This window comes from Testudinibacter sp. 'clade 2', assembly GCF_006227735.1.
Classification (GTDB): Bacteria; Pseudomonadota; Gammaproteobacteria; order Enterobacterales; family Pasteurellaceae; genus Chelonobacter.
Genome location: NZ_VDHB01000034.1, coordinates 1 through 54,730, shown reverse-complemented (window position 1 = coordinate 54,730; position 54,730 = coordinate 1). Strand labels below are relative to the sequence as shown.

General features: G+C 44.8%; 66 protein-coding genes and 2 riboswitches (1 of these 68 cut by a window edge). Of the genes, 49 read left to right on the top strand and 17 right to left on the bottom strand.

Annotated features, from left to right (window positions below; all coding sequences use genetic code 11):
- The 9 genes from FHQ30_RS03870 to lepA all read right to left on the bottom strand — a co-directional run.
- Window positions 1–547 carry the 5' portion of a Fic family protein gene (locus FHQ30_RS03870; RefSeq protein ID WP_139610765.1) on the bottom strand. The gene continues 452 nt to the left of window position 1, outside the view, so only the first 547 of its 999 coding nucleotides appear in the window; its start codon is at window positions 545–547; its stop codon lies off the left edge, out of view.
- Window positions 548–648: 101 nt separating this feature from the next.
- Window positions 649–1,281: a 7-carboxy-7-deazaguanine synthase QueE gene (locus FHQ30_RS03865; RefSeq protein WP_139610764.1), complete on the bottom strand. Its 633-nt coding sequence runs from the start codon at window positions 1,279–1,281 to the stop codon at window positions 649–651.
- A 10-nt stretch (window positions 1,282–1,291) separates the two neighbouring features.
- On the bottom strand, window positions 1,292–1,720 hold the full coding sequence (gene queD, locus FHQ30_RS03860; protein WP_139610763.1) for a 6-carboxytetrahydropterin synthase QueD: 429 nt from the start codon (window positions 1,718–1,720) through the stop codon (window positions 1,292–1,294).
- Window positions 1,713–2,384, bottom strand: a complete 672-nt coding sequence (gene queC, locus FHQ30_RS03855) for a 7-cyano-7-deazaguanine synthase QueC (protein ID WP_139610762.1) — start codon at window positions 2,382–2,384, stop codon at window positions 1,713–1,715. The genes queD and queC overlap by 8 nt, the downstream gene beginning before the upstream one ends.
- 2 nt (window positions 2,385–2,386) lie before the next feature.
- A riboswitch (PreQ1 riboswitch) is annotated at window positions 2,387–2,431 on the bottom strand.
- A gap of 576 nt (window positions 2,432–3,007) precedes the next feature.
- Entirely contained in the window at window positions 3,008–4,303 is a 1,296-nt protein-coding gene (locus tag FHQ30_RS03850) for a uracil-xanthine permease family protein (RefSeq protein ID WP_139610761.1), read from the bottom strand.
- A gap of 526 nt (window positions 4,304–4,829) precedes the next feature.
- Window positions 4,830–5,771 (bottom strand): GTPase Era, encoded by a 942-nt coding sequence (gene era / locus FHQ30_RS03845; protein ID WP_139610760.1) that lies wholly within the window; start codon window positions 5,769–5,771, stop codon window positions 4,830–4,832.
- An 8-nt stretch (window positions 5,772–5,779) separates the two neighbouring features.
- Complete coding sequence (gene rnc / locus FHQ30_RS03840) at window positions 5,780–6,457, bottom strand: ribonuclease III (protein WP_139610759.1); 678 nt, start codon at window positions 6,455–6,457, stop codon at window positions 5,780–5,782.
- An 8-nt stretch (window positions 6,458–6,465) separates the two neighbouring features.
- Window positions 6,466–7,440, bottom strand: a complete 975-nt coding sequence (lepB, locus tag FHQ30_RS03835; protein ID WP_139610758.1) for a signal peptidase I — start codon at window positions 7,438–7,440, stop codon at window positions 6,466–6,468.
- Between the two features lie 9 nt (window positions 7,441–7,449).
- Window positions 7,450–9,246, bottom strand: a complete 1,797-nt coding sequence (lepA, locus tag FHQ30_RS03830; RefSeq protein ID WP_139610757.1) for a translation elongation factor 4 — start codon at window positions 9,244–9,246, stop codon at window positions 7,450–7,452.
- Window positions 9,247–9,476: 230 nt separating this feature from the next.
- Here lepA and FHQ30_RS03825 point away from each other — a divergent pair, with 230 nt between their 5' ends.
- Window positions 9,477–10,889, top strand: a complete 1,413-nt coding sequence (locus tag FHQ30_RS03825) for a DUF6880 family protein (RefSeq protein ID WP_139610756.1) — start codon at window positions 9,477–9,479, stop codon at window positions 10,887–10,889.
- A gap of 53 nt (window positions 10,890–10,942) precedes the next feature.
- On the top strand, window positions 10,943–11,590 hold the full coding sequence (gene grxB / locus FHQ30_RS03820; RefSeq protein ID WP_139610755.1) for a glutaredoxin 2: 648 nt from the start codon (window positions 10,943–10,945) through the stop codon (window positions 11,588–11,590).
- 41 nt (window positions 11,591–11,631) lie between these two features.
- Here the strand turns inward: grxB and FHQ30_RS03815 are convergent, their stop codons facing one another.
- From FHQ30_RS03815 to FHQ30_RS03805, 3 genes are read right to left on the bottom strand one after another with little or no spacing between them, the layout of a single operon-like run.
- Window positions 11,632–12,627, bottom strand: a complete 996-nt coding sequence (locus FHQ30_RS03815; protein ID WP_139610754.1) for a siderophore-interacting protein — start codon at window positions 12,625–12,627, stop codon at window positions 11,632–11,634.
- Entirely contained in the window at window positions 12,624–13,910 is a 1,287-nt protein-coding gene (locus FHQ30_RS03810) for an MFS transporter (protein ID WP_139625144.1), read from the bottom strand. The genes FHQ30_RS03815 and FHQ30_RS03810 overlap by 4 nt, the downstream gene beginning before the upstream one ends.
- Window positions 13,816–14,691 (bottom strand): helix-turn-helix transcriptional regulator, encoded by an 876-nt coding sequence (locus tag FHQ30_RS03805; protein WP_139610752.1) that lies wholly within the window; start codon window positions 14,689–14,691, stop codon window positions 13,816–13,818. The genes FHQ30_RS03810 and FHQ30_RS03805 overlap by 95 nt, the downstream gene beginning before the upstream one ends.
- Window positions 14,692–14,833: 142 nt before the next feature.
- Between FHQ30_RS03805 and FHQ30_RS03800 the strand changes: the two genes are divergently transcribed.
- Window positions 14,834–17,032, top strand: a complete 2,199-nt coding sequence (locus FHQ30_RS03800) for a TonB-dependent siderophore receptor (RefSeq protein ID WP_139610751.1) — start codon at window positions 14,834–14,836, stop codon at window positions 17,030–17,032.
- A 68-nt stretch (window positions 17,033–17,100) separates the two neighbouring features.
- Here FHQ30_RS03800 and speC read toward each other — a convergent pair whose 3' ends face one another.
- Entirely contained in the window at window positions 17,101–19,248 is a 2,148-nt protein-coding gene (speC, locus tag FHQ30_RS03795) for an ornithine decarboxylase (RefSeq protein ID WP_139610750.1), read from the bottom strand.
- Window positions 19,249–19,703: 455 nt separating this feature from the next.
- Here speC and rpsJ point away from each other — a divergent pair, with 455 nt between their 5' ends.
- The 28 genes from rpsJ to rplQ all read left to right on the top strand — a co-directional run bounded on the left by rpsJ (window position 19,704) and on the right by rplQ (window position 33,412).
- Window positions 19,704–20,015, top strand: coding sequence for a 30S ribosomal protein S10 (gene rpsJ / locus FHQ30_RS03790; protein ID WP_001181005.1), 312 nt, complete (start codon window positions 19,704–19,706; stop codon window positions 20,013–20,015).
- A 27-nt stretch (window positions 20,016–20,042) separates the two neighbouring features.
- Complete coding sequence (rplC, locus tag FHQ30_RS03785; RefSeq protein ID WP_132964906.1) at window positions 20,043–20,675, top strand: 50S ribosomal protein L3; 633 nt, start codon at window positions 20,043–20,045, stop codon at window positions 20,673–20,675.
- Between the two features lie 15 nt (window positions 20,676–20,690).
- Window positions 20,691–21,296: a 50S ribosomal protein L4 gene (gene rplD, locus FHQ30_RS03780; protein ID WP_132964904.1), complete on the top strand. Its 606-nt coding sequence runs from the start codon at window positions 20,691–20,693 to the stop codon at window positions 21,294–21,296.
- On the top strand, window positions 21,293–21,595 hold the full coding sequence (gene rplW / locus FHQ30_RS03775) for a 50S ribosomal protein L23 (protein ID WP_132964902.1): 303 nt from the start codon (window positions 21,293–21,295) through the stop codon (window positions 21,593–21,595). The genes rplD and rplW overlap by 4 nt, the downstream gene beginning before the upstream one ends.
- Window positions 21,596–21,613: 18 nt before the next feature.
- Window positions 21,614–22,435: a 50S ribosomal protein L2 gene (rplB, locus tag FHQ30_RS03770; protein ID WP_132964900.1), complete on the top strand. Its 822-nt coding sequence runs from the start codon at window positions 21,614–21,616 to the stop codon at window positions 22,433–22,435.
- 25 nt (window positions 22,436–22,460) lie between these two features.
- A complete protein-coding gene (gene rpsS, locus FHQ30_RS03765; RefSeq protein WP_132964897.1) occupies window positions 22,461–22,733 on the top strand; it encodes a 30S ribosomal protein S19 in 273 nt (90 codons plus the stop codon).
- Window positions 22,734–22,747: 14 nt separating this feature from the next.
- Entirely contained in the window at window positions 22,748–23,080 is a 333-nt protein-coding gene (gene rplV / locus FHQ30_RS03760; protein ID WP_034615150.1) for a 50S ribosomal protein L22, read from the top strand.
- Between the two features lie 10 nt (window positions 23,081–23,090).
- Window positions 23,091–23,792: a 30S ribosomal protein S3 gene (gene rpsC, locus FHQ30_RS03755; protein ID WP_034615147.1), complete on the top strand. Its 702-nt coding sequence runs from the start codon at window positions 23,091–23,093 to the stop codon at window positions 23,790–23,792.
- Window positions 23,793–23,805: 13 nt separating this feature from the next.
- The gene (gene rplP, locus FHQ30_RS03750; RefSeq protein ID WP_034615144.1) at window positions 23,806–24,216 is read left to right on the top strand and encodes a 50S ribosomal protein L16; all 411 of its coding nucleotides are present in this window, start codon (window positions 23,806–23,808) and stop codon (window positions 24,214–24,216) included.
- Entirely contained in the window at window positions 24,216–24,407 is a 192-nt protein-coding gene (gene rpmC / locus FHQ30_RS03745) for a 50S ribosomal protein L29 (protein ID WP_132964894.1), read from the top strand. The genes rplP and rpmC overlap by 1 nt, the downstream gene beginning before the upstream one ends.
- Window positions 24,407–24,661: a 30S ribosomal protein S17 gene (rpsQ, locus tag FHQ30_RS03740; protein WP_132964892.1), complete on the top strand. Its 255-nt coding sequence runs from the start codon at window positions 24,407–24,409 to the stop codon at window positions 24,659–24,661. The genes rpmC and rpsQ overlap by 1 nt, the downstream gene beginning before the upstream one ends.
- 210 nt (window positions 24,662–24,871) lie before the next feature.
- Window positions 24,872–25,243: a 50S ribosomal protein L14 gene (gene rplN, locus FHQ30_RS03735; RefSeq protein WP_132964890.1), complete on the top strand. Its 372-nt coding sequence runs from the start codon at window positions 24,872–24,874 to the stop codon at window positions 25,241–25,243.
- A gap of 10 nt (window positions 25,244–25,253) precedes the next feature.
- Window positions 25,254–25,577: a 50S ribosomal protein L24 gene (gene rplX, locus FHQ30_RS03730; RefSeq protein ID WP_132964888.1), complete on the top strand. Its 324-nt coding sequence runs from the start codon at window positions 25,254–25,256 to the stop codon at window positions 25,575–25,577.
- A 15-nt stretch (window positions 25,578–25,592) separates the two neighbouring features.
- Window positions 25,593–26,132 (top strand): 50S ribosomal protein L5, encoded by a 540-nt coding sequence (gene rplE, locus FHQ30_RS03725; protein ID WP_132964886.1) that lies wholly within the window; start codon window positions 25,593–25,595, stop codon window positions 26,130–26,132.
- Between the two features lie 12 nt (window positions 26,133–26,144).
- On the top strand, window positions 26,145–26,450 hold the full coding sequence (gene rpsN, locus FHQ30_RS03720) for a 30S ribosomal protein S14 (protein WP_139610749.1): 306 nt from the start codon (window positions 26,145–26,147) through the stop codon (window positions 26,448–26,450).
- Window positions 26,451–26,488: 38 nt separating this feature from the next.
- The gene (rpsH, locus tag FHQ30_RS03715) at window positions 26,489–26,881 is read left to right on the top strand and encodes a 30S ribosomal protein S8 (RefSeq protein ID WP_132964883.1); all 393 of its coding nucleotides are present in this window, start codon (window positions 26,489–26,491) and stop codon (window positions 26,879–26,881) included.
- Window positions 26,882–26,896: 15 nt separating this feature from the next.
- The gene (gene rplF, locus FHQ30_RS03710) at window positions 26,897–27,430 is read left to right on the top strand and encodes a 50S ribosomal protein L6 (RefSeq protein ID WP_132964881.1); all 534 of its coding nucleotides are present in this window, start codon (window positions 26,897–26,899) and stop codon (window positions 27,428–27,430) included.
- A 12-nt stretch (window positions 27,431–27,442) separates the two neighbouring features.
- On the top strand, window positions 27,443–27,796 hold the full coding sequence (gene rplR, locus FHQ30_RS03705; protein ID WP_034615117.1) for a 50S ribosomal protein L18: 354 nt from the start codon (window positions 27,443–27,445) through the stop codon (window positions 27,794–27,796).
- Window positions 27,797–27,811: 15 nt separating this feature from the next.
- On the top strand, window positions 27,812–28,312 hold the full coding sequence (gene rpsE / locus FHQ30_RS03700) for a 30S ribosomal protein S5 (RefSeq protein WP_084257857.1): 501 nt from the start codon (window positions 27,812–27,814) through the stop codon (window positions 28,310–28,312).
- A gap of 6 nt (window positions 28,313–28,318) precedes the next feature.
- Window positions 28,319–28,498, top strand: coding sequence for a 50S ribosomal protein L30 (rpmD, locus tag FHQ30_RS03695; RefSeq protein WP_084257858.1), 180 nt, complete (start codon window positions 28,319–28,321; stop codon window positions 28,496–28,498).
- 4 nt (window positions 28,499–28,502) lie between these two features.
- Complete coding sequence (rplO, locus tag FHQ30_RS03690) at window positions 28,503–28,937, top strand: 50S ribosomal protein L15 (RefSeq protein ID WP_132964879.1); 435 nt, start codon at window positions 28,503–28,505, stop codon at window positions 28,935–28,937.
- 7 nt (window positions 28,938–28,944) lie between these two features.
- On the top strand, window positions 28,945–30,270 hold the full coding sequence (secY, locus tag FHQ30_RS03685; RefSeq protein WP_139610748.1) for a preprotein translocase subunit SecY: 1,326 nt from the start codon (window positions 28,945–28,947) through the stop codon (window positions 30,268–30,270).
- A gap of 29 nt (window positions 30,271–30,299) precedes the next feature.
- Complete coding sequence (gene rpmJ, locus FHQ30_RS03680; RefSeq protein ID WP_132964874.1) at window positions 30,300–30,413, top strand: 50S ribosomal protein L36; 114 nt, start codon at window positions 30,300–30,302, stop codon at window positions 30,411–30,413.
- Between the two features lie 139 nt (window positions 30,414–30,552).
- Window positions 30,553–30,909, top strand: coding sequence for a 30S ribosomal protein S13 (gene rpsM / locus FHQ30_RS03675; protein WP_132964873.1), 357 nt, complete (start codon window positions 30,553–30,555; stop codon window positions 30,907–30,909).
- A 15-nt stretch (window positions 30,910–30,924) separates the two neighbouring features.
- On the top strand, window positions 30,925–31,314 hold the full coding sequence (gene rpsK, locus FHQ30_RS03670) for a 30S ribosomal protein S11 (protein ID WP_005701868.1): 390 nt from the start codon (window positions 30,925–30,927) through the stop codon (window positions 31,312–31,314).
- Between the two features lie 29 nt (window positions 31,315–31,343).
- Complete coding sequence (rpsD, locus tag FHQ30_RS03665) at window positions 31,344–31,964, top strand: 30S ribosomal protein S4 (protein WP_132964871.1); 621 nt, start codon at window positions 31,344–31,346, stop codon at window positions 31,962–31,964.
- A 28-nt stretch (window positions 31,965–31,992) separates the two neighbouring features.
- On the top strand, window positions 31,993–32,982 hold the full coding sequence (locus tag FHQ30_RS03660; protein WP_132964869.1) for a DNA-directed RNA polymerase subunit alpha: 990 nt from the start codon (window positions 31,993–31,995) through the stop codon (window positions 32,980–32,982).
- A 40-nt stretch (window positions 32,983–33,022) separates the two neighbouring features.
- The gene (gene rplQ, locus FHQ30_RS03655) at window positions 33,023–33,412 is read left to right on the top strand and encodes a 50S ribosomal protein L17 (protein ID WP_132964867.1); all 390 of its coding nucleotides are present in this window, start codon (window positions 33,023–33,025) and stop codon (window positions 33,410–33,412) included.
- 80 nt (window positions 33,413–33,492) lie between these two features.
- On the opposite strand, the gene FHQ30_RS03650 is transcribed toward rplQ, so the two are convergent.
- From FHQ30_RS03650 to ubiK, 3 genes are read right to left on the bottom strand one after another with little or no spacing between them, the layout of a single operon-like run.
- On the bottom strand, window positions 33,493–34,179 hold the full coding sequence (locus FHQ30_RS03650) for a metallophosphoesterase family protein (protein ID WP_139610747.1): 687 nt from the start codon (window positions 34,177–34,179) through the stop codon (window positions 33,493–33,495).
- Between the two features lie 2 nt (window positions 34,180–34,181).
- The gene (nadR, locus tag FHQ30_RS03645) at window positions 34,182–35,450 is read right to left on the bottom strand and encodes a multifunctional transcriptional regulator/nicotinamide-nucleotide adenylyltransferase/ribosylnicotinamide kinase NadR (RefSeq protein WP_139610746.1); all 1,269 of its coding nucleotides are present in this window, start codon (window positions 35,448–35,450) and stop codon (window positions 34,182–34,184) included.
- 26 nt (window positions 35,451–35,476) lie between these two features.
- Window positions 35,477–35,767 carry a ubiquinone biosynthesis accessory factor UbiK gene (gene ubiK / locus FHQ30_RS03640; protein WP_139610745.1) on the bottom strand — a complete coding sequence of 97 codons (291 nt, stop codon included), beginning with the start codon at window positions 35,765–35,767 and terminating at the stop codon, window positions 35,477–35,479.
- Between the two features lie 127 nt (window positions 35,768–35,894).
- Window positions 35,895–36,057, top strand: a riboswitch (FMN riboswitch).
- 128 nt (window positions 36,058–36,185) lie between these two features.
- Between ubiK and ribB the strand changes: the two genes are divergently transcribed.
- The 14 genes from ribB to FHQ30_RS03570 all read left to right on the top strand — a co-directional run bounded on the left by ribB (window position 36,186) and on the right by FHQ30_RS03570 (window position 50,307).
- Window positions 36,186–36,830 (top strand): 3,4-dihydroxy-2-butanone-4-phosphate synthase, encoded by a 645-nt coding sequence (ribB, locus tag FHQ30_RS03635; protein WP_139610744.1) that lies wholly within the window; start codon window positions 36,186–36,188, stop codon window positions 36,828–36,830.
- Window positions 36,831–36,912: 82 nt separating this feature from the next.
- Entirely contained in the window at window positions 36,913–37,869 is a 957-nt protein-coding gene (locus tag FHQ30_RS03630) for a sugar-binding transcriptional regulator (protein WP_139610743.1), read from the top strand.
- A 235-nt stretch (window positions 37,870–38,104) separates the two neighbouring features.
- A complete protein-coding gene (locus FHQ30_RS03625) occupies window positions 38,105–39,043 on the top strand; it encodes a D-ribose ABC transporter substrate-binding protein (protein ID WP_139610742.1) in 939 nt (312 codons plus the stop codon).
- 78 nt (window positions 39,044–39,121) lie between these two features.
- Window positions 39,122–39,706 (top strand): DUF2291 family protein, encoded by a 585-nt coding sequence (locus tag FHQ30_RS03620; protein WP_176552605.1) that lies wholly within the window; start codon window positions 39,122–39,124, stop codon window positions 39,704–39,706.
- 5 nt (window positions 39,707–39,711) lie between these two features.
- Window positions 39,712–41,250, top strand: coding sequence for a sugar ABC transporter ATP-binding protein (locus tag FHQ30_RS03615; RefSeq protein WP_139610740.1), 1,539 nt, complete (start codon window positions 39,712–39,714; stop codon window positions 41,248–41,250).
- Between the two features lie 152 nt (window positions 41,251–41,402).
- Complete coding sequence (locus tag FHQ30_RS03610; RefSeq protein WP_267963772.1) at window positions 41,403–42,305, top strand: ABC transporter permease; 903 nt, start codon at window positions 41,403–41,405, stop codon at window positions 42,303–42,305.
- A 71-nt stretch (window positions 42,306–42,376) separates the two neighbouring features.
- Window positions 42,377–43,207, top strand: coding sequence for a transketolase (locus FHQ30_RS03605; RefSeq protein ID WP_139610738.1), 831 nt, complete (start codon window positions 42,377–42,379; stop codon window positions 43,205–43,207).
- A complete protein-coding gene (locus FHQ30_RS03600) occupies window positions 43,200–44,135 on the top strand; it encodes a transketolase family protein (RefSeq protein WP_139610737.1) in 936 nt (311 codons plus the stop codon). Before FHQ30_RS03605 ends, FHQ30_RS03600 begins: the two co-directional genes overlap by 8 nt.
- 12 nt (window positions 44,136–44,147) lie before the next feature.
- Window positions 44,148–45,623 carry an FGGY family carbohydrate kinase gene (locus tag FHQ30_RS03595; RefSeq protein WP_139610736.1) on the top strand — a complete coding sequence of 492 codons (1,476 nt, stop codon included), beginning with the start codon at window positions 44,148–44,150 and terminating at the stop codon, window positions 45,621–45,623.
- Window positions 45,624–45,652: 29 nt separating this feature from the next.
- On the top strand, window positions 45,653–47,071 hold the full coding sequence (locus tag FHQ30_RS03590; protein ID WP_139610735.1) for an L-fucose/L-arabinose isomerase family protein: 1,419 nt from the start codon (window positions 45,653–45,655) through the stop codon (window positions 47,069–47,071).
- A gap of 186 nt (window positions 47,072–47,257) precedes the next feature.
- Window positions 47,258–48,304, top strand: coding sequence for an extracellular solute-binding protein (locus tag FHQ30_RS03585; RefSeq protein WP_139610734.1), 1,047 nt, complete (start codon window positions 47,258–47,260; stop codon window positions 48,302–48,304).
- A gap of 78 nt (window positions 48,305–48,382) precedes the next feature.
- A complete protein-coding gene (locus FHQ30_RS03580) occupies window positions 48,383–49,078 on the top strand; it encodes a helix-turn-helix transcriptional regulator (protein ID WP_139610733.1) in 696 nt (231 codons plus the stop codon).
- Window positions 49,079–49,165: 87 nt separating this feature from the next.
- Window positions 49,166–49,807 (top strand): glutathione S-transferase family protein, encoded by a 642-nt coding sequence (locus FHQ30_RS03575; protein ID WP_139610732.1) that lies wholly within the window; start codon window positions 49,166–49,168, stop codon window positions 49,805–49,807.
- A 62-nt stretch (window positions 49,808–49,869) separates the two neighbouring features.
- Window positions 49,870–50,307, top strand: coding sequence for a GNAT family N-acetyltransferase (locus FHQ30_RS03570; protein WP_139610731.1), 438 nt, complete (start codon window positions 49,870–49,872; stop codon window positions 50,305–50,307).
- Here the strand turns inward: FHQ30_RS03570 and tusA are convergent.
- Complete coding sequence (gene tusA, locus FHQ30_RS03565) at window positions 50,304–50,546, bottom strand: sulfurtransferase TusA (protein WP_139610730.1); 243 nt, start codon at window positions 50,544–50,546, stop codon at window positions 50,304–50,306. The two genes, FHQ30_RS03570 and tusA, sit on opposite strands and share 4 nt — an antisense overlap.
- A gap of 68 nt (window positions 50,547–50,614) precedes the next feature.
- On the opposite strand from tusA, the gene pepQ reads away from it, so the two are divergent.
- From pepQ to hemG, 4 genes are read left to right on the top strand one after another with little or no spacing between them, the layout of a single operon-like run.
- Window positions 50,615–51,946 (top strand): Xaa-Pro dipeptidase, encoded by a 1,332-nt coding sequence (gene pepQ / locus FHQ30_RS03560; protein WP_139610729.1) that lies wholly within the window; start codon window positions 50,615–50,617, stop codon window positions 51,944–51,946.
- A 30-nt stretch (window positions 51,947–51,976) separates the two neighbouring features.
- Window positions 51,977–52,582, top strand: a complete 606-nt coding sequence (locus tag FHQ30_RS03555) for an IMPACT family protein (RefSeq protein ID WP_132964844.1) — start codon at window positions 51,977–51,979, stop codon at window positions 52,580–52,582.
- Between the two features lie 24 nt (window positions 52,583–52,606).
- Window positions 52,607–54,070, top strand: coding sequence for a TrkH family potassium uptake protein (locus tag FHQ30_RS03550; protein WP_139610728.1), 1,464 nt, complete (start codon window positions 52,607–52,609; stop codon window positions 54,068–54,070).
- 29 nt (window positions 54,071–54,099) lie between these two features.
- Window positions 54,100–54,627: a menaquinone-dependent protoporphyrinogen IX dehydrogenase gene (gene hemG / locus FHQ30_RS03545; protein WP_139610727.1), complete on the top strand. Its 528-nt coding sequence runs from the start codon at window positions 54,100–54,102 to the stop codon at window positions 54,625–54,627.
- The last annotated feature ends 103 nt before the right edge of the window (window positions 54,628–54,730 follow it).

Sequence of the window (54,730 nt, the reverse complement as noted above, 5' to 3'; positions counted from 1 at the left end):
CATCGCTAAACGGATGGATAAACTCCAATTCATAATGGAAGGCAGTGGATGCAATGAGCGGGTGGGCATCGGTATTGGCAAGCCACGCTAAGAGCTGCGCCATTAAGCGAGGGACTTGAGTCACCGGTGGTGCCATATGTACCAATTTTTCACCGCGATAAATACCGACACCCTGGTTACGCCATTGGCCAGCATCAGTAATCAGTCCATACATTAACATACAGTGTGCTTCTAATAAGTCCTCTGCACGATAGGGTTGCCAGTGCGGCATGGCTTCATAAGCCGCAAAAGCATTGTGTACTTCCTGAATTTCTTTTGCAGTGCCTAGCACAGTTTTCCCTTCGATTACCGCAGTTACTTGTTCTAAGGTTAGCGTGTTATGCTCAACGGCCAGAGAAGCTTGTATCGTTCTGATGCGATTTTCTCGGCGTAGTATCGGTACTAAGCCGTTAGGATTGCCCGCTGACCAGCGTCCCAGTAATTCAGAAATAGATGCCACTAGGCTTATCATTTTGTGGGTTAACTGAAATGGCGGAGAGTAGGGCATCCGATATCCTTAGGGTCTGTTGTTTAATTTTATCTTCGATTTGTGTTTTGGCAGCACCATTTTATCCATAAATTTAAATAACTGCCAACCGCACGTTGTGTTTACTCAATCCCAACCAGCTTATGAGTTTGTAAACTCAGTTGCCATTTAGGGCGTTTGCCCGACAATGATTCGGGACGTTGGTTGAGTTCGCCCAGTTTGCGAATGGTATCCAGCAAATTCATCTCGCCCTGTTGTTCGCAGGGGGAGAGGTAGTAGTGATCGGCTTGCACCTGTTGTTCAAGCTGTTGGCAGAACGGCAGAATATCGCCGTCGTTGACGATCCGCACTTCGTGTGCGAACGGGATACCACGTTGCTGATATTTGTGGTGATACAGCCGTTTCGGGCTGGTGGCGATGTAGTCGATTTGCGGCGGAATTGGTTTTAAGCCGTTGGTTTCGATTGCCAGAAAATAGCCGTCTGCTTTGAGTTGATCGAGTAGTGCCGAGAGCCTAGGCTGAATTGTCGGTTCGCCGCCGGTGATGATGATGTTTTTCGCGGTGTATGACCGCACTTTTTGTATAATCTGGTTCAACGTCCACCGTGTAAAGCGATTGTAGTCGGTGTCACACCACGGGCAGGCGAGGTTGCATTTGCCGAAGCGGATAAAAATGCTCGGCATGCCGGTGTTGAAGCCTTCCCCTTGCAGACTTTCAAAGATTTCAACAATATTGTAGTGAATTTCGCTGCTCATTTGGTGTCCGTTATTGGTTACAAGAGTATTCACAAAATGAAGTCGGCGTTTCCCACAAACGCACAGCAGAAATTGGCAAACCCGCTTGTTGTAGCCGTTGGAAAATAAATTGCGACATTAATTCGGCGGTGGTGCGGTAGGGGAGGGCAAACACTTTGGAATCCAATTCTTGCAATAAGCGGGCAACTTTGCTTTCTTTTTCGCTATTTTCATCGAAGATAAATGCATGATCCATCGGTTTGATGATCAGCTCATTTACCGTATTTTTCAGATCACTGTAGTCCATCACCATACCGCACTTTGCCGGATCGGTCAGTAGCGGTGCACAGAGTTCAATTTGCAGTTTATAGGTGTGTCCGTGCAGATTCTTGCATTTGCCGTCGTGTCCGTCGAGCATATGCGCCATGTCGAAACTGAATTCTTTGCTGATTTTAAACATTTTGTGCCTCTTTTTCTGCCAAGTATTCGTTCAAACCTTTTTCGCGCAGTTTGCAGCTCGGGCATTTGTGACAACCGCCTTCGACGCCGAGGTAGCAGGTGTGGGTGTGTCGTTGCACATAATCTAAGCCGTCCAATTGATCGGCAAGCGCCCAGGTCTGTTTTTTATCCAGATACATCAGCGGGGTTTGGATATTAAAGTTGTAATCCATTGCCAGATTGAGGGTGACGTTCATCGATTTGATAAACACATCACGGCAGTCGGGATAACCGCTGAAATCGGTTTCGCATACGCCGGTGATGATGTCGTGAATGCCTTGTCCTTTGGCATAAATGGCAGCGTACAACAGAAACAGGGCATTGCGTCCATCGACAAAGGTGTTTGGCATTTCGTCGGCATTTTGGCTGATGACCGCACTTTGATCCATCAGGGCGTTAGTCGTGATGGCTTTGATGACGCTGGTGTCGATCAAGGTTTGTTTTACGCCGAGATCCTGTGCGATCCATTGCGCTTTTTCCAGTTCAATGGCGTGGCGTTGTCCGTATTGAAAGGTCACGGCTTCGACATTTTCTCTGCCGTAGTAGTGAATTGCCTGTAGCAGGCAGGTGGTGGAATCTTGTCCGCCGGAGAAGATCACCAGCGCTTTTTTGGTGTTATTTTGCATAATTTGTCCTAGTTTTTTTGCGTGGGAGGGTTACGAACCACGGTGGTTAAAGGCTGGGCATTTTACAGGATTTTATGCGGGAAGCATACTGCACTTTGGTTTTATATCTTTTATTTTAAATTTAACCATCGGATTTCGCCGATGGCGACTTACTTTTCTTTGCTTCGCCAAAGAAAAGATAAGCAAAAGAAAGGCGCCCCCAATTGTAGTGCTGATCTTCGCCTTTGCTAATTTCTACGCTCAATTTGTAAACTCGCTACGCTCAAACACGACAAATTGAGCTTGAAATCTTCACGCAAACGCTCAGGCACTCCAGATGGGGAATTGAAAACCAACCGCACCGCACTTTCATTTTTCTTTTCTGCTTTTAAAACCTCGTACTTTGCGACGTGTTTTTCGGGTTCCCTTGTGAACTGCCTGAGCGTGTGTGAAATTTGTAGGGAAATTTTTCTTTTGTTTGAGGAGCGAAGCGACGAGTCTTAAAAATTTTCCGTTAAGCAAATTCACACTAAGCGAAGATCAGCAGTTCAGTAGGGTGAGCTTGCGAGTAAAAGTATGGTCGTCGAGGCGAAAAAGCGATAGTGATAAAAAAAGCAAATCGTCATCGGCGAAACCCGATAGCGTTATTCGGCTTTCTCGTGTGGTAAAACCAAATTGAGCGTGAGTGCTAATAATGAACCGACGGTGATGCCGGAGCCGAAAATCTCTTTTACGAACGACGGCAGTTTGTCCAGAATTTCCGGGCGGGTGGTGACGGCTAGACCACAGCCGATGGAGATGGCGATAATCAAACCGTTGCGTTTGTTGCGCTCGACCTTATCCAACATCTGAATCCCGGCAGCGATGATCATCGCAAACATCATCAAGCCCGCGCCGCCTAATACCGGCAGCGGAATAGAGACAATCAGCGCCCCGAAAATCGGGAATAGTCCGGCAAGTACCAGCAATGCGCCAGTAATGGTTACCACATAACGGCTGGCAACACCGGTCAGTGAAATCACGCCGATATTTTGTGAAAAAGACGAAAACGGGGTGGTAGACATCACCGCAGCCAGCGCCGAGCCCAGACCATCGCACAGCACCCCGCCACGCAGGTGTTTGCCGCTGATTTCTGTTTGGGTGGCGTTGCCGAGTGCTAAAAAGTTACCGCTGGATTCGACAATCGTCACCAAATAGGCAATGCTCATGCCGATAATGCCTGAAATCGGGAACGCCAACCCGAAATGCAACGGTTGCGGCAGGGCAAATGCCTCGGCCTGCTGCACACCGCTGAAATCGATCCAACCGAGCAAAAGTGCGGTAATGTAACCGGTAAACATACCGATCACAATCGCCGCTGTCGAGAAGATGCCCTTGCCCCATTGCACCAGAATCACCACGATAGTTAACACAAAAAATGCCATCGCCAGATTTTGCGGCGAAGCGTACTGCTCATCACCACGTTGCCCACCGGCAAACCAATCGACTGCCACCGGAATCAAACTCAAGCCAATCATCATCACGACAGTTCCGGTGACCACCGGCGGAAACAGTTTGCGAATGGTCGGCATAAAGAAACTGCCGATAATCATCACCAATGAGCCGACCAGTGACGCCCCTAAAATCCCGGCAACCCCGTCTTGACTGAAACCAATCGCCAAGGCGGCGGCAACAAAGGTGAAACTGGTGCCCATCACACTGGGCAAACGGATGCCGATCGGGCCGATGCCTTGGCATTGAATCATGGTGACCACACCGGAAATCAGCAGTGCCGCATTGACCAAAATAATGGTGTCACTGCTCGGCAGTTGCAGCACATTGCCGATCACCAACGGCACGGCGATAATCCCACCCAGCGCCGCCAGCAAATGCTGTGCTCCCAACAACAGACTTAACAAAAAGGGTGGTTTGTCTTCAACGGAGTAGAGTAGTTTGTTCATTTATAGATTACCTTAGGTTGTTAATAAAAAATTTTCTGAGTTTGTTATTTCGTTTAGTAGTTTAGCGCATTAACTGTATCGTACTTTTATTAATAAAGTACGGTTTAAAACCTTGTACGCTACGGCGTGTTTTCGGTTCCCTAATGAACTGCCTGAGCGGGTGTGAAATTTGTAGGGAAATTTTTTTGTTTGAGCGTAGCGAGTCTGCCCGCATAGCGGGCGAATTAAAAATTTTCCGTTAAGCAAATTCACACTGAGTGAAGATCAGCAGTTCAATAGGGTGTGTTTATTCGCTTCGCTCACCCTTCGGGCTGTTGCCAAAGGCAACATGCAAACGCAATCGTTTGTCTTTTGCCAACTTTCTTTGCACAAGCAAAGAAAGTTGGGCGCCGTTGGGCGAAACAGCGATAGTTAAACGTCAAATAATAGATAAAAGACCAAGCAAGATCAACAGACCCTACTATCGGCGAAAATAGATAAAAAAATACCAACTGTAAAAACAATTGGTATTCACAGTGCGGTCTGGTTATTCGTCGATATAGCCCAAACTACGCAGCGCACGTTCGTCGTCCGCCCAGCCGGATTTAACTTTCACCCACAGTTCCAGATGGACTTTATTATCAAACAGTTTTTCCATGTCGGCACGGGCTTCGATACCAATGGTTTTAATCTTCTGCCCCTGATGACCGATGACCATCTTTTTCTGCCCTTCACGCTCCACCAAAATCAAACCGTTGATCTCATAAGTGCCGCGCTCGTTGGTTTTAAACTGCTCGATTTCCACCGTCACCGAATACGGTAACTCTTCCCCCATAAAGCGCATCAATTTCTCGCGAATAATTTCGGATGCCATAAACCGCTCGGAACGATCGGTAATATGATCTTCCGGGAAATGGTGGATGCCGGGACGCAGTGATTGCTGTACAATTTTTTTCAGCTGGTGCACATTGTTGCCACGTTGGGCTGAAATTGGCACCGTAGCTTTAAACTCAAAGCGCTTATTCAGTTCGGTGATAAACGGCAGCATCTCGTCTTTATTTTTGACATTATCAATTTTATTGATCACCAGAATCACCGGCGCTTTGGCGGCACGCAGTTTATTCAGCACCATCTCGTCATCGTCGGTCCAATGAGTACCGTCTACCACGAAGAAAATCAGATCGACATCACCGATCGCACTGCTGGCGGCTTTGTTCATCAAACGGTTGATCGCCCGTTTTTCCTCAATATGCAGCCCCGGTGTATCCACATAAATCGCCTGATAAGCGCCGTCGGTATCAATGCCGACAATGCGGTGGCGGGTGGTTTGCGCTTTGCGTGAGGTGATCGAAATTTTTTGGCCTAACAATTTATTCAACAGTGTCGATTTGCCCACATTCGGGCGACCGACAATCGCAATAAAGCCGCAATAGGTTTGTGGAATTTCATCGGTTGTTTTTGTAGTTGTGTCTGGGATTAGCTCGCTCATAAAGTTGCCTATTGGGTTAAATTAAGTTGTTTCAGAATGGCTTCGGCGGCCGATTGTTCAGCCTTGCGACGGCTTTGTCCTTGCCCGACCACGACTTTATCCAGGCTGCTGACCCGACATTCGACTTTAAACAGTTGTTTGTGCGCTTCCCCTTGAATATCAATCACTTCATATTCCGGCAGCGGTTGACGGTTGCCTTGCAGGTACTCCTGCAACCGGGTTTTCGGGTCTTTTTGATTGTCGCCCGGTTTAATCTCTGCCAGGAAGGTTTTATACCAGTTGCGCACCACCGGCATAATGTTTTCCAAGCCGCGATCCAGATACATTGCGCCGATGATGGCTTCCACGCCGTCAGACAAAATCGAATCGCGACGGTAGCCACCGCTCTTTAATTCGCCTTGTCCTAAGCGCAGGTAATCGCCCAGCCCGAATTCCCGTGCCAAAATCGCCAGCGTCTTTTCGCGTACCAACGTGGCACGCATCCGACTGAGATCGCCCTCATCCACTTTTTCAAACTGTTTAAACAACGCTTCGCCAATAATAAAATTCAGAATCGAATCGCCTAAAAATTCCAACCGTTCGTTGTGCTTACTGTCGGCGCTGCGGTGGGTCAGCGCCTGTTTCAATAAATCGGTTCGTTGAAATTGATAACCGATTTTACGTTGTAATCTATCGAGATCTTGCATAGTTTTGCCTAAGGGATTCTACTGAACAGGCGTTCGGTGCGGATACCGGTCGGCCATTCGTTGGCTTTTTTATCGAGGCTCAACCAGATCCAGCTGGCTTTGCCGACCAGTGCTTTTTCCGGCACAAAGCCCCAGAAACGGCTGTCATCACTGTTGTCACGGTTGTCGCCCATCATAAAATATTCGCCTTCCGGCACCGTCCATTCACCCGGTGGATTGCCAGCCTGTTTGTAATAAGCGGCATCATAATAGAAACGTACCGGGTTGAGTAGAATTTGATGCGTTACTGCCCCTTTTTCGGTCATTTCGATTTGTGCATTGCCGTGATAGAAAAAGTCCGGGTTGGCTTTGGCATCGCTGTATTGGTAAGTTTCCGGCGCACAAACGGCAGAACCGCACTTGGCCGGGGTGACGGTCAGTGTGCCGTTGGCTTGATCATATTTGATATGATCACCGGGCAGTCCGACAACACGTTTAATATAATCCACATTGGGTTGCGGTGGGGCTTTAAACACCACGACATCGCCCCTCTTCGGTTCACCGACAGGGATCAAGGTATTTTGCAAAATAGGATCTTTAATGCCGTAAGCGTATTTTTCCACCACCACAAAATCGCCGATACGCAGGCTCGGCTCCATTGAGCCGGACGGAATCTGAAACGGTTCGAACAGGAAAGAGCGCACCAACAACACAATCGCCAGCACCGGAAATAAGGAGGCGATAAATTCGCTGCCTTCCGAAATCGGCTCGACTCGCGCCCGTTCTTCTTCGCTTAAGCTTTTGCCGCTGCGTTGCTCCAGCCGTGCGATTTGGCGTTGGCGTTTCGGTTCGGCAGAAAAACGGTTATAGCACCACGTTGCCCCGGCGATCAGAGTGAAGATAATCAATAGAATTGAAAAGGTATTTGGCAGTGCTAAATTGTCCAATACTTTCCATAAAATATAACCGCTGACTAACAGAATCGGCAGAAAAAATTTCGACATTAGCTTTCCTTATTTGTCTTTGCCAACATGTAAAATGGCTAAAAACGCCTCTTGCGGCACTTCTACGTTGCCCAATGACTTCATGCGCTTTTTACCCTCTTTTTGTTTCTGCAACAGCTTTTTCTTACGGCTGACGTCACCACCGTAACACTTCGCCAACACGTTTTTACGCAGCTGTTTCACCGTGGAACGGGCAATAATATGGTTGCCGATGGCCGCTTGAATCGCAATATCAAATTGCTGGCGCGGAATCAGCTCTTTCATTTTTTCCACCAATTCACGCCCGCGATACGGTGCGTTGTCTTTGTGCACGATTAACGCCAACGCATCGACCCGCTCGCTGTTGATCATAATATCGACCCGCACCATGTTCGCTGCTTGGAAACGTTTGAAGCTGTAATCCAACGAAGCGTAACCGCGCGAGGTTGATTTCAGGCGGTCGAAGAAATCCAACACCACTTCGCCCAGCGGAATTTCATAGGTCAATGCCACTTGGTTGCCGTGATACACCATATTGGTTTGCACACCGCGCTTTTCGATACACAGCGTGATTACATTGCCCAGATATTGCTGTGGCAACAGCATATTACACTCGGCAATCGGCTCGCGGATTTCGGCGATATTGTTCAACGGCGGCAGTTTTGCCGGGCTGTCGATATGTTCAAGCGTGCCGTCGTTCAATTCGACTTCATACACGACCGTCGGTGCGGTGGTGATCAAATCCAGATCATATTCCCGTTCTAACCGCTCTTGGATAATCTCCATATGCAGCAAGCCCAAGAAACCACAGCGGAAGCCGAAGCCAAGTGCGGTCGAGTTTTCTGGCTCGTAGAACAACGAGGCGTCGTTCAGGCTCAGTTTGCCCAAGGCATCACGGAAGGCTTCGTAATCGTCGGAGCTGATCGGGAATAGCCCGGCGTACACTTGTGGTTTGACTTTTTTGAAGCCGGGCAGTGGCTTGTCAGCGGATTTGTGTTGCAAGGTTAAGGTATCGCCGACCGGCGCACCCAGAATATCTTTGATGCCGCATACGATCCAACCCACTTCACCGCACTTCAGTTCGGTGGTATCAACCTGTTTCGGGGTGAAAATCCCCAAACGATCAACGCCGTAGGAGATGCCGGTGCTCATCACTTTGATTTTATCGTTTTTCTTCAACGTGCCGTTTTTGATCCGCACCAACGAGACCACGCCCAAGTAGTTGTCAAACCAGGAATCGATAATCAGCGCTTGCAGCGGAGCGTCTGGATCACCCTCCGGTGGTGGGATTTCTTTAACGATCACTTCCAATACGTCTTCGATGCCTACGCCGGTTTTGGCCGAACAGCGCACCGCATCGGCGGCTTCGATGCCGACAATGTCTTCGATCTCTTCCGCCACCCGTTCCGGATCGGCGGCAGGCAGGTCAATTTTATTCAGAATCGGCACCACGTTAAGATCCATGTCCAAGGCGGTGTAGCAGTTTGCCAGGGTTTGCGCTTCCACGCCCTGTCCGGCATCGACCACCAACAACGCCCCTTCGCAGGCAGCGAGCGAACGCGAAACCTCATAGGAAAAGTCCACATGTCCCGGGGTGTCGATAAAGTTCAGTTGATAGGTTTGGCCGTCTTTGGCTTGATAATTCAGGGTGACACTTTGTGCTTTAATCGTGATCCCACGTTCACGCTCCAGATCCATCGAATCCAGAACCTGTTCCGCCATTTCACGATCACTCAAGCCGCCACAGGTTTGAATCAAGCGGTCGGACAGGGTCGATTTGCCGTGGTCGATATGGGCGATAATGGAAAAGTTACGAATATTTTTCATCTAAAAAGGGTTCTCTATGCCAATTTTTATTCACAAATTAATTGACGGATTGTACCTGAATATTGGCTTGGGTGCTATAGACGTGATATTGTAAAACAGCATTATTCAATCAAGCAGAGCATGTTTATTGTTTTAATATCTTCGCTTTGGAAACGGGGCTGGACATTGCAGGTGAAATCATGGCGCTCAAGATCAACAGATCCTAGAGGTTACGTAAAGAGATAAGCGAAATGGCAAAAAAATTAACGCAAAAACAGCAGGAATTATTATCAAATTTATCAGCAGAAACCTTGCTAGATTTAGTGAAAACCTTGATGTCAAGTAATGACATGGTCAATAACTATGTTGTGCGGGAATATTTATCCAGCAAGGCGGATGCCGTGAAAGCGATTGAACGAGAATATCGCAAGCGGGCACGCCGACGTCCTGTTTATGATTATTGGCAATCGCATACTTTTTTTATTGAATTGGCGCAGGATATTGGCGAGCCCTTATTCCAGTTGTCCGCGCAGGAGCCTGATGCGGTATTCAAATTGATTCGTACGCTGTTACAAGATGTGGAACGGCTCTTTGAGGCGCACGATACTTCTTCCGGCAGCTGGTTTGAATATGTTTCGGTCTTACATCAGACCTGGTTAAAAGCCGCCGGTTTATTGTTTAAGCAACAAAAGTTACCTAATCTCGGTCGACATTATGTTGAGTTATATGATAGTGATGATCATTTTGAAGCCTCTGTGCTGACAGATGATCTTCATTTATTGGGACATCAGGCATTGCAAGTGATTCGAGACTATCTCTGTTTGCTTGACGGTGAGGAACGCTATCGAAATGAAGCGATAGTCATCAGTATTGCATTAAAGGATCTGGATTTTCTTGCACAACATTATCGAACCCAGCGTTTTACCAACACACCAAGTTTGTTGAAATATGCCGAGCTGCTGATTGACGAGTTGCTGCTTGACCAGGCAGTTGAGGTATTAACGTTTTGCAATGATAGCAATCAGTTTAATAGGGGTGAACAAGAGCAAGGTAATCGATTATTGTTGCGTGTCTACCAAGAAGAAGGAAACACAGCAGAGGCAAAAGCCTTATGCCGAGCCTGTTTTGCCAAAACGGCCAGCGTTTTTTATTATACCGAATACCTTAAACTGGCGCCGCAGCAAAGTGAAGCCGAGCGGCAGGATTTTCTGCAATTGGCAAAAACGCATGGCGAAGGCCACTATATTAAACTGCTGCTGGAGCTGGGGGAGGGCAAGGTATTGGATCAGCTGTTATTGGAATTACAAACTCAGCAAGCGGATAGCTGGTACGAACAATATAAATCTCAGTTATCGGTCTCATTGCTCCGCCGTGAAACCAGCAAGCTGGCAAAATTAGGTTTTGCCGTTTCAGCGGTTATTTTACGCCGAGTATTGGTCGCCAGTGTGCTAAAAAATGCGCTGAGTCAATACTACCAATATGCCGTTTCAGATTTGAAAAAATCCTTTGATTATGCCAAAGCCTTACCAGCGGATTCAACGCTGGAGAGCCAGCAGGCGTTTTTGCAACGAATTTATGCACAACATTATCGCAAATACAGTTTTTGGCAGCGTTGCCTTGAGACACTGCCGCAAATCGATCATATGCTGACGAAATCGGCTTAAAACTGCGGTTTGTCAAAATATAAACAAAGATCAACAGACCCTAAGGGGAGAGGATGAAGTTATTTATTTATCAACACTGTCCGTTTTGTGTCAAAGCGGCGATGATTTTTGGTTTGAAAAACATGGCGGTGGAAAAAGTGGTACTGCTGGAAGACGATATTGCAACGCCAACGCAGATGGTCGGGCGCAAAGTAGTGCCGATTCTGCAAAAAGCCGACGGCAGTTTTATGCCGGAAAGCATGGATATTGTGCGCTATATCGATCAACTGGACGGTAAACCGCACTTGAGCGGTGCAACCAATCCGGCGATTAGCGACTGGTTGGATACGGTGAAAAATTTGGTTTCAGGGTTGATTATCCCGCGTTTCGCCCAAGCGCCGTTTGCCGAAATTGCAACCGCAGCAGCAAGAGAACGCTATATCCAGCGTATGACCAATTGGGTCGGTGATCTTGATCAACTGCTTGCCGACACGCCGTTATATTTACAACAACTGCAACCGCACTTGGACACATTAGCCACGTTAATTCAAAGCCAAAGTGCGGTCAACGGCACGCTGTCGGAAGATGATATTCACCTGTTCCCAACATTGCGTTCCTTAACCATTGTTAAGGATTTAGCGTTGCCGGAAAAAGTACGGGCTTATGTGGAAACCATGGCGCAGCGGAGCAAGGTTGAATTGCTTTATGCGATAGCAATTTAGTTTGGCAACTCAAAGTGCGGTTTGAAAATATCTAAACCTCGCTATTCAATCCAATAGCCTTTTACCCGATTTTGGCGGGCATCAAGTTTGCGTTGTGTACGCAGATATTGGCGAATGATTTTAGCTGCGTGGTGCTCAAATGCTCCCCAAACCGCATCAATTTGTGGAATAGTTTCTAAAATTTGGAGCAGGTTATCGGCACAGTTTGAGTAATGAATATGATGAATTTGGCTATTTTCGGGGAGCTGACTATTATTTAGGTAGTCTTGGTCTTCGATTTGATGGGTAATGCTAATTACTGTTGGCGGTAGCGGATTTTTCCAATTTTCGAGTAACCAAGCTACGGTTGGCAGTGAGGTTTCATCGGCAATTAACACGGTGTTACCCTGTTCTAAATGATCTGTTTTTTCGTTGTAGTCTCCCGCGCTGTGAATAATATCACCTTGTTGTAAGTTCCGTGACCAAACGCTGCCGGGCGTATTGCCGTGTAAAAAAACATCGACAAACGCAATGTCATTGAAGGCTACTGTTGCACTGCTTTTTTTGGCTTGGCGCAGGGTGTAATAACGCCGTTGTTCATTTATTTTTAATTCTGCCATATCCGGTATATGGTCAAATGTGGTTAAGCTAAAGTTCCAAGCGTAACCGGGTTTATCAATAGGGAGAGGTTGAGAGCTTTTTAGGGTAAGCCGACATATATTTTTGGTTATCATTTGGTTGTGCAGCACGTCAAAAAACTGGTGTTTAGCTTGTGATTGGCTGTCAGAAGAGCGTTCGATTGCTGTCATAGCGAGATGTCGGACTTTATGGTGAATTTCACCGGTAGCTAAAAACGGAATAAGATCCGTTTTCTGTTGATCACCGTATTGAATCGTTAATAACATTCCCTCTTCAAAAAGATCAATAAAATTAACAGTCTCAGTTTCAGAATTTAAATATACCCGGCTGATAGCAAGCAGTTCTCGATAGTGATCTTCGGTGACGTGTTCGATGATATCAATTTTTTGAATTTGGTCAGCTAAAGGGGTTCTTTTCATGCGGTAATCCTTGTAATAATTAACGGCATAGTCATCAAGGTGATTAATGCGGCGCCGATTGAAAGTAAAACAGTTGCTGAGTATCCAAAATAGTCAGCAGTAGCAAGGCTAAGTGTTGATGCTAAAATAGAGAACAGCATCGCGACAGCAATTTGCACGGTGTAAGCAATTGTTGGGGTTGTACTTTTAGCTGCCAAATCCATCATTATTGCGCTATTTAGGGTGAACATCGGGGCAAAACTGAGATAGCAGGCAGTAACCGCGAGATAAGCCCAAAGTGTATCGGTCTTTCCGAAAGAGAGAGGTAACAATGCGATAAGGCTGATAAGCTGAAGTGCGGTAAAGATACGGACAGTCTTTTTACGGCAGAATTTTTTGCTGAGTGGTACAACACTGATGACAGCAACTAAACCGATGAGAACACCGTAATTCATCATCATACCTATCTCTGTCATTGACCAACCGCCGTCGACCAAGGTGGGGGATAATATGCTGAATCCGCCGGAAAAGGCAATGGCGTAAATAAACAGCATTCCAAGCCAAGTGAGTTTTCCGTGCCAAAATCGAAAAAGCTCAAACCAGCCTTGCCTCAACGGTAAGGTTTGAATTTTTGTTTTAGTCGGTTCTTGGAAGCGAATGAGAAAAAATAATGGGATACAGCAGATAAGGGATAAAATAAGGATTGAACCTTGCCATTCTAAGTGTGGATACAGTATGACCAATCCACCGCCAACGAGATTGCCTAACATACCGCTACCGATTTGGATGCTATTGATGGTGGTGCGCTCAGTTTGTGAAAAGGCTGAACAGACTAAACCGTCAAGTGCTAAGTCTTGAAAACCTATAATTGCAGCAAAAATCAATAATACCAAGAATAAGGTATAAATTTGGGTAGTGGGATTAATGATGGTTATTGTCAGTAGGCTAAATACCATTAGGCATTGAACCGGGATTAACCAATTTTTAAAATGCCCACGTGCCGAGTGTCCAAAACGTTCAACAACGGGTGACCATAAAAAACGCAGTGAAAAAGGTAATACGATAAGTGGCATTAAACTTAAGGCATCAAGAGAAGCACCATGTTGGCGTAATAGAACAATCAAGGTCACTGACATAAAACTGAAGCCGATGTGTTGGCTGATATAGGTTGTGCCGAAAAGTAGCCAAACAAATAGAGATTTCTGCATATTATTTAATTTTGCTCGGGTAAATCCCGAATTGGTTATAAAATTGCTGGCTAAAACATTCAATTTTTCGATAGCCTGCCAGTTGTGCCGCTTCACTGACTAATGCTCCGCCTAAAAGAGCGTGTTTGGCGCGTTGCATTTTAATTTGGCGTAGATAGTTCATAATCGTGGTGTTGTAATGCTCTTTAAATTCACGTTGCAGGGTTGTAGTGTTGCTACAGCAGTATTGGGCGATTTGTTTCATATTCCAATCTATTGTTTGTTCGTCGTGTAATAAACTGAGTAAACGCTCCAAGCGTTTGGAGGCTATTTTTTTCTGCTGTTGACCGCTTATTTGCGGCGGAAAAAGTGTCTGCATCACTTCCAATAGCAAAGTCGTGCATAAATTATTTTGAATCGGTGTTTGCCACTGTGTTGGATGATCTTCACTGTGCATCAGTTGACGAATCAATAATTCTATACTGCCGGTTATTTTGAATTGATGTGGTACTGCTCGTTGTTCTAAGTGGAAAAACAGGGATTCATCAATACCGATATTGTCAATCCATTCTGGCTCAAAAAACAGGACAAGCTCTTTTTGTCGATAGCCGGCGTAGAATGATTTATTACCTTGTATTTCACAGCCTAAATTAGGCAATATCACTCCCTCTCCGCGGTTAAGGGTAATTGTTCGATCCGCATAATTGAGATGTGTTTGTCCTTCAAGGGTAAAAATCAAGCGTAAACTGGGGTGAAACAAAATCTGTTCACTGAATCGTTTTGGTTGACATTGCAGCTGAGCAAGTTTCCACGCAAGACCATTATCAAATTCTCGATAATTCATAATACCCAATAATTCTGGCGACGGATCGATATGCTGGTAAAATTTTGCTTTCATAATGGTTTTATTTGCTGGTAAGGGGGATAAAGTTACCTATTTGGTGTGTTATCCAGTAAGAATTTGGCTTAGAATATTTTTGATTTTATACGAATAGTTCTCTTTTTCAAAAAATAAAATGATTCTTATCTGAGGTTATCTAATGAAATTTTTGAAGCGCCAACGCTATTTTAAACGAAGTGCGGTTGCATTAAGCCTGCTGTCTTGTATCGCTCAAGCTGAAAACAAACAAGAGCTAGAGACGATTACGGTTACCGATACATCAATCATAACAGAAAGTAGCTATAACCAAGGTTATGGTGCGTATGGAAGCAGCACGGCAACAGGTTTAGCCATGACACTGCGGCAAACACCTCAGAATGTGAGTATTGTGTCGGCGGAGCAGATTAAAGATCAAAATTTATCCTCTTTAAGTAAAGTGGTTCAACAAGCTGTTGGATTGTATGCAGATGTAAAGGGCTCAACAGAAACCGGCTATACGGTGCTATATGCGCGCGGTAATCGAGTGCAAAATTTTCAATTAGACGGTATGCCGATGAATAATATTGCCTTCGGTGGAAAAGGACCGGGTGATGAACCGAATGCCTGGAGTATATTAAATAGTGCGCAATACGATCAAATTGAAGTGTTACGCGGTGCAACAGCGCTAATGGACGGCTCAGGACAGCCGAGTGCAACGATTAGTTTACATCGCAAACGTCCAACTCGTCATTTTCAGGGAACTTTAGATTTTAAGGTAGGCGATTTTAATTTACACGGAGTAGAAACAGATCTTTCCGGCAGTTTGAATGCCGATAGCAGTTTGCGTGGGCGTTTGGTGATGTCTTACCTGGGTTCGGACACCTTTCGTGAGCGCGCACAAAATCGTAATGGAATGATCTATGGCATCACGGAATGGAATATTAGCTCGGATACTACACTTAGTATTGGCGGAACCTACCAATCCATGCGTGATCGTAATACATCGATGTTCGGTTTGGTTTTATATGATACGGACGGTAATGCCATCCCGGCTTCACCTCGTTCCAATGCAACGATTAATGGCTCTTATGTTAATTATAGCAATTTAAATCTGTTTACCGAATTGCGGCACCGTTTTAATCAGGATTGGTTGCTTAAAATAGAATATGGTTATGCCAAAGGACATCGTGATCAAGTCGCGGGTATTGCTGCGTCAGCTTTTGTCAATCGAACCATACCGATGGCAGCCGGCGCAACAGTAAAGAGTGATGAACACCCTCGGCAACATAATTTTATGGCATCATTAAACGGAAAATATACGTTATGGAATAGAAAACATGATGTGATGTTTGGTGTGAGTGGTTATATTTTAAATAATGATCAGCCACGGTATGGGCGGCAGCTCAATCGTATTTTTGATCCGAGTATGATTGATAATTTAGGGCTATTTAATGGGGTTTTGCCATTGCCGCTTTGGGCGGCAGATGGGCAGGACATTAACAGGATTCGCCAGGTCGGCGCTTATACGGCAACTCGTCTTTACTTAACCGAGCAATTAGCGTTGATCTTAGGTGGACGCTATACTCGATTTAATATTACAGAAGATACTCAATATATCCAAAATGGGAAAAATACCAAAAGTAGTGTTACTCCCTATATTGGGCTGGTATATGATTTAAATGATAACTTTTCAATTTATTCCAGCTATGCACAAATTTTTAAACCACAAACCAAACGGGATAAAAATAACCAATATTTGAATCCGGAAAAAGGCAGCAATATTGAGGTCGGGTTAAAAGCAGAGTTCTTTGATGGGCGGTTAAACGGCTCTTTGGCACTATTTGAAACCCGAAAACGGAATGTCGGCTTCTGTGAACAATATAGTCCCGGAGGGTTGACTTGTGATTATTACGCTTTTGATCCGAGTGGAAAAACAAAAGGCTTTGAAATCGAAGTGAATGGAGAAATAAGAGATAATTGGGCAATTTCAGCTGGTTTTAGTCGTAGCAAGGGAAAAGGCTCGAATAATCAACGCTTGACACCTGAAATTCCGATTCAGCAATTTAAAATTTTTACTAGCTATGCATGGCGTAGTATGACAGTCGGCGCAGGAGTACGCTGGCAAAGTACAATTTATGAAGGAACCCCTTGGGGATTAAATTATGGCGCCAGTGCAGCGTTAGCGGCGAAGGCAAAAGCAGTTTCGACTCAAAAATCCTACGCATTAGTGGATTTGATGTTGCGCTATAATTTGAGCAAAAATGCGACCTTAACACTAAATGTAGAGAACTTATTCGATAAAATTTATCGTACTAGTGTTAATTCTCACAGCTACGGTTCACCAAGAAATATTAATATGACATTGGGCTTTAAATTTTAGCTAAATAAGTTGATAAATATAGGTCAAGTGCGGTCGGGCAAACCGCACTTGACCTTTTACTGAGCGTGTTATTGTTTTAACACATACGCCCAAGCGCGGCGGTAGCCGGCGTCGTCGGCTTCCAGATACACGCCTTGGATTTCCGGTTCGAAGCCCGGCAGTTCGTTGATGCCTTGTTCCAAGGCACGGAAATACTCCAATACGGCGCCGCCCCAAACTTCGCCGGGGACGATACACAGCACGCCCGGCGGATAAGGCAATGCACCTTCGGCAGCGGTTCTGCCTTCGATTTCAGCCAGCGAAACCAATTCCACTTCGTTGCGGATAAACGCATTGTGGCAGGCTTCCGGCGTGATGTGCATCTTCGGCCAGGCGTCACGCAGGAACATCTGTTGTTGTAAGTCGTTTAGGCGGTGTTTGGCGTAGAAGTTGTGCAGTTTCTGACACAGTTCACCAATCCGCATTTTGCTGTATTGCGGATACGTTTTGGCAAGGGTCGGCAGCATTTCGATCACCGGCGTGTTGTCTTGGATATGCTCTTCAAAGCGGGCAATGTTCGCCACCAAATGCTGGAATTTCGCCATGGTTTCCGCCGGAGTCAACAGGAATAGAATCGAGTTTAAATCGGCTTTTTCCGGAATCACTGAGCGTTCGCGCAGGTAGTGCGCCAAAATCGCCGCCGGAATGCCGGACTCTTCATATTCGCCGGTTTCCATATTGATGCCCGGCGTGGTCAGCAATAGTTTGCACGGGTCGATAAAATATTGCTCTTCGGCATAGCCGTCGAAGTCATGCCAGCGTGCGTCCTTGGCAAATTGGAAGAAACGGATATTGTTGGCGATGTCTTCCGATTTGTGGTTTTCCCAGGATTTTCCGTCCACCATCGGCGGCACAAACGGGCGGATCAGTTTGCAGGTTTTCAGCAGCATTTTACGCACTTCCACGCTGCTGAGCACGCACTCCTGCCACATCCGTTTTCCGGCTTTGCCGGCGTGCATTTTGGCGTTGACGTCCAATGAGGCAAACAGCGGATAAAACGGGCTGGTCGAGGCGTGCATCATAAAGGCGTTGTTGAAACGTTTATGGTTGCAATACCGCTCTTGCTCATTGATATGGTTATCTTTTTTGTGAATTTGCGACGCTTGCGATAAACCTGCCTGCTGTTTGTGCACCGATTGGGTCACCAAAATGCCCGGATCGTTTTCATTCAATTCCAATAACAGCGGCGAGCAGTCACGCATCATCGGAATAAACTGTTCATAACCGACCCAAGCGGAGTCAAACAGAATGTAGTCGCACAAATGGCCGATACGATCGACCACTTGGCGTGCGTTGTAAATCGTGCCGTCATAGGTGCCTAATTGAATCACCGCCAAACGGAATGGGCGTTTATCGTTGGCACGTTCCGGTGCAACCTTGGCAATTTGGGTACGGATATCCGCTTCTTCAAAGCAGTGCGACGGAATGCCGCCGATAAAACCGTAGGCATTGCGAGTGGTTTCCATATATACCGGCATGGCACCGCACAACGTCAGCGCACCTTGATGCACCGATTTATGGTTGTTGCGGTCAAACAACACCAAGTCGCCTTTGCTGACCAACGCACCGATCGCCACTTTGTTGGCGGACGAGGTACCGTTGAGCACAAAATAGGTTTTATCAGCGTTAAATACTCTGGCAGCATGGGCTTGAGCCTGAAATGCCGGACCTTCGTGAATCAGCAAATCTCCTAAGCGCACATCGGCATTGCAGGAGTCGGCGCGGAACAGGGTTTCGCCGAAATAGAGATAGAAACGGCGACCGGAAGGGTGTTTGCGGAAAAATTGCCCGCCTTGGTGTCCCGGACAGTCGAACGCCGCATTGCCGTAATCAGTATATTCCTTCAGTGCTTGGAAAAATGGTGGATCGAGCGTGTCGATGTAATCTGCGGCAGCGGCGTTAATCAATTGGCCGTTATAATATTTTTGATCTTCTGCCAGTTCGATGACGCCGTAGAGTTCGGTCAACCACTCGTCCGGTACGGTTTCTCCGTATTCAATGGCGGCGAAAATCGGAATGGGAAAGCCCAACCGTTCCAACTCTTCCCACACTTCGGGCAGGTCTTTAATCGTGGTGACCACAGCACAGACATTGGTGAAATCGGTCATATCAATGTCCATAATTTTGTAGTCAGACAAAAAGGCAAATTCTGTGCCTTGGCTGGCAGCAATTTTCATCGGCGTTTTCCTATCGGCAGACGAGTCATATCAATGAAAAGCAGTGTGCTTTTCAGTTCAGAGTTATTGGCTTGCAATTGCAAGGCAAAAGTGCGGTTTGAATTTGCGCAAACGATAACAAATTTAAGCGCTGAGGGAAAGTGAAGACGGTGGGATTTCTCTCAAGAATCACAGATAGCTTTTTCTACCAAAGTAAACCGCACTTTTTGCAAAAAATCGGCGAAAAGTGCTTGCAAACTGTGCGGTGATTCTATACACTCTGCGGACTTTCTTGATGGAAGTCGTTTGATGTAATCATTTATCAAGCGGGCGACAACAATAGGTTGTTGCTGACAATGTTCCCGATTGGGGAGCTAAAATAGGCTTAATCGCACTTCATTTTCAAATATAAGCAGTATGGAAATCGAGGTGTCGGTTTTTTGTTATCTCATTTTTAATAATGGAGCTCTGGTCTCATGCAGAACCAAAGAATCCGTATCCGTTTGAAAGCGTTTGATCATCGTTTGATCGATCAATCCACTGCGGAAATCGTAGAAACAGCTAAGCGCACAGGTGCTCAAGTTCGTGGTCCAATTCCATTACCGACCCGTAAAGAACGTTTTACCGTGTTGATTTCTCCACACGTTAATAAAGACGCGCGTGATCAGTACGAAATCCGTACTCACAAGCGTTTGGTCGATATTGTTGAACCAACAGAGAAAACTGTTGACGCGCTTATGCGTTTAGATCTGGCTGCCGGCGTTGACGTGCAGATCAGCCTAGGTTAATCAGGGAATAGGTAAGAGGTTAATACAATGATTGGTTTAATCGGTCGTAAAGTTGGTATGACTCGCGTCTTCACAGAAGCCGGCGTGTCTATCCCAGTTACCGTAATCGAAATCGAAGCCAACCGTGTGACTCAAGTGAAAACCCTTGAAACAGATGGCTATTCTGCAGTTCAGGTTACTACTGGCTCTAAAAAAGCAAGTCGTGTAACTAAGCCAGAAGCAGGTCATTTCGTTAAAGCAGGTGTTGAAGCTGGTCGCGGTTTATGGGAATTCCGTACCGAAGGTGAAGAGTTCACTTTGGGTCAGGAAATTAATGTTGATGTCTTCGCAGACGTTAAAAAAGTTGACGTAACAGGTACATCGAAAGGTAAAGGTTTTGCCGGTACAGTAAAACGCTGGAACTTCCGTACTCAAGATGCTACCCACGGTAACTCTTTGTCTCACCGTGTTCCTGGATCTATTGGTCAAAACCAAACTCCGGGTCGTGTGTTCAAAGGTAAAAAAATGGCAGGTCACTTAGGTGCTGAGCGTGTAACCGTTCAATCACTGGAAGTGGTTCGCGTTGATGCTGAACGTAAATTGTTATTGGTCAAAGGTGCCGTTCCAGGCGCAACCGGTAGTGATTTAATTGTTAAACCCGCTGTTAAAGCTAAAGCATAAGTCTAGGAGATAGGAATGGAATTAGTAACTAAAGATGCACAAAGTGCATTGACTGTTTCTGAAACTACCTTCGGACGTGAGTTTAACGAAGCGTTGGTACACCAAGTTGTTGTTGCTTATGCAGCAGGTGCTCGCCAAGGTACTCGTGCACAAAAAACTCGTGCTGAAGTAGCAGGTTCAGGCAAAAAACCATGGCGTCAAAAAGGTACTGGTCGTGCGCGTTCCGGTAACGTAAAAAGCCCAATTTGGCGTTCAGGTGGTGTGACATTTGCGGCTAAGCCACAAGATCACAGCCAAAAAGTGAACAAAAAAATGTATCGTGGTGCGATTAAGAGCATTCTGTCTGAATTACTTCGCCAAGACCGTCTGGTTGTGGTTGAGAAATTCGAAGTTGCCGCCCCGAAAACAAAAGTTTTAGTTCAAAAATTAAAAGAAATGGCACTGGAAGATGTGCTGATCATCACAGCGGATTTAGATGAAAATCTATTCTTGGCTGCACGCAACCTTTACAAAGTAGATGTGCGTGACGTTCAGGCGATTGATCCAGTTAGCTTAATTGCTTTTGAAAAAGTAGTTATTACGGCTGACGCTGTGAAGCAAATTGAGGAGATGTTGGCATGATTCTGGAAGAACGTTTGCTAAAAGTGCTGAAAGCACCACATGTCTCTGAGAAAGCGACTAATAATGCCGAACAGTCAAATACGATTGTTTTCAAAGTAGCTAAAGAAGCCAACAAAGTTGAAATCGCTGCTGCTGTTGAAAAACTGTTTGAAGTGAAAGTTGATTCAGTGCGTACTATCGTTGTTAAAGGTAAAACCAAACGTCATGGTGCGAGAACGGGTCGTCGTAGCGACTGGAAAAAAGCGTATGTCACCTTGCAAGAAGGCCAAAATTTGGACTTCCTTGACAGTGCAGAGTAATCAGAGGAGTAGAAAATAATGGCTATCGTAAAATGTAAGCCGACCTCCGCTGGTCGTCGCCATGTAGTTAAAATCGTTAACCCTGATTTACACAAGGGTAAACCTTATGCTCCGCTTTTAGATACTAAATCTAAAACCGGTGGTCGTAACAATCTAGGACGTATCACTACCCGTCATATCGGTGGTGGTCATAAACAACATTACCGTATCGTTGACTTCAAACGTAATAAGTTAGATGTGCCGGCGGTTGTTGAGCGTCTGGAATATGATCCAAATCGTTCTGCGAATATCGCTTTAGTGTTATATAAAGACGGTGAGCGTCGTTATATCTTAGCACCTAAAGGTTTGGCCGCAGGCGATCAAATCCAAGCGGGTACGCAAGCACCTATCAAGGTGGGTAATTCATTACCGATGCGTAATATCCCGGTTGGTACAACTGTACATAACGTAGAATTAAAACCAGGCAAAGGCGGTCAAATTGCTCGTTCAGCCGGTGCGTATGTACAAATTATTGCTCGTGAGGGTAACTATGTAACATTGCGTCTTCGTTCCGGCGAAATGCGTAAAGTGTTATCCGAATGTCAGGCAACTATCGGTGAAGTTGGAAATTCTGAGCACATGCTGCGCGTACTGGGTAAAGCCGGTGCAAGCCGTTGGCGTGGCGTTCGTCCTACCGTTCGCGGTACGGCGATGAACCCGGTAGATCACCCTCATGGTGGTGGTGAAGGTCGTAACTTTGGTAAACATCCTGTGACTCCATGGGGCGTTCAAACTAAAGGTAAGAAAACTCGCCACAATAAACGTACTGATAAATTCATCGTACGTCGCCGTGGTAAATAATTTTAATATAAAAAGAGGATAAGCCATGCCACGTTCTCTCAAGAAGGGTCCTTTTATTGACCTACACTTGCTGAAGAAGGTAGAGAAAGCGGTGGAAAGCGGGGATAAAAAACCAATTAAAACTTGGTCCCGTCGTTCAATGATCATTCCAACAATGATCGGATTGACCATCGCCGTCCATAATGGTCGCCAGCACGTTCCTGTATTTATTTCCGACGAAATGATCGGTCATAAATTAGGTGAATTTGCACCGACTCGTACTTACCGCGGTCATGCCGCTGATAAGAAAGCTAAGTAAGGAAGGAAGTAAAGATGGAAACTATTGCAAAACATCGTTTCGCTCGCACTTCAGCTCAAAAAGCTCGCTTAGTTGCTGATTTAATTCGCGGTAAAAATGTTGCTCAAGCTCTGGAAATCTTGACTTTCACCAACAAAAAAGCTGCGGCTTTGGTGAAGAAAGTTTTAGAGTCTGCGATTGCGAATGCAGAGCATAATGACGGTGCAGATATCGATGATCTTAAAGTTGCTAAAATCTTCGTTGACGAAGGTCCTAGCATGAAACGTGTTATGCCACGTGCTAAAGGTCGTGCGGATCGTATTTTAAAACGTACAAGCCACATCACTGTGGTTGTGTCTGACAAGTAGGAGAATAGCAATGGGTCAAAAAGTACATCCTAATGGTATTCGCCTCGGTATTGTTAAACCTTGGAGTTCAACTTGGTTTGCGAATACACAAGATTTCGCTGACAACTTAGAAGGCGATTTCAAAGTACGTAAGTTCTTAAACAAAGAGTTAGCCAATGCTTCTGTTGCTCGTATTGATATTGAGCGTCCGGCTAAGAGTATTCGTGTAACTATTCACACTGCTCGCCCGGGTATCGTTATCGGTAAAAAAGGCGAAGATGTTGAAAAATTGCGTAACAAATTAGCCGAAATTACCGGCGTTCCTGCGCAAATCAACATCACAGAAGTGAAAAAACCTGAATTAGACGCGCGTCTGGTTGCTGAAAGCATTGCTTCACAATTAGAACGTCGTGTTATGTTCCGTCGTGCGATGAAACGTGCTGTACAAAACGCAATGCGTTTAGGTGCGCAAGGTATCAAAGTTGAAGTCAGCGGACGTTTAGGTGGTGCAGAAATTGCGCGTTCAGAATGGTATCGTGAAGGTCGTGTGCCTTTGCATACATTACGCGCGGACATCGATTATAACACTGCAGAAGCTCATACTACATACGGCGTTATCGGCGTGAAAGTATGGATCTTCAAAGGTGAGATTCTTGGTGGAATGGCTGCAGTTATGCAATCAGAACAACAACCTGAAGCGCAACCTAAAAAAGCGCGCAAAGGTCGTAAGTAAGGAGATTGAATAAATGTTGCAACCAAAACGTACAAAATTCCGTAAAGTTCACAAAGGACGTAACCGTGGCTTAGCGGCTGGTACCGATGTCAGCTTCGGTACATTCGGTCTGAAAGCAGTTGGTCGTGGTCGTTTGACCGCACGTCAAATCGAAGCGGCTCGCCGTGCGATGACTCGTGCTGTTAAACGTCAGGGTAAAATCTGGATCCGTGTATTCCCAGATAAACCAATTACTGAAAAACCATTGGAAGTCCGTATGGGTAAAGGTAAAGGTAACGTTGAGTACTGGGTAGCCTTGATCCAACCGGGTAAAGTGCTATATGAAATGGACGGTGTGTCTGAAGAAATCGCAAGAGAAGCCTTTGCATTAGCAGCGGCGAAATTGCCTATCAAGACAACCTTCGTAACTAAAACGGTGATGTAATGAAAGCTCAAGAACTACGTACAAAAAGTGTTGAAGAGCTGAATGCTGAATTGGTTAACTTGTTAGGTGAGCAATTCAAATTGCGTATGCAAGCAGCCACCGGTCAGCTTCAACAAACCCATCAGTTGAAACAAGTGCGTCGTAGTATTGCACAACTTAAAACTGTTCTAAGCGCAAAGGCGGGTGAGTAATGACTGATAAAATTCGTACAGTACAAGGTCGCGTTGTGAGTGACAAGATGGATAAATCTTTCACCATCGCAATCGAACGTATGGTTAAACACCCACTTTATGGTAAGTTTATCCGTCGTACAACTAAGTTACACGTACATGATGAAAACAACGAAGTCAATGTTGGTGATTTGGTAGAAATTCGCGAATGTCGCCCTATTTCTAAAACTAAATCATGGACTTTGGTTCGTGTCGTTGAAAAAGCAGTAATCTAATTATTGTTTTGAAACTAATAAAAACCGCACTTTGCATTAAAGTGCGGTTTTTTGTTGCTATTTCTCCCACTGTGCTACCGACAAATCTCAGCAATAAACATAAAATCCAGTTGCTTTCCTTTTAGCCATTTGGTAAAATCCGCACCCTGTTTGCATTGGGTAAACAGATTCGTCCCGAAAGGGTTTTTTTGATTTTAGCGGAGCACTAATATGATCCAAGAACAGACTATGCTGGACGTTGCTGATAATTCAGGCGCCCGTAGCGTAATGTGTATCAAGGTTCTAGGTGGCTCACACCGCCGTTACGCCGGTATTGGCGACATCATTAAAATTACTGTGAAAGAAGCAATTCCTCGCGGTAAAGTAAAAAAAGGTGATGTATTAAAAGCGGTTGTGGTGCGCACCAAGAAGGGTGTACGTCGCCCAGATGGATCAGTCATTCGCTTCGATGGTAATGCCTGTGTTATTTTAAACAATAATACCGAGCAACCAATCGGTACACGTATTTTCGGACCGGTGACTCGTGAACTTCGTTCAGAGAAGTTTATGAAGATCATTTCATTGGCCCCGGAAGTAGTGTAAGGAGAGTGTCATGGCTGCAAAAATCCGTCAAAACGATGAAGTAATCATGCTAACCGGTAGCACTGAAAAGGGCAAAGGACAGCGTGGTAAAGTAACAAAAGTACTGCCTAACGGTAAAGTGATTGTTGAAGGTTTAAACATGGTTTCTAAACATGAGAAACCGGTTCCGGCTTTAGGTAAAGCTGGTGGCATTGTGAAACAAGAAGCGGCAATCGACGTTTCTAACGTAGCAATCTACAACCCGTCAACAAATAAAGCTGACCGCGTAGGATTCCGGATTGAAGACGGCAAAAAAGTCCGTTTCTTCAAATCTACTGGTGAAACAATTAAATAATACTGGAGTATAGCGATGGCGAAACTGCATGATTATTACAGAGATCAAGTAGTAAACGAATTGAAAGATAAATTCGGCTACAAATCTGTCATGCAAGTCCCACGAGTCGAAAAGATAACCCTGAATATGGGTGTGGGTGAAGCGCTGACCGATAAAAAATTGCTGGATAACGCAGTAGCGGATCTGGCAGCAATTAGCGGTCAAAAACCTTTAATCACTAAAGCACGCAAATCTGTTGCAGGCTTTAAGATTCGTCAGGGATATCCAATCGGCTGCAAAGTGACCCTACGTGGTGAACGTATGTGGGAATTCTTTGAACGATTGATTCATATTGCGGTTCCTCGTGTCCGTGATTTCCGTGGTTTAAGCGCGAAATCATTTGATGGCCGTGGAAACTACAGCATGGGTGTGCGTGAACAAATCATCTTCCCTGAAATCAATTATGATAAAGTGGATCGTGTTCGTGGTTTAGATATTACTATCACAACGACTGCGAAAACAGATGAAGAAGGTCAAGCACTACTGGCTGCCTTTAACTTCCCATTCCGTAAATAAGGCAGGTTACAAATGGCTAAAGTATCAATGAAAATGCGCGATTTAAAACGCGTTAAATTGGCTGAGAAATTTTACGCTCAACGTGTAGAATTGAAAAAAATGATCTCTGATGTCAATGCCTCTGATGAAGACCGTTGGAATGCCGTGTTAAAGTTACAAACTTTACCACGTGACTCTAGCCCGTCTCGTCAACGTAACCGTTGCCGTCAAACCGGTCGTCCGCATGGTGTATTGCGTAAGTTCGGTTTGAGCCGTATTAAGGTCCGTGAAGCCGCTATGCGCGGTGAGATCCCGGGTCTTAAGAAAGCAAGCTGGTAATCAACCACTTTAATTTGGAATCATGGGAGTAAAGACACATGAGCATGCAAGATCCAATCGCAGATATGTTGACCCGTATTCGTAACGGTCAATCTGCGAATAAAATCGCGGTCAACATGCCTTCATCCAAGCTAAAAGTGGCTATTGCCAATGTGCTTGCGGAAGAAGGTTATATTGATAGCGTTAAAATTTCCGAAGGTGTTAAACCTGAACTGGAAATTACACTGAAATATTTCCAAGGTAAACCTGTTGTGGAAAGCATTCAACGTATCAGCCGTCCTGGTCTGCGTATTTATAAACGCAAAGACGAGTTACCAAGTGTAATGGGTGGTTTGGGTATCGCTGTTGTTTCTACATCACAAGGTGTGATGACCGACCGTGCCGCGCGTAAAGCCGGTTTGGGCGGTGAGATCATCTGTTACGTAGCTTAATAGAGGGGTAGGAAGATGTCTCGAGTTGCTAAAGCACCCGTTAATATTCCTGCCGGCGTTGAGATTAAACTTAACGGCCAGCTATTAACGGTAAAAGGTAAGAATGGTGAGTTATCTCGTACCATTCATAATGAAGTTGAAGTTAAACAAGAAGATGGTGCACTGACTTTTGCTCCTCGTAATGAAGGCAAAAGTGCAAATGCACAATCCGGTACGGCTCGTGCGCTTGTTAACGCAATGGTTATCGGTGTTACTGAAGGCTTCACTAAGAAGTTAAGATTGGTGGGTGTAGGTTACAGAGCACAACTTAAAGGCAACAGCATTGCGTTAAGTTTAGGTTTCTCTCACCCGGTTGAGCACGCATTGCCGGCAGGTATCAAGGCTGAATGCCCGTCACAAACTGAAATTGTTTTGACTGGTGCAGATAAACAGCTTATTGGTCAAGTCGCTGCAGATATTCGTGCTTATCGCCGTCCTGAGCCTTACAAAGGTAAAGGGGTACGTTATGATGATGAAGTCGTACGTACCAAAGAGGCTAAGAAAAAATAATAAGGTAACACTATGGATAAGAAATTGGCTCGTATCCGTCGTGCAACTCGCGCACGTCATGCGATGAGAGAGCAAGGAGTAACCCGTTTGGTTATTCACCGCACTCCTCGTCACATTTATGCGCAAGTTATTGCACCTAACGGTTCGGAAGTACTTGCCGCTGCTTCAACAGTTGAAAAAGTCATTAGTGAGCAAGTGAAATATACCGGAAACAAAGATGCTGCAGCAGTAGTGGGTAAAGCCATTGCAGAAAGAGCATTGGCCAAAGGCGTAGAAAAAGTTGCCTTTGATCGTTCTGGTTTTAAATATCATGGCCGTGTGCAAGCATTGGCTGACGCTGCTCGTGAAGCTGGTCTACAGTTCTAATAGAGGTAATTTGAGATGGCAAACATCGAAAAACAAGCTGGTGAACTGCAAGAGAAGCTAATCGCGGTGAACCGTGTATCTAAAACAGTAAAAGGTGGTCGTATTTTCAGCTTCGCTGCATTGACAGTGGTAGGTGATGGTAACGGTCGCGTAGGTTTTGGTTACGGTAAAGCCCGTGAAGTTCCGGCAGCGATCCAAAAAGCGATGGAGAAAGCCCGTCGTAATATGGTTAATGTAGCTATTACAGAAGGTACTTTACAACACCCTGTTAAAGGTACTCATACTGGTTCTCGCGTATTTATGCAACCAGCCAGTGAAGGTACCGGTATCATCGCAGGTGGTGCAATGCGTGCAGTATTAGAAGTTGCAGGCGTTCGTAACGTATTGTCTAAAGCATACGGTTCAACCAACCCAATCAACGTTGTCCGTGCAACAATTGATGCATTGGCAAACATGAAATCACCAGAAATGGTTGCTGCTAAACGCGGTAAAACCGTTGATGAAATTTTGGGGTAATTGATCATGGCAAAAACAATCAAAGTAACACAAACCCGTAGCTCAATCGGTCGTTTACCGAAACATAAAGCTACGCTTCGTGGCCTTGGTCTTCGCCGTATCAACCACACGGTCGAGTTAATCGATACGCCGGCTGTGCGTGGTATGATCAACCAAGTTTCATACATGGTTAAAGTGGAGGAGTAAGGGAATGCGTTTAAATACTCTATCTCCGGCAGAAGGAGCTAAAAAAAGTGCTAAACGCCTTGGACGCGGTATCGGTTCAGGTTTAGGTAAAACCAGCGGTCGTGGTCATAAAGGACAGAAATCCCGGAATAACGGTGGTGGTGTTCGTCGTGGCTTCGAAGGTGGTCAAATGCCGTTGTACCGTCGTTTGCCAAAATTTGGTTTTACTTCGCGTAAAGCGCTTGTTTCAGCTGAAATTCGTTTGAATGACTTAGCAAAAGTTGACGGTGATGTGACATTAGAATCACTGAAAGCTGCCAATGTTATCTCGCATAACATTGAATTTGCTAAAGTTATTTTTGCCGGTGAAGTTAAAGGGCCTGTAGTTGTACGTGGTTTGCGTGTGACTAAAGGTGCCAAAGCAGCAATCGAAGCTGCTGGCGGCTCAGTTGAGGAATAATTAATCAATGGCAAAACAACCAGGTTATCAAGCAAAAAGTACCCAAGGTGGTACGGGTGAGCTTAAAAGAAGATTACTGTTTCTGTTAGGAGCATTAATTGTTTTTCGGATAGGTTCATTTATTCCGGTTCCTGGTATTGATGCCGCTGTATTAGCTCAGTTGATCAATCAACAACAAGGAACCATCATTGACATGTTTAACATGTTTTCCGGTGGTGCCTTGAGTCGTGCTTCAGTCTTTGCGTTGGGGATCATGCCGTATATTTCGGCGTCGATCATTATCCAACTATTAACTGCGGTACACCCTGCATTAGCAGAATTAAAGAAAGAAGGTGAAGCCGGTCGTCGCAAAATCAGCAAATACACTCGTTATTCAACGTTGGTATTAGCTACGATTCAGGCGATTGGTATTTCAACCGGATTACCAAATATGATCCCCGGATTAGTTCCAAACCTTGGTTTGGGCTTTTATGTAACTGCAGTCGTCAGTCTTGTCACCGGAACGATGTTCTTGATGTGGTTAGGCGAACAGATTACTGAACGCGGCATCGGAAATGGTATCTCTTTAATTATCTTTGCGGGTATTGTCGCTGGCTTGCCTTCTGCCATTGGTCATACCATTGAGCAGGCGCGCCAAGGACAAATGAATGTACTGGTGTTATTGTTGATTGCAGTTATTGTCTTTGCTGTAACTTATTTTGTTATCTTTGTAGAAAGAGGACAAAGAAGGATTGTGGTTAACTATGCCAAACGCCAACAAGGGCGTCATATGTTAGCTGCACAAAGTTCGCATCTACCACTTAAAGTCAATATGGCAGGGGTTATCCCGGCTATTTTTGCTTCAAGTATCATTTTGTTCCCTGCTACTTTAACCCAGTGGTTTGGACAAGGTGCCAATATGGAGTGGTTGTCGAATTTATCATTGTTATTAGCACCGGGACAACCGATTTATTTGGTGCTCTATGCGGTAGCAATTATTTTCTTCAGTTTCTTTTACACGGCAATGCAATATAACCCAAGAGATACTGCGGATAATCTGAAAAGATCCGGTGCATTTATTCCGGGTATCAGACCAGGTGAACAAACATCGCGTTATATTGATAAGATTATGACTCGTTTGACATTGATCGGTGCATTATATATCACGTTTGTTTGTTTAGTGCCTTACATTATGACTTCGGCTTGGAATGTGCAGTTCTATTTCGGTGGAACATCGCTTCTGATCGTTGTTGTAGTAATTATGGATTTCATCGCACAGGTTCAAAGTCACTTGATGTCTACTCAATATGAATCTGCGCTGAAGAAAGCAAACCTTAAAGGGTTCGGGCAGTAATCAGCCCATTGAGATAAAAGGGAAAAGCAATGAAAGTTCGTGCTTCCGTAAAAAAAATGTGTCGTAACTGCAAAATTATCAAACGTGAAGGTATTGTCCGTGTGATTTGCAGTGATCCGAGACATAAGCAACGTCAAGGTTAATCTCAATTTTCCTTGCAATGAACAAGCTGAGCAGTTATACTGCTCAGCTCATTTCGTCCTTGATATACTGTTTGAGTATCCTGAAACGGGCTTTTCAAGATCAGTATATCAATTAACTTTAAGTAAATAGGAGTGCATAGTGGCCCGTATTGCAGGCATTAACATTCCTGATCACAAACATACTGTAATTGCATTGACCGCAATTTATGGAATCGGTAAAACCCGTTCAAAAGCCATTTGTGCTGCTGCCGGTATTGCCGAAGATGTAAAGATCAGAGAATTGTCTGAAGAGCAGATTGATATTCTGCGTGACGAAGTTGGTAAATTTACCGTTGAAGGTGATTTACGCCGTGAAGTGACTTTAAACATCAAACGTCTGTTAGACTTAGGATGTTACCGTGGTTTACGTCATCGTCGTAGTTTACCGGTACATGGTCAACGTACTAAAACTAATGCGCGTACCCGTAAGGGTCCTCGTAAGCCGATCAAGAAATAATCGGGGTAAATGATAATGGCTAAAACACCAGTTCGTGCACGTAAACGTGTAAAAAAACAAGTCGTAGATGGCGTGGCGCATATCCATGCATCTTTCAATAACACAATCGTTACCATTACAGACCGTCAAGGTAACGCTCTGGCTTGGGCAACAGCCGGTGGTTCAGGTTTCCGCGGTTCGCGTAAATCCACTCCGTTTGCTGCACAGGTTGCTGCTGAGCGTTGTGCCGAAGTTGTTAAAGAGTTCGGTTTGAAAAATTTGGAAGTTATGGTAAAAGGACCAGGTCCTGGTCGTGAGTCAACAATTCGTGCGTTGAATGCTGCGGGTTTCCGCATCACCAACATTACTGATGTGACTCCGATTCCTCATAACGGTTGTCGTCCACCGAAAAAACGCCGTGTTTAGTGGCGTAATAGGATAGTTGGAGAAAGAAAATGGCAAGATATTTGGGTCCTAAACTCAAGCTAAGCCGTCGTGAAGGTACTGACTTATTCCTTAAGTCCGGTGTCCGTGCGATTGAATCAAAATGTAAATTAGATACCGCACCTGGTCAACATGGTGCCCGTAAGGCGCGTTTGTCTGATTACGGTAGTCAATTACGTGAGAAACAAAAAGTTCGCCGTATGTACGGTATTTTAGAACGTCAATTCCGTAATTACTACAAAGAAGCTAACCGCTTAAAAGGTAATACCGGTGAAAACTTATTGGTATTATTAGAAGGTCGTTTGGATAATGTTGTTTACCGTATGGGATTTGCAGCAACTCGTGCTGAAGCTCGCCAATTAGTGAGCCATAAAGCGATTGTTGTTAATGGTCGTGTGGTTAATATTCCATCGTTCCAAGTTTCTGTTGAAGATGTTGTTGCCGTGCGTGAAAAATCGAAAAAACAAGCACGTATCAAAGCATCATTAGAATTGGCAGAGCAAAGAGAAAAACCAACATGGTTAGAAGTTGATGCTGCTAAAATGGAAGGCGTATTCAAACGTACTCCTGAACGTTCTGATTTATCAGCAGACATTAACGAACATCTGATCGTTGAGCTTTATTCTAAATAATAGAGCTTAGAAGCAAAGAGAGGATAAAATGCAGGGTTCTGTGACAGAATTTTTAAAGCCACATTTAGTTGATATCGAGCAAGTAAGCCCGACTCATGCTAAAGTGACCTTAGAACCGTTAGAACGTGGTTTCGGCCACACATTAGGTAATGCTTTGCGTCGTATTCTGTTGTCTTCCATGCCGGGTTGCGGCGTGACTGAGGTAGAAATTGACGGTGTATTACATGAATACAGCAGCAAAGAAGGCGTTCAAGAAGATATTCTGGAAGTGCTTCTAAACTTAAAAGGTCTAGCGGTTAAAGTACAGAATAAGGACGATGTGTTCCTGACTCTGAGCAAATCTGGAATCGGACCTGTTGTTGCTGGCGATATCACCCATGATGGGGATGTAGAGATTGTTAATCCTGAACATGTGATTTGTCATTTGACGGATGCAAACGCATCTATTAATATGCGAATTCGCGTACAGCGTGGTCGTGGCTATGTCCCGGCTTCTGCGCGTAAACATGTTCAAGACGAAGATCGTCCGATTGGTCGCCTGTTGGTTGACGCTTGTTACAGCCCGGTAGATCGCATTTCTTATAATGTGGAAGCTGCCCGTGTAGAACAACGTACCGATTTGGATAAATTGGTTATCGAAATGGAAACCAACGGCACTATCGATCCGGAAGAAGCCATTCGTCGTGCAGCAACAATTCTAGCAGAGCAACTTGATGCATTCGTTGATTTGCGTGATATCCGTCAACCTGAAATTAAAGAAGAAAAACCGGAGTTCGATCCGATTCTTCTGCGTCCTGTGGACGATTTAGAGTTGACAGTTCGTTCTGCTAACTGTTTGAAAGCAGAAACAATTCACTATATCGGTGATTTAGTCCAACGCACTGAAGTGGAGTTATTGAAAACACCTAATCTTGGTAAGAAATCACTTACTGAAATTAAAGATGTGTTGGCTTCACGCGGGCTATCACTGGGTATGCGCCTTGAGAATTGGCCTCCGGCAAGTATTGCCGAAGACTAATTCCGGTATGGATTAAGATTTTTCTGAGAAGGATAAGGTCATGCGCCATCGTAAGAGTGGTCGTCAACTAAACCGTAATAGCAGTCATCGTCAAGCGATGTTCCGCAATATGGCAGGTTCTTTAGTTCGTCATGAGATCATCAAGACAACTTTACCTAAAGCGAAAGAATTACGTCGTGTAGTTGAGCCGTTAATTACTTTAGCTAAAGCAGACAGCGTTGCAAACCGCCGTTTAGCTTTTGCTCGTACTCGTGACAACGAAATCGTTGCGAAATTATTTAATGAATTAGGTCCACGTTTCGCTCAACGTGCCGGTGGTTACACCCGTATTTTGAAATGTGGTTTCCGTGCAGGTGACAACGCACCAATGGCTTACATTGAGTTGGTTGATCGTCCTGAAGTTACTGAAGAAGTAGCAGTTGCGGAATAATCATTATTGATTCAAGTATAAAAGCTCACCGATTGGTGAGCTTTTTTTGTACTCGCTATTCAATGAGACAAACAACAAATTTACCGATCATCAACCCCCTGTAGCAAATATTGTCCCTCAATAGTCGCTAAACTACGAAAGCCGATATTAAAAATTTGATAGCAAGTGCGGTTGGCAAATGGGCTATAGTCAAAATTCTCATGATGATGACCGTGGAAAATCTTTTTTATTCCCATTTTTTCAGCAAGCGTATTAATCACTTGAAAACCGGATGGGTGCGGTTTCGGGGCTTCATGGCAAATCAGGATATCCGCTTGTTGCTGTTCAAGTTGTTCAATATCAGATAAAAAGATCGAAGTGCGGTGGCGTAGTGGTAGCCCGCCTTGCCAAATTCTATCTTGCGGACAATATTGGCAAAAATGAATTGGATCAAAAAACAGTGGTTTATTCGGCGGCATCCAGATTTGTCCACGAAACACTCCGCCTAATCCAGCAATTTTAACCCCTTGAATCTCTACAACCCGTCCGTGCAAGTTGCGGGTTTTCCATTCGGTTCCCCACAGGGCTTGAAAAGCCGCAACGGTTTTGCTGTCGTGATTGCCGTGAATAAACCATAGCTCGCAATATTGCGACAGTTTTTCTAAGATATTGCAATCGCTTAATTGAAGATCACCTAAGATAATCAATGCAATCCGCTCTTCCTGCTGTTGTAAAAAAGGAAAAAGATGTTCATAGCTGCCATGGGGATCGCCGGCAAATAACAACATGGCTAGGGCTCCCTGCTGCTGTCTAGTTGCAAGCCCGGCAAATCTTCTTCATTCAGAATTTTCTCGACTATCTCTTTGGCAGCGTTATAGCGTTCCAAATAACTTGGTGATTCAATTTCAATATAGGGCACTTTGTATTTTTCCAATAATTTTTTTAACAGCTCCTGAAAGCGTTGGCGCGATTTATGATCGCCGAGGCTGCGCAAACCGTCATCGACCCATTTGGTGTTGTTAGACAATAAAATAGTAATATCAAACGGATATTCTTTAATCATCGAATCTAAAAACGGATGTGCTTTGCCTTCATATTGAATACAAAATGCCTGAGTGGTAATAAAATCGGTATCAACCAAGGCAATTTTATGGGCATGGCGCACCGCATAATCGACATAGCGCAAATGCCCGATAGCCATTAGCGGATAATCAGAAAACTGCATCGCTTGTTCGTCCCCTCCCAATTGCTCAAACACATATTCACGTCCATATTCCCATGCGGAAGTGGTGTTGAATACCGTCGCCAGTTTATTCACCAATACACTTTTGCCACTGCTTTCACCGCCCAGTATGGTGATGGTTTTGGTAAAAAACGGGCGCACCTCTTTCGGGATAAATTTCCAGTAATGAAACGGGTGATTACGGATTTTGGTGGCGGATACGTTGAAAAATTTACGTTCCGGATCAACCAAACTGACTTGCAAGCCTAAATATTTTTCATACGGCGCTTTGTCTTGTGGCTCACTGCTAAAGACAGTGGTCGGGGTTACGTTTTTATCCTGTAAAAGTTGTTTAACCCGTGCTGCCCATGCTTCCCAACCGTTTGGATAGCTCGGCAGACCGTCTTCAACCAAATGGTGGATAAAAATATGTTTTTGCTGATATTTAAAAATCTGCTGCATCCAGCGTAAGCGATCTTGTGCGGTCGGCATTTTTTTCATTTTGCTGTCGTAAAACAGCTTGAGATCACGCTCACTTTCGGTACACACCACCACATGAATTTCATCGACTTTACTGAACGCTTCATAAATCATATTGATATGCCCGGTGTGCACCGGATAAAACTTGCCAAAAATCACGCCGATTTTTTTATCTTCGAGTTCAGTAATATTCAACACTTTATGCAGCGCTTGCAGTTTAATCGCACTTGGATTTTTGATTTTGCCGCTCACCAGTTGATTAAAGTAAGCGCGCGTAACACCTGCCTGTTCGCAAACTTCGGTGACTTTCAAATTCAGCTGTTTTCGTTTTTGCTGCAAGTAGGCAAATGTCATGATTCTGCTCCCGGATAAAAAGGTAATTGTTATTCTGTAGATTGCGTGCTATCAACCGCACTTTGGGCTTCGTCGCTCAACAATTTGCTTTCCAACTCTTGTAAACGTTGCTCTAATGCACCGAGTTTTTCACGGGTACGAATCAGCACCTGAGTTTGCACCTCAAAGTCTTCGCGCGTCACCACATCTAGTTTTGCTAATTGTGCTTGGATAACCTGTTTTACTTTAGCTTCCATATCACCGCCAAAATTTTTCACCCCTTGCGGCAAGGCATCATGAATTTGCTGGGCAAATTGTTCCAGTTTTTTAGGATTTAGCATACAGTGCTCCATCTTCAGATTGAATTATTAATAAATGTAGCATCTATTGTACGAAATGGGCTGATTAAAGGGAAACTTTTTTGCATCAACAGACTGGGCAGCAGGATTTTTTCCGCTATAATAAGCACGCAATTCTCAGGGCGGGGTGTAATTCCCCACCGGTGGTAAAAGTGCGGTTGTTTTTGCAACTTGCCTTAAGCCCACGAGCGCTTGTACTCTGTGTGCAAGGTCTAGCAGATTCGGTGTAAATCCGAAGCCGACAGTGACAGTCTGGATGGTAGAGAATGCGAACGCTGCTAATCGTTTCGGCGGCGTTAGCTTTTGCTGTATTCAAACCGCACTTTATTGCTGTTTTAACAGTCTTCCATTGCCCTGATTCTGGTATTTAACTTATTTATCTTCATTAAAGGAAATTACTATGAGTCAGTCATTACTCACCCAATTTGGCGACAGCCATCAACGTGTTCTGACCGCAATTGATGCCTTTAAACAAGGCAACGGCGTTTTAGTGTTAGACGACGAAAGTCGTGAAAATGAGGGCGATCTGATTTTTCCGGCGGAAACTATTACTACCGAACAGATGGCAAAACTGATCCGCTACGGTAGTGGGATCGTCTGTCTGTGTATTACTGATGAACTATGTCAAAAATTGGAGTTACCGGCAATGGTAGCGACCAATACCAGCGTGAATAAAACCGCCTTCACTGTCACGATTGAAGCGGCACAAGGCGTATCCACCGGCGTTTCGGCAGCGGATCGTGTCACCACCATCAAAGCAGCAATCAATCCAAGTGCGGTTCCAGCAGATTTACATCGTCCTGGACATGTATTTCCATTAAGAGCTGCGGATAATGGTGTATTGGAAAGAAATGGCCATACTGAAGCTGCCGTGGATTTAGCTCGCTTATCTGGTTATCGGCCGGCAGGTGTGATTTGCGAAATCACCAATGATGATGGCACAATGGCGAGAACACCGGAATTAATTGAATTTGTAAAAAGAGAAGGTTATGCGATTGTGACGATTGAAGATTTAGTCAGTTATCGACAAAATCACCATTGCTAATTTTCTTTCATAAAAAATTCATTTATCATTAATGGCGGCACATAATCTATGTACTGCCATTTTTATTATTGAAGGACGCCGCATGTCTATTTTGGATGAAAAACGACTTTTAGCTCGAATTGCAACTTTATACTATGTAGATAATTTAAAACAAAAAGAAATATCTGAACGGTTAAATATCTCTCAATCATTTGTGTCACGGGCACTGACTAAATGTATAACGGAAGGTATTGTCCAAATTAATGTTATTCCTCCCGCGAATATTTTTTTACAGCTAGAACAAGAGCTGCAAACAAAGTTTGGTATCTCAAATGCCATTGTGGTTGATGCGGACAGTGATGATGACGAAAAAATAAAAAACACCATCGGTTCGGCTGCGGCTTATTATTTACAAGTTACGTTACAACCTAATGAGTTGGTTGGTGTTTCCGCCTGGAGTAGCACGATAAAATCTATGGTTGATAATATGCCGCCTTTAAGTGTGAAAGCACAAGGGGTTGTTCAGTTGCTGGGCGGCGTCGGTCTCAACCGAAATGTTCAGGCTAATTTTCTCACGTATGAGTTAGCGAAAAAATTGAATTGTCCTTCTTATTTACTTCCTTCACAGAATGTGGTCAGTGCCGTTGGTGATGTATCATATAAGCAACAGCAATTGGCAATTAGCGAAGTTTCTGATGTGATTGATATGTTTCCTAAAGTAGATGTTGCTTTGGTCGGAATTGGTACATTGGAACCGTCCTCTTTATTAAGATGGTCCGGGTTGCATTATAATTCTGATATTCTGCAATTATTAGCCAAAAAGGGGGCTGTCGGTGATATTTGTTTACACTATTATGATCAGCATGGAATACCGGTATTGGCAGAGAATGAAGATCCGATGATTGGAATGAATCTAGAACTTATCCAAAAATGCCAGAGGGTTATTGCTCTGGCCGGTGGTAGTGCAAAAGTGAGTGCAATCAAAGGTGCCCTAAGAGGTCATTACATTGATGTATTGATTACCGATTATAAAACGGCACAGACCTTGTTGAAGGATTAACTTTTACTAAGAACTATAAGCCGATAATCTTTTGTTTAAAAAGGATATTTATATCTTACCTTTTACCCAGTCTCTTTATCCTATCTATACTCCATATAAATAAAATGTGATTTGTCTCTAACTTTTGAACATTGGCTTTAGACAAGTCATATAAAATTACCTATTCTCTTTATAAATATATAATCACACATGAATATATATTCAAGGTAATAAAACCAATATTAAGGAGAATGACATGACAACTAAATTTTTCAAATCAAGCGTATTGGCATTATCACTGGCTATGTCAAGTTTTGCTTTCGCTGATAATGGGTTGATTGCGATTATTACACCGTCCCATGACAATCCTTTCTTTAAAGCGGAGGCTGATGGGGCAAAACAAAAGGCGGAAGAGTTAGGTTACACAACACTGGTCGCTTCCCATGATGATGATGCGAATAAACAAGATCAACTTATCTCAACCGCAGTTGCCCGAAAAGCCAAGGCTATTATCCTGGATAATGCAGGTTCTGATGTAACCATCGGAGCTTTAGAAAAAGCGAAAGCTGCCGGTGTGCCTGCTTTCTTAATTGATCGTGAGATCAATAAAACGGGCGTTGCAGTTTCTCAGATCGTATCGAATAACTATCAAGGTGCTCAGCTTGGCGCACAGAAATTTGTTGAATTGATGGGCGAAAAAGGCCTGTATGTCGAATTATTAGGGCGTGAATCGGATACCAATGCCTCGGTCCGCTCCCAAGGTTTTCATGACATCATTGATGATTATCCGGATATGAAAATGGTTGCCCAACAAACAGCAAACTGGAGCCAAACGGAAGCCTTTACCCGTATGGAATCCATTTTACAAGCTAACCCTAATATTAAAGGCGTCATTTCAGGCAATGACACTATGGCATTAGGTGCGGAAGCCGCCTTAAAAGCCGCTGGGCGGAATGATGTGATTGTCGTCGGATTTGATGGTAGTGATTATGTGCGTGATTCCATTTTGGCAAATGGAAATATTAAAGCGACAGTATTGCAACCTGCTTGGGATCAAGCGCAGGAAGCCGTAGTACAAGCAGATGCTTACATTAGAACCGGTAGTACCGGAAAAGATGAAAAACAATTGATGGATTGTATTTTGATTGACGCTGCTAATGCAAGACAACTGAATAAATTTGCCTTGAGTCAATAATTTTCAATTGCTAGATAGAGTTGGGTACTCTGAATTGCAGAGTACCCAGAATAAATAGAGGGGGCGCAGATGTATTGTATGTATAAACGATGGACTTCTAGGATAGCAATTTTGTTCAGCTGTTTGTTTTTTGTCGGATGTGAAGTTGTTCCATTGGATAGTGCCGGAAAGCCGATCATTCCTATGACTGAAGAGGAAGCGAACTCTTTAAAAAATATGCAACCAGGCGAAATTGTGATTAGGGTTTGGGATGGCATTTTTGCAGAAGGCAAAACAGCGGCGGTGGATTGGGAGGCTTTGGATAAAGCAACCAATGATCGTAGCCATTTTGTGCGATTTTCAGGCGTAGTTGAGAGTATTGAAGAAAAATCAAGAATAACGGATTTTAACGTTAAAGTGGGTGATACGGTATTAACCGTACAGATTGGCGATATCTTGCGTGGTAATTCCGTGCGTGATGCAACAAAATTAGTTAATTTTGATCAATTTAAAAATCAAGTCCAGTTCGCCCAATTTTCGAAAGCACTCAATAAGAAAGCGGTGGAAGGTATTGCCAAACCGGATGCAAGCTGGGTGGGCAGTGATGTGACGGTGTTAGCCGCAGTGACGATTAAAAATAATCAAGTCCAAGATATCATTCCGTTAGAAATTGATAAAAGGTGAGTTTTATGGCAACTGAAGATAAAGATGTTGTAATGCACGCTGAAAATATTTCAATGGTGTTTCCGGGTACTAAAGCGCTGGATGATGTTAATTATAATGTTTATCGTGGCGCAGTAAATGTGATTATCGGTGAAAATGGCGCGGGCAAATCGACACTGATGAAAATCTTGGCTGGCGTACAACAGCCGACGGAAGGCAATCTCTATATTAATAACGAGAAAGTGGCTATTACAAGCACGCGTAGCGCCGCAGAACATGGAATCGGCATGGTTCATCAGGAACTGAACTTGGCGGAGAATTTAAGTGTTATGGAAAACATTTTTCTCGGGCGAGAAATTCAATCCGGTCTTTCTCCGATTAATAATGAAGAACAGTACCAAATCACGAAAGAAGCATTAAAACGCCTCAAACAAGATATTGATCCTAAAGAAATCGTTTCAAACTTAAAAGTCGGCCAAAAACAATTAATTGAAATTGCCAAAGCATTAGTCGGTAAAATCGATATTCTGATTTTAGATGAACCGACCTCAGCATTAAGTAAAACGGAAGTGCAAATTTTATTTAATGTTATTCGCGAATTAACCTCGCAGGGCGTTTCTATTATCTATATTTCTCATCGTCTGGAAGAATTAATGGAAATAGGAACCTGCATTACTATTTTACGTGATGGAAAGTTTCAAGCCGAAGCGATGGTAAAAGATATTGACGTTCCTTGGATTGTAAGAGAGATGTTAGGTAGTGATCCGGTTACTGATTTTTTACCGCCAAACCGCACTTTTGGCCCTAAAATTCTTGAGGCCGAACATATTACCTACATTAATGAATCAGAAAATACCTTAGTAAATGACGTCTCATTTTCATTGCGTGCCGGGGAAATAGTCGGAATATATGGTTTGATGGGGGCTGGCCGCACAGAATTATTTGAATGTTTGTTAGGACAATCGCAATATTCCGGTCGCTTTTCATTGAACGGTGCCATTATTAATTCGAATATCTCAACCACAAATCGTATCAAAATGGGGCTTGGATTAGTACCGGAGGATCGAAAACGTTCCGGCATTTTTCCTATCACCTCCGTCGGCGATAATCTGACGATGTCGAGCTTATGGAAACGTTTAAAAAAGAATTTTGCTATCTCAGATGATGATGAGAAAAAGGCGATTGATTCTACAATTAATGAACTATCAATTAAGGTTTCGTCTCCTGCCGTCGAAATTCAAGCGTTAAGCGGCGGCAATCAACAAAAAGTGGTGATCGGGCGTTCTTTATTGACGGAGCCTAAGGTGCTGTTATTAGACGAACCGACCCGAGGAATTGACATCGGTGCAAAAGCCGATGTATTCGAAATGATGGTGAAGTTATCGCAGCAGGGTATCGGCATTTTATTCTCCACATCTGATTTAAAAGAAATTATGGCGGTTTCCGACCGAATTTTAGTGATGTCAAACGGTAAACTAACCGCAGATGTATTACGAAGTGAAACCGATGAAACCAGCTTAGTCGTAGCTAGTTCTAAAGAATGTTATACGGTTTTTAATAATTAAGGTTAATGAGGTACGTTATGTCAAAAGCAGGTTCATCCAATAATATTATGCTACTTATTTTAAAGCTCAGAACATTTATTGCGTTATTTGCTATCTTAGCTTTTTTTGCAGTGACCGTTGATGGATTTCTTAATCCTGCCAGCGTGATTATTATGATTAAACACATATCTATCAATGCCTTACTTGCATTAGGTATTACATTCGTGATTATTACGGCCGGCATCGATTTATCTATCGGGGCAATTTTAGGATTGTGCGGGATGGTTGCCGGTTACCTTATTTCCAAAGGAATCGTCCTTCCGCTGTTTGGGGTCGCTATTTTTCCGAGCGTTTGGGTAATCGTTCCGCTGGTGATTTTGCTCGGCGGCGCAATCGGTGCGGTTAATGGTTTTATTATCACCCGCTATAATGTTGCGCCTTTCATTTGTACGCTGGGCACCATGTATATTATCCGTGGTGCGGCAATGTTAACTTCTAACGGCGAAACATTCCCGGGGTTATCCGGCAATCCCCAATTAGGCAATACCGGCTTTGAGGTGATTGGCGCCGGAACGCTATTGGGTATTCCGTATTCGATTTGGCTGATGTTTATTGTTGCCGGGGTGATTGCTTATATTGCGAAAAAACTCCCTTTTGGACGGCATATTTATGCGATTGGTGACAATGAAAGGGCGGCAGAACTATCCGGTATTAAAGTGAATAACACCAAAGTTTGGGTGTATGTGATTTCAGGGGTTTGCGCGGCATTGGCGGGTATCGTTGTGACCTCACAATTGGTTGCCAGCCACCCGGCAACCGGCAATGCTTTTGAAATGAATGCGATTGCGGCCGTTGTGCTTGGCGGAACATCACTTGCCGGAGGGCGGGGTACGATTGGCGGAACGTTAATCGGTGCATTCGTCATCGGTATTTTGGCGGATGGTTTAGTCATGATGGGCGTGAGTGAATTTTGGCAAATGGTAATTAAGGGAATCGTCATTATTGTTGCGGTTGTGATTGATCAGTTACAAAACAAATTACAGTACAAAGCTGCCGTTGCGTCACAAAAAGTGTGATTATGCAGGGCGCAAAATTTTTTAAATTAATTGGAATATATATTCAATTATGAATATATAAGGAGAAAGAGATGAATCCATATAAACTGTCATACGATGAAATAACCAAAAAAGCGAAAGCGATACGGCGGAAAATTGTTGTATTGAATGCGAATAGTCCGGCCGGCGGGCATACAGGCGCTGATTTATCCCAAGTGGAGATTTTAGCCTCGCTCTATTTCCGAGTGTTAAATTGCTCGCCAGCGGACTTAAAAAATCCGGAACGGGATATTTATATTCAATCGAAAGGACATGGTGCCGGTGGTTACTACTGCTGCCTTGCGGAAGCCGGTTATTTTCCCGAATCATGGCTAGCAACTTATCAGCATGCAGATTCCAAGTTGCCCGGTCATCCGGTGCGTCAAAAAACGCCCGGTGTCGAACTTAACACAGGAGCTTTAGGGCATGGACTACCCGTTGCGGTTGGTCTGGCAATTGCGGCTAAAAAATCGGGAAGTCGACGTAAAATTTATGTCTTAACCGGTGATGGTGAGTTAGGGGAAGGAAGCAATTGGGAAGCGGCAATGGTAGCAGCGCAATATAAACTGGATAACTTGATCATCATTAATGACAAAAATAATCTGCAACTTGCCGGTTATACCAAAGATATTCTTTGTACCGATCCGCTAGATGAGAAATGGAAAGCGTTTGGTATGGAAGTGCATGAATGCGAAGGCAATAATGTTCGTTCTATAGTCGAAACACTGGAAAATTTAAAACTGAATGGCAAACCGCACGTCGTGATTGCCAATACCATCAAAGGTGCCGGTATTTCCTTTATTCAAGGGAAACCGGAATGGCATCACAGAGTTCCAAAAGGTGATGAAGTCGAATTAGCGTTAGAGGAGTTAAAAGATGAGTAATGCAGAGCATTTAGCCAATATTATGGTCGAGCGTTTTATCAACGCAGTGAATAACGGCGTGGATCTGGTGCCGGTGGTTGCGGATTCCACTTCTACGGCAAAAATAGCACCGTTCATCAAAGCCTTTCCTGAGCGTTTGGTCAACGTGGGGATTGCAGAGCAAACGTTAGTGGGCAGTGCCGCGGGGTTGGCGTTAGGCGGAAAAGTCGCCGTAACTTGCAATGCCGCGCCGTTCTTAATTTCCCGGGCTAACGAACAGGTAAAAGTGGATATCTGCTATAACAACACCAATGTTAAATTGTTCGGATTGAATTCCGGGGCAAGTTATGGACCTCTTGCCAGCTCTCATCACAGTATTGACGATATTAGCGTGATGCGGGGTTTTGGTAATATTCAAATTTTCGCCCCATCCAGTCCATTAGAGTGCCGTCAAATTATTGATTATGCCATTGGTCATATTGGGCCGGTTTATATTCGTTTAGACGGCAAAGAGCTTCCTGAAATTCATGATGAACGCTACCGATTTGTACCGGGCAAGATTGATGTATTGAAAAAAGGTGAAAAAGTTGCCTTGGTTGCAATGGGTTCAACCGTACATGAAATTGTGACGGCAGCAGCACTGTTGGAAGAAAGAAGCATTAATGTAACCGTGATTAATGTGCCGTCAATTCGTCCTTGTGACACGACCGCACTTTTTAATGAGCTGAAAGACAGTCAATATGTGATTACGGTAGAAGAGCACAATGTCAATGGCGGTCTTGGGAGTTTGGTTGCCGAAGTGATTGCCGAACACGGTGTTGCGATTAGGCTAATCCGCCTAGGTATCGCCGATGGCGAATATGCGTTGGGGGCGGAGCGCAAAGCAATGCGCAAATATCATGGCATTGATGCGGAAAGTATTGTGAACCGAGTATCTGCGTTCAGTTAAGGAGATAACGCAATGGCAACACCTTTTATTGTCTCGCTTGACGAGGGAACAACGAATGCGAAAGCGATTACGGTGGCGCAAGACGGCGATATTTTATCGAAAGGTAGTGTTCCCGTACAGTTAGAACATCCTGTGGCAGGCTGGGCAGAACAAGATCCGATAGCCATTTGGGAAGCGACTCGGAAAGCCATCATGCTTTGTTTAGAGGGGTTGGATGTATCTGATTTGAAAGGTGTTGCTATCAGTAATCAGCGGGAATCGGTACTGATCTGGGATAGACAGACTGGCAAACCGTTATCTCCGGTTGTCAGTTGGCAATGCCGTCGTAGCGAGGCGCTTTGCCAAACGATTGCATTCTCCCTGGAAGCGGACGAAATCAAGCAACGGACGGGCGCGGTTTTAGACCCATTATATCCGGCTTCAAAAATTAAATGGTTACTGAATCATCTTGAAAACGGCATGGAGCGGGCGAAAAGTGGTGAGCTTTGTGTGGGAACCATTGATGTTTGGTTGGTGTGGCAATTAACAGCAGGTGAGTCGTTTGTCACAGACTTTTCCAATGCTTCGCGCTATCAACTGTTCAATATCCATACCGGGCAATGGGATGCGCGTTTACTTGAAATCTTTGCGATTCCCGAGCAATGCTTGCCTGAAATTCGGCCTTCAAGCGGTTATCGCGGAGTGACTAAAGATAGTGGCGTTTTGCCCGATGCTATTCCGGTATTGTCGCAAATTGGGGATTCTCATGCCGCACTTTATGGGCAAGATGGTTTTGTTGATGGTGTGGTCAAGGCGACCTATGGCACGGGGAGTTCCTTAATGACCAAATCATCGTTTGTGCCGGAGAAAGATTTTGGTGTCGGCACCACGGTCGCATGGCATGACGGGGAATTAAGCATAGCGCTGGAAGGGAATATTACCCACACGGGATCCGCACTGGGTTTTGTTACACGTTTATTGGGCATTTCAGGTGTTGATGTACTGAGTGAAATGGCTCAATCCGTGAATCATAATCAAGGTGTTTATTTTGTACCGGCACTTGCCGGACTGGGCGCACCGTATTGGGATTCGCAAGCACGCGGCATTATTACCGGATTAACCGATGCGACAACACCGGCAGTCGTTGCCCGCGCTGCGTTTGAATCGGTTACCTATCAAATTGCCGATCTCTTTTTTGCTATGGAAAAAACCTTAGGCAAACCATTAGAAACACTGTCCGTCGATGGCGGGCCGACTAAAAACCGTTGGTTAATGCAGCTGCAAGCCGATGTGTTGCAACGACCGATTGTTTGTGGCGATGTTGCCGAAGTTTCGGCGCTAGGCGCGGCATATTTGGCGGGTAGGGCATTAGGTTGGTGGAAAACCTATGCCGATCTTTTGGCATTACCGCATAAAACCCATACGATTCTGCCAAATCCGAAATCAGACAGAATTGAACAAAACTATCAGGCTTGGCAAAGTGCGGTACAAAAAGCAAGATTCAATTAATTTAAGTAGTACGAAAGGAGTGAATTATTATGAAAAAATCATTAGATAAAATGACATTAGCGGTGCTTATCGGTAATCGCGGTTTCTTCCCAAGTTACTTGGTTGGTGATGCCAAACGAGAAGCGGTACGTATTTTTGATGAACTTGGTATTAACACGGTGATGCTAACCGAAGAGCAAACGAACTACGGTGGCATTGAAACCTATCAGGATGCAAAAATTGCAGCGCAAATGTTAAAACAACATCGTGATGAAATTGCCGGAATCGTGATTTTATTACCGAATTTCGGTGATGAAAAAGCACTATCGCAGGCGATTCGTTTATCCGGTTTGAATGTGCCGGTATTAGTGCAAGCGGAAGATGACAATTTGGATAAAATGGGATTGGCGACCCGTCGTGATAGTTTTTGTGGAAAAATTTCCCTGTGTAATAACCTACGCCAGTTTGATATTCCTTTTACTTTAACCACTCAACATACCTGTGCGCTGAGCAGTGATATTTTCAAACAAGATCTGCTTTCATTTGTTTCTGTCTGTCGCGTGGTTAAAGCCCTGCGCGGCTGCCGAGTTGGTGCCATCGGTGCAAGACCTGCGGGCTTCAATACGGTTCGTTACAGCGAAAAATTATTAGAGCGTTTAGGTATTTCAGTCGAGACGATTGATTTATCGGAAATTTTTGCCGGCGTTAATCGATTACGCGATGATGATTTACGGATTGCCGAAAAATTGGAATTATTGAAAGCAAATGCCGATGCCTCGGCGATTCCGCAAGAAAAATTACATATGATGGCGAAATTATTTGTTGTTATCAGTAACTGGATTATTGAAAACGGGATTGATACCACCGCGATCCAATGTTGGACTTCATTGCAAGATACGTTAGGCATCAATGTGTGTTCAATCATGAGCGTGATGTCGGGTCAACTCATGCCAAGCGCTTGCGAAGTCGATGTAATGGGCGCCTTGTCAATGTATGCGCTCTCCATCGCGTCAATGAAACCCGCCTCCATCGCGGACTGGAACAACAACTTCGGCGAAGAGCGTGACAAATGCGTGATGTTTCATTGTGGCAACTATGCAACCGAGGAGTTGGATAATCCGTTTATGAGCACTGCGGATATCATCGGCACCACCGTAGGTTGTGAGAATACCTGCGGTGCAATTAATGGGCGTATGAAAGCAGGACCACTCACTTATTTCCGGCTTTCAACCGATGACTTCAGCGGCAAAGTAAAAGCGTATGTCGGCGAGGGGAAATTTGTTGATGATGAATTAGAGACGGTCGGATGCCGAGCGGTTATTCAGGTAAAAGGTTTGGAGGAACTGCTTGCCTATATTTGCAACAATGGCTTCGAGCATCATGTCGCGATGAACCATTCCTCTTCGGCAAAAGTATTGTATGAAGTATTTACTAAATATCTCGGAGTAGAGTGTTATTATCATAAATAACTCTCTGTATTAAAATTGAAAAAAGCAAGACGCCGATGGTTTCTTGCTTTTTTATTCATTACGTTTGCCAGCAATGATGTTTTGTCAGATAACGGGCGAAGCTTACACTATACATAGTGGTTCTTCTTTTACTATAATAATGCTATCGTGATTTTTTATCGTACCTAAATCTTAAGGAACCAAACAATGAAAAAACTTTCGGCTCTTTTTACTGCCGCAACCATGCTGTTTGCTGTCAGCAATGCAGCGAAAGCAGATAACGACACGGTTTATCTTTACACTTGGACTGAGTATGTGCCGAGTGGGTTATTGGATAACTTCACCAAAGAAACCGGGATTAAAGTGATTGTTTCCAGTTTGGAATCGAATGAAACCATGTATGCCCGCCTGAAAACCTTGGGTAAAAACGGCGGTTATGACGTGATTGCACCGTCTAACTATTTCGTTTCCAAAATGCGTAAAGAAGGCATGCTGATGCCGTTGGATCACAGTAAGTTACCGGTGTTAAAAGAGTTAGATCCGAATTTGCTGAACAAACCTTACGACCCGAATAACCAATATTCACTGCCGCAAATTCTCGGGGCGCCGGGCATTGCCTATAATCGTGATGTGGTAGATTCGAGCAAAATCAGCTCTTGGGGCGATTTGTGGAAGCCGGAATATAAAGATCAGCTCCAGTTGCTTGACGATGCGCGCGAGATTTTTAATATTGCGTTGTTGAAATTGGGACAGGATCCGAACACCACCGATCCGGCGGTGATCAAACAAGCCTATGAAGAGTTGCTTAAATTACGTCCGAATGTACTAGCGTTCAGCTCGGATAATCCGGCGAATGCGTTTGTTGCCGGCGAAGTGGATCTGGGCATGCTGTGGAACGGCTCGGCATATATCGCACGCAAAGACGGTGCGCCAATCGATCTGTTGTGGCCAAAAGAAGGCCCGGTGTTATGGGTGGATACCCTAGCCATTCCAACCACTTCAAAAAATCCGGATGGCGCACATAAGCTGATCAACTATTTGCTCAGCGCCGAAGTGGCAAAAGAGTTGGCGTTGGAAATCGGCTATCCGACCCCGAATCTGGAAGCACAAAAATTGCTGCCGGCGGAAATGGTCAACGATAGCTCGTTGTATCCACCGGCGGAAATCCTGCAAAAAAGCTACTGGCAAGATGATGTCGGCGATGCCGCGATTATCTACGAAAATTACTATCAGCAGTTGAAAGTAGCGAAGTAAATCTCAAGTGCGGTCAGACAAAAGTTGACCGCACTTTTGTTTTAGTTGGTAGATGGTTAGTCGGCATAAGGAAATCGGATGTCAAAAAGTGAGCGCTTATTTACCTTGCTGCAAATCTTGAGAGGGCATAAATATCCCCTGCAAGGAACGGTGTTGGCGCAAAGGCTGAATATCAGTTTGCGCACGCTGTATCGGGATATCGACAGTTTGCGTGCACAAGGCGCCAATATTGAAGGCGAGGCAGGTATCGGTTATCTGCTGCGCAAAGAGTTTGAACTGTCGAAACTGATGTTGACAGAAAGTGAAATCGAAGCGTTAGTGCTGGGCATGCGTTGGGTCAAACGCTATGCCGACAGCGAACTGAGTCAAGCGGCTGAAAACGGCTTGAGTAAAATTTCAGCCTTATTGCCACCGCACTTATCACAACAGTTGCAAAACAGCGCACTGTTTATTGCCAGCAGCAACAATCCGGCAACGTTTTTGGATGGCATTTTTATCAAATTGCGCCATGCGATTCAGCAACAACTGAAAGTGAAACTCACCTACCGTGATGAAAAACAACAGTCTTCGCAACGTATCATTTATCCGTTTGCCATCGGTTTTTTCGAACAGGCGCAACTGGTTACCGCTTGGTGTGAATTGCGCCAAGCATTTCGTCATTTCCGTCCCGATCGGATTCTTGCAATTGAATTGAGTGATGAACAATACCAACCGGATCGCACTTTGCTGTTGCAGCGCTGGCAGAAAACCTTGGGTGACTGCACTCGTGGCTAACAGACCTTAAACACTGCTGACAAAAACTGTCATGCGCTTCGGTTATATTGAGCTTGCAGCCAAACAATCATTGAATGAAAGGAGATTATGATGTCATCACTAACCTTATACACCCACCCGATGTCGCGTGGACGAACCGCCCGCTGGATGCTGGAAGAGATTGGCGTACCTTATGAAAGCGTGGTCTTTTCCGATTTCAGCGGTGCCATGAAAGCCGCTGATTATCTGGCGATCAACCCGATGGGCAAAGTGCCGGCGTTGAAGCACGGCGATACGGTGATCACCGAATGTGCGGCGATCTGCGCTTATCTTGCCGATGCGTTTCCAGAAAAAGGCTTAGCACCGGCGCTGAATGATCCACAGCGCGGCGTCTATTACCGCTGGTTGTTTTTTGCCGCTGCTCCGCTAGAAGCGGCGATGATGGAAGTTGCGTTGCAACTGCAACCGAAAGAGAGTGACCGTACCGCATTGGGTTACGGCAATTTGCCGTTGTGTTTGAATACCCTCGAGCAAACTTTGCAACAACATGACTTTTTGTGTGGCAACCGTTTTAGCGCCGCCGATTTATACCTTGCCGAAGTATTGGATTTCGGGATTCATGCGGTCAAGGTCATCGAAGCCAAACCGGTTTTCACCGACTACATCGCCCGCCAACAAGCCCGAGCAAGCTATGCCCGTGCAACAAAAATTGATGATGATCTGTTTGCCGAAATCAGTGTGAACGGGTAAATTGATATTCTTATTCAATCTAAAGTGCGGTCTGACCGCACTTTGTCATTTCAGGAGCCACTATGATCCACGCCCATTGGACAAACTCATTACAAGATCCGGTTTATTTGGACGGCTTGCAGATTCGCAAACGTGTTTTTGTGGAAGAACAGGGTTTCTCCATTGAGATTGAAATTGATGAACTCGAAGCACAATGTGAATACCTGACGCTTTACAGCGCTGACAACCAAGCACTGGCAACCGCGCGGATTTATCCGTATGCCGAGGGCGTGTATAAATTACAACGGATTGCGGTATTACCATCGCAGCGCGGTAAAAAACTGGGCGAGCGTTTGATGTTAGAGATGGAAAAGCGAGTGAAAGGGTATGGTAGCCGACGAGCGATTCTAGGGGCACAGGATTCGGCAATTGCGTTTTATCAAAAGTGCGGTTATCAGGTCTATGGCGACGGCTACGAAGAAGAAGGCGTGCCGCATCATATGATGGAGAAACGACTTTAGTTTTTTCCCTTCTGTACCCAATACCGATAAGGCGCTACCGCACTTTCACTGTGCAGCAGAGTGTGATCCATAAATTGGCAAAAGCTCGGAATATCGCGGGTGGTTGCGGGGTCATCAGCGATCACTAACAGCACCTCGCCATCTCGCATATGGCGGATGGCTTTGCGTACCAACATCACCGGTTCCGGACAACGCAATCCCAAGGTGTCTAAGGTTTCACTAATTTCAATTTGATTCATAAATTTTTACTTATTTGTTTGTGTTAGGCGATATAATAGCGCAGATAGCCTTATTTTAGGAGTTTTTGATGTCGAATTCGCAACAGGCGCTTTTTCAACAACATTTGCGCAGTCTGCAACCTGTGGTGCAGGATATTTTGCAAACCAACCATGCCGACGGGATTTGGATTTATGCCGGGCAGGAACAGTGCTATTTTTTGGACGATCAGACCAAACCGTTTAAAATCAATCCGTTGTTTAATTATTTTGTGCCGCATCCGCAAGCCAGCGGCAGTTGGCTATATCTGGACGGTGTCAACAAACCGCACTTGTATTTCTATCAGCCTGATGATTATTGGTATTTGCACCAGCCTGCACCGCAGGCGTTCTGGACAGAAGAATTTCAATGGACGATTTTAAAACACGCTGATGAGATCAAAACCTATCTTGGTGATCCGCAACATAGCTTGTATTTGGGAGAAGAAGTGCGGTTGGCAGAGGCGCTGGGCTTTAGTCAAATCAATCCGCAAAAAGCACTAAATTATCTGCATTATCAACGCAGTAGCAAAACCGAATATGAAATCGCCTGTGTATACCACGCGCAATTTGCCGCCCTAAAAGGGCATCAGGCAGCACAAGCCGCTTTTTTCGAGGGGAAATCGGAATTTGAGATCAACTTGGCGTATCTGCAAGCCAGCCAACAATCGGATTTGAACGTGCCCTACGCCAATATCGTGGCAATCAACCAATATAGTGCGGTGCTGCATTACACTGCATTGCAACAGCAAAATCCAGCGCAGCGTTTGAGTTTTTTACTCGATGCCGGTGCCAGTCATTTGGGCTATGCTTCAGATATTACCCGCAGTTACAGCCTTGATCCCCATGATGAATTTGCGGAAATGATTCGGGTGTTGGAACACAATAAGCTGGCACTGATTGAACAAATGCAAGTGGGGTATAATTACCTGAGTTACCATACCATGATGCAGCAGATGATTGCGCAGATGCTACAGGATTTTGAGCTGGTGCAGTTGCCGGCGGAGCAAATTTTTGAAGAAGGGATTAACCGCAGTTTCTTTCCGCACGGATTGGGACATTTTTTAGGATTGCAGGTGCATGATGTGGCGGGCTTTCAGCAGAATCGACGAGGTACCCACAAAGCGCCACCGGACGTTTATCCAAGTTTGCGCTGCACCCGCACTTTAGCGCCGAATATGGTGCTGACGGTCGAGCCGGGGCTGTATTTTATTCCGCTGTTGTTGCAGCAGTGGCGTAACCACCCGCTTGGCAACCGTTTTAATTGGCAAAAAATCGAGCATTTTAGCGCCTATGGTGGCATTCGCACTGAAGATAATATTGTGATCAGGGCAAGCGGTGCAGAAAATCTGACGCAACAGGCGTTGACCGCACTTGGTGGCTAATGCTTTACAAACAGAGTTGAAACAGCAACAATGCGTTATTTAATCCCCGAAAGTGCGGTCGAGTTTAGCGAAGAGATTAAAAAAAGCCGTTTTATCACCTATCTGCAAGCAACGTCGGGAATCGAACAGGCGAAGGCGTTTTGGCAGCAGCTGAAACAGCAGCATCCGAACGCTCGTCATCACTGTTGGGCAGCCGTAGCAGGCAGACCAAACGATTCGCAGCAGTTGGGTTTTTCCGACGACGGCGAGCCGTCCGGCACCGCAGGCAAGCCGATGTTGAATGTGTTGCTCGGCAGTGGCATTGGCGAGATAAGTGCGGTGGTGGTGCGTTATTACGGCGGCATTCAACTTGGCACCGGCGGTTTGGTGCGCGCCTACGGCAATGGCGTGCAACAGGCGTTGAAATTGCTCAACACCCTAGAAAAAATCGAACGCCAAGCCTTTGCGCTCCGCTGTGATTATGAACAGATCAAGCTGGTGCAGCAATTGGTGAAACAGTATCAAGTTGAGATTATCGAACAGCAATTCGCACAGCGGATTGAATTACGGCTGGCAATCGATGAAGAGCAGTTTGCTGAATTCAGCCAAGCGCTGTATAACCGTAGTGGCGGCAGCTTAACCCTAACAGCGAATTAACAGTAGAGTAAAAGAGAAAACAGCGTGCATATACAGTCAATTATTCGCATTGTCGGAATTTTAGTGATGTGCTTTTCGCTCACCATGCTGGCGCCGGCGTTGATTGCGTTGCTCTATGCGGACGGTGGCGGCAGTGCGTTTGTGAAAACCTTTTTTATCACATTGGCAAGTGGGGCGCTATTGTGGTGGTCAACCCACACCCACAAACAAGAATTGCGTTCGCGTGAAGGTTTTTTGATCGTGGTGCTATTTTGGGTGGTGCTGGGCAGTGTCGGTGCGTTGCCGTTTTTACTGTTTGACTCGCCGCAGTTGAATGTGGCGAATGCGTTTTTCGAATCTTTTTCCGGCTTAACCACCACCGGTGCCACGGTGATTGTCGGCTTGGACAGCTTGCCGAAAGCGATTTTGTTCTATCGTCAAATGTTGCAGTGGCTGGGAGGAATGGGGATCATCGTATTGGCAGTGGCGATTATTCCGTTATTGGGCATCGGCGGCATGCAGCTGTATCGCGCCGAAATGCCAGGACCGCTGAAAGAACAAAAAATGCGTCCGCGCATTGCTGAAACCGCCAAAGCGTTGTGGGTGATCTATTCCACATTAACTCTGTTTTGTGCATGTGCGTATTGGCTGGCGGGGATGGATCTGTTCGATGCGGTCAGCCATAGCTTTTCCACCATTTCCATCGGTGGTTTCTCCACCCACGATGCCAGTCTTGGCTATTTCAATAACAGTTTAATCAATGTGATCTCCGCCGTCTTTCTGTTTATTTCCGGCTGTAATTTTGCCCTGCACTTTTCAGCTTATTCCGAACTGGGAAAAAGTAATATTTTTAGGCTCTATTTTACTGACCCTGAATTCAAAGCGTTTTTATTTATTCAATTCAGTTTGGTGACGATCTGCACCGTTAGCCTGGTCAGTCACAGCCATTTTGCCGATACCAAAGAGGCGCTGGAACATGCTTTACTGCAATCAGTGTCGATTTCAACCACGGCTGGTTTCACCACTTCCTCATTTGACAGCTGGCCGTCGTTTCTGCCGATGTTGTTATTAATGACCTCGTTTATCGGCGGCTGTGCCGGTTCGACCGGTGGTGGTTTGAAGGTGATTCGGGTATTGTTATTGTTTGTGCAAGGTAAGCGTGAGATGAACCGTTTGGTACATCCGAATATCGTACAGCCGATCAAATTGGGCGATCGGGTGCTATCGGAGCGGATTATTCAAGGGATTTGGGCGTTTTTTTCTGCCTATCTGCTGATCTTTATTCTGTGCCTGCTGGCGGTGATTGCCTGCGGCGTGGAGAGTTTTGATGCGTTTAATGCGGTGGTGGCTTGTTTAAACAATCTTGGACCGGGCTTGGGCAGTATCAGCAGCAACTTCGTTACCATTCCCGACAGTGCAAAATGGATTCTGACTTTCGCCATGATCTGCGGACGGTTGGAAGTATTTACCTTGCTGGTGTTGTTCACACCGGCATTTTGGAAAAGCTAACAGAAAAAACAAAAGAGCGGTTATTGTTGATGAAAACCTTGATTATTTATGCGTCCGTTGAAGGGCAAACCCAAAAAATTGCACAGGCTATAGCGACTGAAATACAAAACCAAGATCAAAGTGCGGAGGTCAATTTAGTCGCACTCAGCGTTGCAGAGCAGCAGAATTTGGCGCACTACGATCAGATCATTATCGGTGCTTCAATTCGTTACGGACATTTTAATAAAACCTTAGAACCTTATATCGCACGCCATGCAGAGTTGTTAAATTGTAAAAAAACGGCATTCTACAGTGTGAATCTCACGGCGCGCAAAGCCGATAAAAACACCCCTGAAACCAATGGCTACACACGCAAATTGTTGCAGCGCATCGACTGGCATCCGACCCAAAGTGCGGTTTTCGCCGGAGCGTTACGTTACCCACGTTATGGTTTTTTTGATCGTTTTATGATCCGTTTGATTATGAAAATCACCGGTGGCGAAACCGACACCAGCAAAGAAGTGGAATATACCGATTGGGCGAAGGTGGCGGCGTTTGCGCAGCATTTTAAATCATAGCAATAATCCTTTCGCCCCTTGTGGGAGAAGGACAGATTTTGGCTTCGTTCAGAAGCAAAAATCAGGATGAGGGGGCAGGATGTGGTGCTGTGATCCGATATCT

What these genes read in the sequence shown, in the direction of transcription:
- rpsJ (WP_001181005.1), top strand. Translation starts at nt 19,704, where the DNA reads ATGCAGAACCAAAGAATCCGTATCCGTTTGAAAGCGTTTGATCATCGT.
- rplW (WP_132964902.1), top strand. Translation starts at nt 21,293, where the DNA reads ATGATTCTGGAAGAACGTTTGCTAAAAGTGCTGAAAGCACCACATGTC.
- lepB (WP_139610758.1), bottom strand. Translation starts at nt 7,440, where the DNA reads ATGTCGAAATTTTTTCTGCCGATTCTGTTAGTCAGCGGTTATATTTTA.
- FHQ30_RS03570 (WP_139610731.1), top strand. Translation starts at nt 49,870, where the DNA reads ATGATCCACGCCCATTGGACAAACTCATTACAAGATCCGGTTTATTTG.
- ribB (WP_139610744.1), top strand. Translation starts at nt 36,186, where the DNA reads ATGAGTCAGTCATTACTCACCCAATTTGGCGACAGCCATCAACGTGTT.
- FHQ30_RS03575 (WP_139610732.1), top strand. Translation starts at nt 49,166, where the DNA reads ATGATGTCATCACTAACCTTATACACCCACCCGATGTCGCGTGGACGA.
- FHQ30_RS03625 (WP_139610742.1), top strand. Translation starts at nt 38,105, where the DNA reads ATGACAACTAAATTTTTCAAATCAAGCGTATTGGCATTATCACTGGCT.
- speC (WP_139610750.1), bottom strand. Translation starts at nt 19,248, where the DNA reads ATGAAAATTGCTGCCAGCCAAGGCACAGAATTTGCCTTTTTGTCTGAC.
- rpsK (WP_005701868.1), top strand. Translation starts at nt 30,925, where the DNA reads ATGGCTAAAACACCAGTTCGTGCACGTAAACGTGTAAAAAAACAAGTC.
- grxB (WP_139610755.1), top strand. Translation starts at nt 10,943, where the DNA reads ATGAAGTTATTTATTTATCAACACTGTCCGTTTTGTGTCAAAGCGGCG.
- rplN (WP_132964890.1), top strand. Translation starts at nt 24,872, where the DNA reads ATGATCCAAGAACAGACTATGCTGGACGTTGCTGATAATTCAGGCGCC.
- FHQ30_RS03825 (WP_139610756.1), top strand. Translation starts at nt 9,477, where the DNA reads ATGGCAAAAAAATTAACGCAAAAACAGCAGGAATTATTATCAAATTTA.
- rplC (WP_132964906.1), top strand. Translation starts at nt 20,043, where the DNA reads ATGATTGGTTTAATCGGTCGTAAAGTTGGTATGACTCGCGTCTTCACA.
- rpsS (WP_132964897.1), top strand. Translation starts at nt 22,461, where the DNA reads ATGCCACGTTCTCTCAAGAAGGGTCCTTTTATTGACCTACACTTGCTG.
- secY (WP_139610748.1), top strand. Translation starts at nt 28,945, where the DNA reads ATGGCAAAACAACCAGGTTATCAAGCAAAAAGTACCCAAGGTGGTACG.
- ubiK (WP_139610745.1), bottom strand. Translation starts at nt 35,767, where the DNA reads ATGCTAAATCCTAAAAAACTGGAACAATTTGCCCAGCAAATTCATGAT.
- rpsH (WP_132964883.1), top strand. Translation starts at nt 26,489, where the DNA reads ATGAGCATGCAAGATCCAATCGCAGATATGTTGACCCGTATTCGTAAC.
- rpsN (WP_139610749.1), top strand. Translation starts at nt 26,145, where the DNA reads ATGGCTAAAGTATCAATGAAAATGCGCGATTTAAAACGCGTTAAATTG.
- FHQ30_RS03610 (WP_267963772.1), top strand. Translation starts at nt 41,403, where the DNA reads ATGATTAAACACATATCTATCAATGCCTTACTTGCATTAGGTATTACA.
- rnc (WP_139610759.1), bottom strand. Translation starts at nt 6,457, where the DNA reads ATGCAAGATCTCGATAGATTACAACGTAAAATCGGTTATCAATTTCAA.
- FHQ30_RS03800 (WP_139610751.1), top strand. Translation starts at nt 14,834, where the DNA reads ATGAAATTTTTGAAGCGCCAACGCTATTTTAAACGAAGTGCGGTTGCA.
- rplV (WP_034615150.1), top strand. Translation starts at nt 22,748, where the DNA reads ATGGAAACTATTGCAAAACATCGTTTCGCTCGCACTTCAGCTCAAAAA.
- rplP (WP_034615144.1), top strand. Translation starts at nt 23,806, where the DNA reads ATGTTGCAACCAAAACGTACAAAATTCCGTAAAGTTCACAAAGGACGT.
- rpmD (WP_084257858.1), top strand. Translation starts at nt 28,319, where the DNA reads ATGGCAAAAACAATCAAAGTAACACAAACCCGTAGCTCAATCGGTCGT.
- rpmJ (WP_132964874.1), top strand. Translation starts at nt 30,300, where the DNA reads ATGAAAGTTCGTGCTTCCGTAAAAAAAATGTGTCGTAACTGCAAAATT.
- FHQ30_RS03660 (WP_132964869.1), top strand. Translation starts at nt 31,993, where the DNA reads ATGCAGGGTTCTGTGACAGAATTTTTAAAGCCACATTTAGTTGATATC.
- pepQ (WP_139610729.1), top strand. Translation starts at nt 50,615, where the DNA reads ATGTCGAATTCGCAACAGGCGCTTTTTCAACAACATTTGCGCAGTCTG.
- FHQ30_RS03585 (WP_139610734.1), top strand. Translation starts at nt 47,258, where the DNA reads ATGAAAAAACTTTCGGCTCTTTTTACTGCCGCAACCATGCTGTTTGCT.
- FHQ30_RS03650 (WP_139610747.1), bottom strand. Translation starts at nt 34,179, where the DNA reads ATGTTGTTATTTGCCGGCGATCCCCATGGCAGCTATGAACATCTTTTT.
- hemG (WP_139610727.1), top strand. Translation starts at nt 54,100, where the DNA reads ATGAAAACCTTGATTATTTATGCGTCCGTTGAAGGGCAAACCCAAAAA.
- FHQ30_RS03620 (WP_176552605.1), top strand. Translation starts at nt 39,122, where the DNA reads ATGTATAAACGATGGACTTCTAGGATAGCAATTTTGTTCAGCTGTTTG.
- FHQ30_RS03850 (WP_139610761.1), bottom strand. Translation starts at nt 4,303, where the DNA reads ATGAACAAACTACTCTACTCCGTTGAAGACAAACCACCCTTTTTGTTA.
- rplQ (WP_132964867.1), top strand. Translation starts at nt 33,023, where the DNA reads ATGCGCCATCGTAAGAGTGGTCGTCAACTAAACCGTAATAGCAGTCAT.
- rpsD (WP_132964871.1), top strand. Translation starts at nt 31,344, where the DNA reads ATGGCAAGATATTTGGGTCCTAAACTCAAGCTAAGCCGTCGTGAAGGT.
- rplO (WP_132964879.1), top strand. Translation starts at nt 28,503, where the DNA reads ATGCGTTTAAATACTCTATCTCCGGCAGAAGGAGCTAAAAAAAGTGCT.
- FHQ30_RS03815 (WP_139610754.1), bottom strand. Translation starts at nt 12,627, where the DNA reads ATGAAAAGAACCCCTTTAGCTGACCAAATTCAAAAAATTGATATCATC.
- rpsQ (WP_132964892.1), top strand. Translation starts at nt 24,407, where the DNA reads ATGACTGATAAAATTCGTACAGTACAAGGTCGCGTTGTGAGTGACAAG.
- rplD (WP_132964904.1), top strand. Translation starts at nt 20,691, where the DNA reads ATGGAATTAGTAACTAAAGATGCACAAAGTGCATTGACTGTTTCTGAA.
- FHQ30_RS03615 (WP_139610740.1), top strand. Translation starts at nt 39,712, where the DNA reads ATGGCAACTGAAGATAAAGATGTTGTAATGCACGCTGAAAATATTTCA.
- lepA (WP_139610757.1), bottom strand. Translation starts at nt 9,246, where the DNA reads ATGAAAAATATTCGTAACTTTTCCATTATCGCCCATATCGACCACGGC.
- rpsC (WP_034615147.1), top strand. Translation starts at nt 23,091, where the DNA reads ATGGGTCAAAAAGTACATCCTAATGGTATTCGCCTCGGTATTGTTAAA.
- rplR (WP_034615117.1), top strand. Translation starts at nt 27,443, where the DNA reads ATGGATAAGAAATTGGCTCGTATCCGTCGTGCAACTCGCGCACGTCAT.
- FHQ30_RS03630 (WP_139610743.1), top strand. Translation starts at nt 36,913, where the DNA reads ATGTCTATTTTGGATGAAAAACGACTTTTAGCTCGAATTGCAACTTTA.
- FHQ30_RS03805 (WP_139610752.1), bottom strand. Translation starts at nt 14,691, where the DNA reads ATGAAAGCAAAATTTTACCAGCATATCGATCCGTCGCCAGAATTATTG.
- rplF (WP_132964881.1), top strand. Translation starts at nt 26,897, where the DNA reads ATGTCTCGAGTTGCTAAAGCACCCGTTAATATTCCTGCCGGCGTTGAG.
- rplB (WP_132964900.1), top strand. Translation starts at nt 21,614, where the DNA reads ATGGCTATCGTAAAATGTAAGCCGACCTCCGCTGGTCGTCGCCATGTA.
- FHQ30_RS03590 (WP_139610735.1), top strand. Translation starts at nt 45,653, where the DNA reads ATGAAAAAATCATTAGATAAAATGACATTAGCGGTGCTTATCGGTAAT.
- FHQ30_RS03600 (WP_139610737.1), top strand. Translation starts at nt 43,200, where the DNA reads ATGAGTAATGCAGAGCATTTAGCCAATATTATGGTCGAGCGTTTTATC.
- FHQ30_RS03605 (WP_139610738.1), top strand. Translation starts at nt 42,377, where the DNA reads ATGAATCCATATAAACTGTCATACGATGAAATAACCAAAAAAGCGAAA.
- rpsE (WP_084257857.1), top strand. Translation starts at nt 27,812, where the DNA reads ATGGCAAACATCGAAAAACAAGCTGGTGAACTGCAAGAGAAGCTAATC.
- FHQ30_RS03595 (WP_139610736.1), top strand. Translation starts at nt 44,148, where the DNA reads ATGGCAACACCTTTTATTGTCTCGCTTGACGAGGGAACAACGAATGCG.
- era (WP_139610760.1), bottom strand. Translation starts at nt 5,771, where the DNA reads ATGAGCGAGCTAATCCCAGACACAACTACAAAAACAACCGATGAAATT.
- tusA (WP_139610730.1), bottom strand. Translation starts at nt 50,546, where the DNA reads ATGAATCAAATTGAAATTAGTGAAACCTTAGACACCTTGGGATTGCGT.
- FHQ30_RS03865 (WP_139610764.1), bottom strand. Translation starts at nt 1,281, where the DNA reads ATGAGCAGCGAAATTCACTACAATATTGTTGAAATCTTTGAAAGTCTG.
- rpmC (WP_132964894.1), top strand. Translation starts at nt 24,216, where the DNA reads ATGAAAGCTCAAGAACTACGTACAAAAAGTGTTGAAGAGCTGAATGCT.
- queC (WP_139610762.1), bottom strand. Translation starts at nt 2,384, where the DNA reads ATGCAAAATAACACCAAAAAAGCGCTGGTGATCTTCTCCGGCGGACAA.
- FHQ30_RS03555 (WP_132964844.1), top strand. Translation starts at nt 51,977, where the DNA reads ATGCGTTATTTAATCCCCGAAAGTGCGGTCGAGTTTAGCGAAGAGATT.
- rplX (WP_132964888.1), top strand. Translation starts at nt 25,254, where the DNA reads ATGGCTGCAAAAATCCGTCAAAACGATGAAGTAATCATGCTAACCGGT.
- queD (WP_139610763.1), bottom strand. Translation starts at nt 1,720, where the DNA reads ATGTTTAAAATCAGCAAAGAATTCAGTTTCGACATGGCGCATATGCTC.
- FHQ30_RS03580 (WP_139610733.1), top strand. Translation starts at nt 48,383, where the DNA reads ATGTCAAAAAGTGAGCGCTTATTTACCTTGCTGCAAATCTTGAGAGGG.
- rplE (WP_132964886.1), top strand. Translation starts at nt 25,593, where the DNA reads ATGGCGAAACTGCATGATTATTACAGAGATCAAGTAGTAAACGAATTG.